The organism is Bifidobacterium imperatoris (assembly GCF_002860405.1).
Taxonomy (GTDB): domain Bacteria; phylum Actinomycetota; class Actinomycetes; order Actinomycetales; family Bifidobacteriaceae; genus Bifidobacterium; species Bifidobacterium imperatoris.
In genome coordinates, this window is record NZ_NMWV01000003.1 from 1 (window position 1) to 57,671 (window position 57,671).

A 57,671-nucleotide genomic window follows, 5' to 3' on the forward strand; every position below is an offset into this window, starting at 1 on the left:
GATCCACAACTTAGCTACAAGCATGTGCCACTCAACCAAGAATTAAAGCCTCACAGCCGCAAACGTGGCTATAAGCCTCGTCGCCGCTAACTACGTTATCCTCTGATATGCAGCAGTTTTACCAATATTGCCAAACGAAACAGTCAGCGTATACGCAATAAATGTTTGCACCGATTGGTCGATTTCCACGCTTAAGGCGAATACAACAGCAACGGATTACTTAGGGAAATCGTTAGAACGCGGCTGAGGGGACATCCAGTGTGCGGTCTCACACAATGAGACCGAACACTGGAGCATGAGGTTACATTGTTGGGCTTATATATTATTTATCTCTCTACTTATCCAGTTCGAAGCCTTGTGCTGCGGCCTTTGGCAGCAGTGTCTGGCGGCTGACATCCTGACCGCTGACCGTGGCAATCTGATCACTGAATGCGTCCACCGGGCGGTCGGTCTGACGCAAATCGTAGTACTGATGCACTTCGGCATCGAAATCATCGAGTGCGGTAAGAGTATCAGTAGCTGCATCATCAGCCGGATACATGTTCTCGAAGAACTGCATCTCACGCGGCATACGCGGCTTCAATGCCGGCTCCTGATCAGGCTTGCCGATAGCCAAGCCCAGCACCGGATACGTGTACTTCGGCAGCTTCAGTGCGTCGATAACACCCGGAATATCGTTCAGAATCGAACCAAGAATCACGCAACCGAGCCCCAACGAATAAGCGGCAGTTTCCATCGCATGCAGTGCCAGCACGGCGTCATTCTGCGCCTGAGTGAAGCGATAACTGTACTTCAAGTGGAATGCATCAGACGCAGGATTGATGCCCTTGCGCTCAGCAATGCGGGCGTTGCGGTGCTCGTCGATTACGAACACGTACAGCAGTGGAGCTGTGGCGATATACGGCTGATGGCCGAATTCAGCCATCTTGGCCTTGAGTTCTGGATCGGTGATGCGAATGGCAGACCAATCATTCAGAAACTGGCTGGATGCAGCATGCTGGGCAACGGTTTCAAGAGTGGCAACGGTATCGGCATCGATGACCTCATCCTTGAACTTACGAATGGAACGACGGTTCAGCAGCGTCTCAATAGTGGAATTAGTAACCATACCTGCAATTGTTGCACGCAGGGCCGCGCCTGAACATGTGGATGCTCTCAGAGCGAATTACTTGCCGGCCTTGCGATGCATGCGGTCCACAAATGCTTGAGAACTATGATCGGAAAGCTGGGAAACCACGGCTCCAAATGCTGCAGAGATTGCAGCGAACGCCAAACTCAGCAGGAAGCCCTGAGGTGCATCGGCGGCAAGTCCTTTACGAATATTGCGGCGGGCCACACCCTTGTTCCACACCATTTGCAGCATTTTGCCGGCAATAAGACCAGCCACAGTCGGTACTGCGGACTTGATGAGCTTATCTCCCAATGAATCCGGGTCACTGAGCCTGCGCTCGCGTGCAGCGTTGACGGCATCGTCGACGCGGTGCAGCCCCTGGACCACCTGATCGGCTTCAGTGGAAAATGCGGAGTTCGGTTCATCACTCATAGTCACCAGTCTAAAACACAGTCGAATCATACTGAATCATAAAAGGCGTGTGGCGTGGGTAGAGTCTCGGCCTGACGAAGACTACAGTGGAGGCATGAGCGAACAGAATGTGAATGGCACCGTCGCCGTTGAATCATCTCGTGGTGGGTCAGGTTTTTTGGTGTTGTTGCGCCACGGGCAAACCGTGTGGAGCGAATCCGGGCAGCATACAGGTCGCACGGATATTCCGCTAACCGAAGTTGGCCGTCAGCAGGCCGTGGACGCGGGGGAGCGCTTGCGTGAGGCTTTCCCGGATGGGTTTGCGCCGGATTGTGTGTTCTCCAGCCCGCTTAAGCGCGCTCGCCAGACCGCTGAATTGGCCGGATTCGAAGGTTGTGGTGTGCTCGATGGCATTGCCGAATGGGATTACGGTCGAGCTGAGGGACGCACACGCCAACAGGTGAGCGAAGCCAGCGGCTTTACATGGGATATTTGGCGCGATGGGCCGCGCTCACTGAACCCTGATTTGGAGGGGGACTGGGTGGAGACGTTGCCTTCCGGCGAGCGGGTTCCCGTGCACAATGGCGAGGGTGAGACCTTGGACGAGGCTGCTGCTCGTGCCAAGGGCGCTATTGACGAGGTGCTGCCTCGGCTGGAGAGCGGCCATAATGTGCTGCTGGTGGCGCATGCCCATATTCTGCGTATTCTGACCTCGCAGTGGCTGGGTGTGGATCCGCATTTCGCGCGCCTGCTGCGTCTTGATACTGCGCATTATTCGGTGCTGAGCGTATACAAAGGCGATCATGTGATTGAGCGGTGGAACGCTTGATTGTGATGCTGCTATGTAGTGCTGCGCGCTGATCGGTGTGCGCGGCTGCTGCGCGCGCTAGTGTATGTGGCCGTTGTGCATTTGTGCTCGCGTGAATTCGTAAGCCCGCTGTATAGGCGGGCTTTTGCTGTATTGAGGTGGTTGTTTTCTGCATTTGCGCGAGGGGCAATGCGAAAGGGGTGCTGTCTGCAATGCTTCTTCTGTGCTCGTATGCGTAGGTATTGCTGGGATGTGACGGATTTTAGCGGCTTGGATTGCAAACGATGGCGGTAAGTGCCGATAGTTGACGAGAACGTAGTCATTTTTATGTGATTTGTCTATGTTTGCGCTCTCATTTATTGCGAACGCTTGCATTCTAGAGCTTTGTAATAAACCCTTGAAAAATTAGTGTTTCTTCAGTATTTATGCGTTCGCCGAGGTTCTTTAATGCAATTTAGGCGCGCCGGTAATGCCATCGTTTGCAAAAAGAAGCAAACCGTTGCACAATAGTGCATGTCGATAGTTGTGAAGGTGCTGCTAACGGCATCGCTTCTAACCGGAACCCGATTGGAAGCCTCGATGAAAGAGAAAGGTTCGAAGATGAATCGCACAATCAAGTCTGCGGTTGCAGTAGCGGCTATTGCTGCAATGTCTCTGGGCACTTTGGCTGCCTGCGGAAGCTCCACTTCCGGCGATGACGCCAAGGGCAAGGTCTACTACCTGAACTTCAAGCCGGAAGCCGCCGATCAGTGGGTTGCTCTGGCCAAGGAATACACCAAGGAAAAGGGTGTAGAAGTCAAGGTGCAGACCGCAGCCTCCGGCACTTATGAGCAGACCCTGAAGTCCGAAATCGCCAAGACCGAAGCCCCGACCCTGTTCCAGGTCAACGGCCCGGTTGGCTACCAGAACTGGAAGCGCTACACCGCTGATCTTTCGAACACTGACATCTACAAGGAGCTCACCAACCAGAATGTGGCTCTGAAGGATGGCGACAAGGTTGTGGGCGTGCCGTACGTGATGGAAACCTACGGCCTGATTTACAACAAGGACATCCTCAACAAGTACTTCGCTCTGGACGGTGCCAAGGCCACGTCCATCGACGAGATTGACAACTTCGATACGCTGAAGGCCGTGGCTGACGACATGCAGGCCCGCAAGGATGAGCTCGGCATTCAGGGTGCGTTCACCTCCGCTGGCTTCGATTCCAGCTCCGACTGGCGTTTCAAGACCCACCTGGCCAACTTGCCGCTCTACTACGAGTTCCAGAAGGACAAGGTCACTGAGCAGCCGGCCACCATCAAGGGAACCTACCTGCCGAACTACAAGAAGATCTTCGATCTGTACATCACCGACTCCACCACTGATCGCACTCAGCTGAGCGCCAAGACCGGCGATGATGCCAACTCCGAGTTCGCACTCGGCGAGGCCGCCTTCTATCAGAACGGTACTTGGGCTTGGACCGACCTGCAGAAGGCCGGTATGAAGGCCGAATCCGTGGGCATGATGCCGATCTACATCGGCGTCAAGGGCGAAGAGAAGCAAGGCCTGGCCACTGGTTCCGAGAACTACTGGTGCATCAACGACAAGGCTTCCGATGCCGACAAGAAGGCCACTGAGGACTTCCTCTCCTGGGTGATTACCTCCGACGCCGGCAAGAAGGCCCTTTCTCAGGACATGGGCTTCACCACCCCGTTCAAGACCTTCGACGACGTCAAGTTCGATAACCCGCTGACCGAGGCCGCTGTTGCGGATCAGAAGTCCGGCAAGACCCAGGTCTCCTGGAACTTCACCATGATGCCGTCTGAAGAGTGGAAGAACAAGGTCGGCCAGGCTCTGCTCGAGTACGCTCAGGGCACCGGCAACTGGGATGCTGTGAAGACCGCCTTCGTGGACGGTTGGGCTTCCGAGTACGCAGCTTCTCACTGAGTTTTTCACTGAGTTGATTGGGTGATTCCCCCGAATCGCCTAATCAACAACTGTGAGAGTCGCAATAACTGCAATAACTGAACATTAATAACTGAAAAAACGGCGGCACCTTGTGCCTTTCCCCTCCTTCGCATGAGATGCCGCCCATTCTCTTACTCCACTTCATGTGTCTCCTTCTCCTTAAACGTGTGGGCCCGTCGCTCTGAATGAACGACGGGCCCACACGCGTTGTTAGACGGGGTTGTTGGGCGTTGTTAAGCGGAAGAGCCAGATGAAAGACTGTAGGTTTTCTAACACTGACTGTAGGTTTTTGAACAAAAAACGTTGGAAATCCTACAGTTGGCGTCCAAAAACCTACAGTCTTTATATAAATCCCTACAGTCAGTGTTGGGAAACCTACAGTCAGCGTTCAAAAACCGTCAGTCATGGGAGGGATGGTAGGTTTTGTGCGTCTACTTAACGCGCGACGTTGACGCGCGAACCACCAGATGCGCCGGACAGCTTACGAACGGTTGCTCGATGGTCTTCTCCTCGATAAGATCAAGCGTCATGCGGGCGGCCTTGCGTGCCATATCCACTGGATCCTGTCGAATCGTAGTCAGACCAATGTCGTCGGTGTAGAAGCTGTCGTCATAGCCGATAAGCGATACATCGCCAGGCACGGAGAAACCGTTGCGTTCCAGCTGGAACAGCAGCGGAAGCGCAATACCATCTTCCTGACAGGCGATGGCAGTGGGCATTTCATCCAAACTCATCAACTGAGTGACCACATCGCTGATTTCATAATGACCGTCCGCATTCACCTTGCAGACGTTGACCTGCGGCTCGATGCCTTCCTTGCGGCAGCAGGCGGTAAAGGCGTTGAATCGGCTCTGCACGGAGAAGCTCAGTGAAATCTCGCGATCCGTGCTGATATACGCAATGCGGCGGTGTCCAAGAGTAACCAGATGGCGCGCGGCCAGCGTAGAGCCTTGTGCATCATCAATGTTGACGGCTGCGGTGAATCCGCGGGCTTGTGCATCAACCGAGTTGATGCCGACAATTGGCACATCCACTGAAGCAAGCTGTGCGATTTCATTGTTGTCGATATCGAACGACACCACAATCACGGCGTCCGCATTGCGGCGCACGGGCAGCATTTCAAAGAATTCCTTGCGTTCCTCAATACTGGAGATCTGGAAGATTGAAATATCGTATCCCTCCGCGTGAAGCACTTCGTTGAGGCCTTCAATCACGGAAGCGGTGAACCACAAGCGAATGTGGCCGCTCATCAGCACTGCGATGCGCAGCGAACGACCGGATTTCAGTGCGGCTGCAGAGCGGGAGAGTGAGAAATTCAATTTATCTGCGATAGCCAGCACGCGCTCGCGGGTTTTGGCCGAGACCAGGTCCGGTCTGGTGAACGAGCGGGAGACGGTGGAGATGGAAACCCCGGCTTGTTGTGCGACGTCTTGGATGCTCGTGGACATTCGTGCCCCTTTGCGTGAGGAAACTGGTTTGGATTCGACTTCTTAAGTGTACATGTGATTTCCATACGACAAGAAGATGAAAACGATTGTATTGCAAACGTTTGTAATACCGAATCAATAATAAAGAAAATGGCTTAAATAAGCCGTTTTATGGACTGAAAAGGTAGTCTATGCAAGTGATTGACAAAGCTGGGAAACGCGATAAATGACAACGTTTGACATATTGCTGTGCAGCATTTACGATATTCGTAGGCTTGAACAAGGGCGAGACTGAGCGATCAGTACCCGTTCGGCGGGCTGATACTGAGAATGTTCCGCTTCGACGCACGATGTAGTGCAGCGGACTCAAGGAGGAGGAAAGTCATGATCAGCATGGCTGGTAAGGCGATACGCAGGTGGTGGGCGCTATTCGCGCTACCTACGTTTGCCGCATTCATTATCGGATTTTTGGTGCCGTTCATCATGGGCGTGTACCTGAGCTTCTGTGAGTTCACCACGGTTACCGACGGTGAATTCGTAGGGTTGAAGAACTACACCAAAGCGCTGAAGGATCCGGAATTCCTGCATGCTCTTGGCTTTTCTACGGCGTTCACCATCGTGACCACCATTGTGATCAACGTGGTTGCATTCGCCATCGCCTACATGCTGACCAAGGCCATTAAGGGCTCCACAATCTTCCGTTCGGTGTTCTTCATGCCGAACCTCATCGGCGGCATCATTCTGGGCTACATTTGGCTGCTGCTCCTGAACGGCGTGCTCGCCCACTGGGGTCGCGCCCTGACCTACAAGGCTTCCTACGGCTTCTGGGGCTTGGTCATTCTGGTGTGCTGGCAGCAAATCGGCTACATGATGATCATCTACATCGCCGGCCTGCAAGCGCTGCCCACCGACGTGCTTGAGGCAGCTGCCGTAGATGGCGCGAACGGTACCCAGACTATGTTCCGCATCATCATCCCGCTGATGATGCCGTCCATCACCGTGTGCTCCTTCCTCACCGTGACCAACGGTTTCAAGCTTTACGATCAGAACCTCGCTTTGACCAACGGCGCACCAAGCAACATGTCTGAAGGTTTGGCATTGAACATCACCCGTACCTTCTACGGCCGCATGGGTTGGGAAGGCGTCGGCCAGGCAAAGGCTGTGCTGTTCTTCATCCTGGTGGCGATCATTGCACTTATTCAGAACAAGCTCACCACGAGCAAGGAGGTGGCAGCCTGATGAACGAGAACAAGCCCGTGAAGCATGGCCCGGTCTGGACTGCTCTGTTTACCGTCGTTTCACTCTTCTGGATTTTCCCGATTGTTCTGGTCTTGATCAACTCCTTCAAGCAGAAGGCGTACATCTCCAAGAACGCATTCTCCTTGCCGACCGGCAAGGCATTCGTGGGATTCGAAAACTATACGCGTGGTGTTGAAACCACACAGTTCTTCGCATCCTTCGGCTGGACCCTGCTCATCACCGTGGGCTCTGTGGTGCTGATTTTGGTGTGCACGTCGATGTGCGCATGGTGGATTGTGCGCGTGAACAATTGGGCAGCCAAGTTGCTCTACACGTTGTTCCTGTTCAACATGATTGTGCCGTTCCAGATGGTGATGTTCACCCTCTCCAAGATTGCCGATATGTTGAAGCTCAACACTCCGTGGGGTTTGTGCATCGTTTACCTCGGTTTCGGCGCCGGCCTGGCCGTGTTCATCTTCACCGGTGTGATTAAGGGCATTCCGCAAGAGCTTGAGGAATCCGCCATGATCGATGGTGCTTCAGTACCGCGCATCTTCTTCCAAATCGTGGTGCCGATTATGAAACCGTCGATTGTGTCCGTGGCCATCCTTGAAGCCATGTGGATCTGGAACGACTACCTGCTGCCGTACCTGACTCTCGACCTCGGCAAGTACAAGACCATCTCTGTGGCCGTGCAGTACTTGAAGGGTGGTTACGGTTCTGTGGATATGGGCGCCATGATGGCCTGCCTGGTGCTCGCCATCATCCCGATCATCGTCTTCTACCTCGTCTGCCAGAAGTACATTGTGAGCGGTGTTATGGCTGGGGCTGTTAAGGGATGATGACTAGTGTCATCATCCCTTAGGGGGAAGTCCGGTGGACTTTCCCCAAGCCCCAGCCTGAGCGAGGCGGTAGCCGAGCGAAGGTGATGTTGAGCCTCGCCATAGGCGAGTCCGTAATTGCAGGGCCGTCAAGGGCTGAGCTAAGGACTGAGCTTAGTCGTTGGCCGAGCGCAAGAAATTCGGGTAAATAGAGGCATCTTCCCGAATTTCTTGCGTTGAGCATTAGTCAGTGCAAAGAATTCGGGAGAATAGGGTTGCTTTCCCGAATTTCTTGTAGTGAGCGGCTGTCAGTGCAAGAAATTCGGGAGATAGCCAGTAATTTCCGGAATTTCTTGCGCGTTGATGATGTGGCGCTGACGTGTAGCGTCATAATGCAAGAGGTACGTATTTAATAACGGCTAAAAGGAGACTTGATGAACTGGCTTGCGCCCGATTCCAAATTTATGCGTGCGTGGGGCAATCTGGTGGACGGCGTACTCGTCAATCTCCTAATGTTGGTCACTTCCATCCCCATCTTCACCATCGGAGCTGCGCTCGCCGCCGGGCAGAGTGCCAGCCGCAAAGCCTTGGAGGGCGAAGGCAAAGGTGTCGCCGCAAACTACTTCAAGGCATTCAAATCGAACTTCGCTAAAGCCACACTGTTGTGGCTGCCGTTCTTAGTCGTACTTATCGGACTGGTTTATTCGTGGATTGTGTTGCAGATTACGCCACTGCTTGTGCCCAAGTTTGCGCTGAGCATCCTGTGGATTATTGGTTTTGAATGGGTGTTCGCACTGCAGGCTCGATTCGAAAATACGGTGGGCGGCACATTGAAGAACGCCTTTATCTTCGGTATCTCCCATATTATTGCCACGATGATTTTGGTGGCTATCGATGCAGTATTCGTGGCATTACTGGTCGCCAGCTGGTTCTATATGCCCGGTGGATTATTTCTGTTGGTGGTGCTGGGCTACGGATCAATGTTGATGATTCATGTGCCCATCACCGAACGCGTCTTCAAGCCGTATTTGACGGCATAATTGCGTATTTTGTCTCGGTAGCTTGTAAGCGCTGGAATTGCGTTACCGGGGCCGAAAATCTTGTCTCGGTAGCGCAACTCATCAGGCAATTGCGCTACCGAGACAAGAGAGACCCATAAATTACTTCTTAGCCTGCGTCAGCTGATAGGCCACGAACAGGATGGCCAGCCAGATCACGCCGGCGATGACGGCCACGCGGTAGCTGGCGGAGAAGCACATCAGCACCACCACAAGTGCGAGGAACGCCAATACGACCCACGGGGTCACTTTGGCGAACGGCAGCTTAAAGTGAATGGAATCCAGCGCTTCCTGGCCGGACTTGCCAGACAGCTCGGTATCCTCAGGGGCTCCACCAGCGGCAACCACCTTGCGGAACTTCATCTCCGTGAACATGATCATCGTCCAGTTGATGATGCCGGCGATCGTGGCGATTGACATCAGATAGTTGAACGCAAACTCAGGCCAGACGAACACCACGACCACAGCAATCGCGGTAATCACGGCGGACGTCAGCACGCCGGCCACCGGTACGCCCTTGGAATTCAAACGACCCAGGTATGCGGGCGCGTTGCCCTGCTTGGCCAGCGAGTACAGCATGCGGGAGTTGGCGTACAGGCCGGAGTTGTAGACGCTCATCACGGCGGTGAGGCACACGAAGTTCAAAATGCCGGCGGCTGCATGAATGCCCACGGAATCAAAAATCTGCACAAACGGGCTGGACTTGCCATCGATGGTGTTCCACGGCACCACGGCCATAATCACGCCAAGAGCGCCGATGTAGAAGACGAGGATTCGCCAAATGATGTCGTTAGTGGCGCGTGGGATCGTGGTGCGCGGGCCCTCGGTCTCACCTGCGGTGATGCCGATCAGCTCGGTGCCGCCGAAGCTGAACATCACCACGACCAAAGCCATCAGCAGGCCGGTCCAGGAGCCATCGGAAGCGCGTCCCATCAGACCATTCGGGAAGAATCCGCCGCCCACGGTGAACCAGTTAGCGAAGCTTGCCTTGATGCCAGATGCGGTAGGCAAGGCGAACACAATCACGGCGAGGCCGCCGATAATCATGGCGATCACAGCCACAATCTTGATAATGGCGAACCAGAACTCGAATTCGCCGAACTTGGAGACACCGAGCAGGTTCGCTGCGGTAATCAAAACCAGGAACACGGCGGCCGAAACCCACGTCGGGATAGCTGGGAACCAATAGTTCACGAAGCTGCCCACCACGGCCAGCTCCACCATAGACACCAGAATGTAGTTGAACCAGTAGTTCCAGCCGGAGATGAAGCCGGCTCGCTTGGACCAGTAGCGGGTGGCGTAGTAGCTGAATGCGCCGGCCTTCGGGTCTTCCACCGACATTTCGGACAGCGCGCGCACGATCATGAAGATTGCAAAGCCACCGATTAAGTAGGCCAGCAGAATGGATGGGCCTGCCAACGCGATGGATTCGCTGGAGCCGTAGAACAGGCCGGTGCCGATGGCACCGCCGAGGGCAATCAGCTGAATATGGCGGTTTTTCAAGGATTTACGCAACGTTGCCGGCACTGGCACGTCGTCGGTTTCGCGCGGCTTGGTGCTGGGCGCTTCATTCGTACTCATAGTGATTCCTGTTTCTCTCAGTTCTCATGCTCGCGTATATATGGCGCTATGCCATCGTGCAGCCCGCCAATATGCGCAATGCGGGCCATTGTAAGCCGATTTGATTACGATTGCGCGCCAGCATGGGTTGTCATGGACGGCGAAGATACGTTCAATCATAAAAAGTTCAATTTATGAAGCTGGAAATTGAACTTTTTGCAATTGCTGACATACGCCAATATCGCTGCTTGAACTCATGTATCGCACTGGTAAACGGCATGGTGCTAAAGTTTGAACTTGCATTGAACAAGCGGGCGAGGCTGGAACAGCCAAACGCCAGGAAGAGAAACATACGCATGGTCGAATCGAAAACAGCCGCCAGCAGCGGTACTACTAGCGCGGCAAACGCTCCGGGCAGCGGTTCTGGCGAGCTTAAATCCGTAGAAAGCTTGGATCACAACAATGAGATGGCTCGAGGCCTGAACAATCGCCACGTACAGTTCATCGCCATCGGCGGCACCATCGGTACCGGCCTGTTCTTGGGGTCGGGCAAATCGATTGCGTTGACTGGTCCGAGCATCGTGTTCGTGTACATCGGTGTGGGCATCATCATGTTCCTTTTGATGCGCGCCATCGGCGAGCTGATGTACCGCGACCCGAGCCAGCACACGTTCATCAACTTCATCACCCGCTACCTTGGCAACGGTTGGGGCAAGTTCGCCGGCTGGTCGTACTGGATTGTGCTTGTGCTCATCGGCATGAGCGAAATCACGGCCGTCTCGACGTATTTCATCACATTCTTCGATACGTTCGGTATGGATCTTTCGCATTGGAAGTGGCTGATTGAGCTGTGCTTCCTTGCGGCGCTCGTGACTATTAATTTGATTGCCGTCAAAGCGTTCGGTGAGGCTGAATTCTGGTTCTCGATGATTAAAATCACCCTGATTTGCGCGATGATTGCCACCGCTGTGGTCATGGTGGTGATTGGCTACCATTACGATGCCGTGCAAATCACTGGTCAAGACGGTGTTTCGCCTGCAGGCCATGCTGGACTCGACAACATCACCAATAACTTCTCGATTGCGCCGAACGGCTGGCTGAGCTTCCTGATGAGTTTCCAGATGGTGTTCTATGCCTACGAAATGATTGAGTTCGTGGGTGTGACCGTTTCCGAAACGCAGAACCCGCGCAAGGTGTTGCCGAAGGCTGTGAACGAGATCATTATCCGCGTGCTCATCTTCTACGTGGGCGCACTGCTGGCCATTATGGCGATTGTGCCGTGGACCACGTTCAAGCCGAACAAGGACGGCTCCTTCGCATCCCCGTTCATCATGGTGTTCCAGTATGCCGGCCTCAAGTGGGCTGCCGCGCTCGTGTTCTTCGTGGTGATCACTGCAGCGTCTTCTGCGTTGAACTCGCTGCTGTACTCCGCTGGGCGCCACCTCTACCAGCTGGCTGCAGACTCCGAATCGCCTACATTCCAGAAGATCGGCGTGGTCTCCAAGCGCCAAGTTCCGGCCCGCGCAATCCTGGTGTCTGCGGCACTGATTCTGCTTTCTCCGATCATCAACTCGATTCCTGGCATTTCCAGCGCGTTCGTGCTGTTCGCCTCCGCCTCCAGCGCCGTGATCGTATTCATTTACGTGCTCACAATGGTGGCTCACCGCAAGTACCGTCGCTCCGCCGACTTCATCGCCGACGGCTTCGTGATGCCGGCTTGGAAGGTGCTCAATACCTTGGCGATCGCGTTCTTTGTGTTCGTCTACTGCACGCTGTTCCTCGCGGACGATACGCGAGGTTCCGCCATCGCCGGCTTGGTATGGCTGGTGGTGTTCGGCGGGTACTGCCTGCTGCACGACCGCTTCCAGAACCGCGATTTGAAGGAAGCGTTGAGCAAGTAAACCTGCTAGCTTGTTACGCTCATAAAAATCGGCTTCACGTTCGTTCGTGAGGCCGATTTTTGTTTGCGATTGATATGCTTGCCGGGTCAGCTGTGTACTGGGCGAGCCGAGTACTGCAATGCTCCATGCACCAGTGCAGACGTGAAATGCATATTGCACATGCCTGCTTCTTCTGCTTCATGTGTGCAGCCGGCTATGCTGCAGAGCAGCACCTTATGAGTACGATTCATCATGGTCCCCCTTCATTGGAGATGGCTTCAGCGCCATCATGTAGCTTTCAGCATAGACGTAGTTCGTTACAAACGCTAGAAAATAAGGCGTTTCTGCCTTGGATGTGTGGTTGTGGGTGCTTATTGAGACATGCGGAACAGCAATGCTGCATCTTATACACTTTTGTTTATAGTGTGAGATATTATTGGTGGCGGTTGCGGGCGGTGTGGTGCTGAGCTCAGTAATGGCTGCGTCTGCATCTGGATTGTGTATTTACGGTTCTGTATGCAAAGGAGGCATACCGTGGGCTATGAGGAAGAGGCGGTGGATGAGCTGTGGCGCGATGTGTGGTGCCACCGGTCTCAGGTGCAGCGCGACCTCAATCATGGTGCGGGTGAGTCCTTTGTGATTCGCATGCTGGCCCATCGGGGCACCTCGTCTCCCTCGCAGATTGCCGATGCCATGCATGTGACGAGTGGACGCATCTCCGCGGTTCTGTCCGCATTGGAGAAAAAAGGCCAGATTGTGCGGTCTGTGGATCCTCAAGATCGTCGTGCAGTGCGCGTGGAGCTCACTGATGCGGGCCGGGAGCGTGGGCGTAAGGACATGCAGGAGATGCGTAGCGCCATTTGCTGGATTTTCTCGCAGATGGGGGAGCGGCGCACGCGAGAATTCGTGGACTTGGCGCGCGAATTCTCCGTCTACATGTCGCTATGCAAGCCGGGCAAGCCTCGGCCTACTCCTGAGGAAGTGCGCAAGGCGTTCGAGAAGGATTCCAGAGATTCGTAAAGCACGCGTAACGCCATTCATCGCAGGCTAAGCGCATCCTGATTCTGCTCATAGTGAATTTTTGGATGTCATTCAGTCACGCATAATATCTTACAGTGTAAGTAATAAATACTAGAAATAATCAAGTACTTTTGATTGCTTCCCTGGGGCAGCAATCTCAATAATCAACAACGCAAGGGGAAACAATGCTTCGCATCATGAAATATCTCTCTAAAGCGGAGATAGGCCAGATGCTGCTCGCACTGGTGACCATCGTGGGGCAGGTCTTCTTCGACCTGAAACTGCCCGACTACATGGCGGACATCACCACGCTGGTTGAAACACCGGGCAGCAATATGCAAGACATTTGGATTGCGGGCGGCAAAATGCTGCTCATATCACTCGGCTCCGTAGCATGCGCCATCATCACCGGCTACATCGCTGCACGCGTCGGCTCCTCGTTCACGCAACGTTTGCGCTCACTGGAATTCCGCCAGGTCGAATCATTCGGCCCGGCCGAAATGAACCACTTCTCCACCGCGAGCCTCATCACCCGCTCCACCAACGACATCACACAGATTCAGATGTTCATTACTGTTGGCTTGCAGCTTATCGTCAAATCGCCGATCATGGCGGTCTGGGCCGTGGCCAAAATCGCAGGCGAAGGCTTCGAATGGACGCTGGCCACCGGCATCGCCGTCGTGATTCTGCTGGTCGCCATCGCTGTGATGATGGCAATGGTGATGCCCAAGTTCAAGGCTATGCAGACCCTCACCGACAACATCAACCTTGTCGCCCGTGAGAACCTCACCGGTCTCAAGGTTGTGCGCGCTTACAATGCCGAGGATTATCAGGAGTCCAAGTTCACCAAGGCGAACAAGGAGCTCACCGAAACCCAGCTGTTCACCAACCGGACTATGGCGTTCATGATGCCGCTAATGAACACCATCATGAACGGCCTGATGCTCGCCGTCTACTGGATTGGCGCCTACCTCATCAATGCCGCCGAGCTTACCGATAAGCTCACTCTGTTCTCCAACATGGTGGTCTTCTCCAACTATTCCGTGCAGGTCATCATGAGCTTCCTCCTGATGAGCATGGTGTTCGTGCTCTGGCCGCGTGCCGATGTTTCCGCACAGCGTGTGCTCGAAGTACTCGATACTGAGCCGATGGTGGAAAACTGCACCAAAGCCGCCGCCGACATCGCCAAAACTGGTCAGCGTGGCGCGGTGGAGTTTAAGAACGTGAGCTTCACCTACCCGGATTCGCGCGAAGCCATGCTCGAGAACATCAACTTCAGCGCCAAAGCCGGACAGACGGTCGCGTTCATCGGATCCACCGGTTCCGGCAAATCCTCGCTGATCAATCTGGTACCGCGTTTCTACGATGCCACCCAAGGCCAGGTGCTGGTCGATGGTGTGGACGTTCGTGACTACGACCTCAAGACCTTGCGTGACAAGATCGGTTACGTGCCTCAGCAGTCGGTGCTGTTCAAAGGCACTGTGGCCTCCAATGTGAGCTACGGCGACAAGCCGGGCGACTCCAAGGCTGCCGAACGTGCCGGCATATCCGCGGAACAGATGAGCCGCATCAAAGCGGCTGCCGACGTGGCACAAGCCAGTGAATTCGTCAACCGTATGGACGGCGGATTCGAAGCATCGATCGCACAGGGCGGCTCCAATGTCTCCGGCGGCCAAAAGCAGCGTCTCTCCATCGCGCGTGCAGTCTATCGTCACCCGGAAATCCTGATTTTCGATGATTCGTTCTCCGCGCTGGACTTCAAAACCGACCGCGAAGTGCGCGAAGCGCTTGCCTGCGAAGCCAAGGACTCCACCAAACTCATCGTGGCCCAGCGCATCGGCACCATCATGAACGCCGACCTGATCGTAGTGCTGGACGACGGCAAAATCGTCGGCCAAGGTACCCACAAAGAACTCATGGAAACCTGCGAGGTCTACCAGCAGATTGCCGAATCCCAGCTCAGCAAAGCCGAGCTGATGGCCTGACCAAAAGAGTCAACGAAAGGACTTACCAATGCCAAGAGGACCTATGGGGCACGGGCCGGGCGCAGGACGCACGGTCGAAAAGCCCAATGATTTCGGCAAAGTCATGGGCAAACTCGTTGCCTACTGCCGTAACTACATTCCAGTCATCATCATCGCACTCATCTTGGGTGCAGCCGGCACCGTCTGCCAAATCATCGGGCCAGACAAGCTCAAAGACATGACCAATGCCATCGTCAAAGGCCTGCCCGCCATCGTGAACGGACGTCCGGTCATGCGTGCGATCGACCTCGCTGAAGTCGGGCGCATCGCCTGGCTGCTGGTCGCCCTGTACGTGGGTTACGCCGTGCTCAGCTACATCCAAAGCTGGATGATGGCCAACGTCACCCAGCGCACGGCCCAACGTTTGCGCGAATCCATCTCCATCAAAATCAACAAACTGCCGCTCAAGTACTTCGACAAAGTCAGCTACGGCGACGTACTTTCCCGCATCACCAACGATGTGGACGCCATCGGCCAGACGCTGGGGCAGAGCCTCGGCTCGCTGATTACTTCGGTGACACTGTTCGTGGGTGCGCTCGTCATGATGTTCTACAACAACGTAATCATGACACTGTGCGCCATCGGAGCCAGTCTGCTCGGTATGGTCTTGATGATGCTGATTATGAAGGCTTCGCAGAAGTACTTCGCGCAGCAGCAAGCTGCACTGGGTGACGTGAACGGTCACGTGGAGGAGATGTACGCCGGGCACGTGATTGTGAAGGCGTACAACGGCGAAGCTGATTCGATTCGCCGCTTTGAGAAGTACAACGCGGATCTGTACGAATCCGGCTGGAAGTCGCAGTTCCTCTCCGGCCTGATGATGCCGCTCATGAACTTTGTGGGCAACTTCGGCTACGTGGTGGTGTGCGTGGTGGGCGCGGCGCTCGCTATGGATGGGCAGATTGAATTCGGCGTGATCGTGGCGTTTATGATGTACATCCGCCTGTTCACCCAGCCGCTCTCCCAGTTTGCGCAGGCCTTCCAGAATCTGCAGCGTTGCGCGGCCGCCGCCGAGCGCGTGTTCGGCTTCCTCGAGGAGCCGGAAATGGCCGACGAATCCGCCAAGCCGGCGTTGCTGGGGTCGGATGGGCATAAGGTTCGTGGCGACGTGGAATTCAGCCATGTGCAGTTCGGCTATGAGCCGGGCAAGCCGATTATCCATGATTTCTCGGCCTCCGTGGCGGCTGGCCAGAAGGTGGCCATCGTGGGTCCGACCGGCGCGGGCAAGACCACGATGGTGAACCTCTTGATGCGCTTCTACGAAATCTCCGGGGGCTCGATTTCCATTGATGGTGTGGACACCGCAAGCGTGCCGCGTTGGAATGTGCACGACCAGTTCTCGATGGTGCTGCAGGACACGTGGGTATTCCGTGGAACAGTTCGTGAAAACATCGCATACGCGCAGCCAGGCGTGACCGATAAGCAGATTGAGGACGCTTGCAAGGCTGTCGGCTTGGACCACTTCATCCGCTCCTTGCCGCAAGGCTATGACACGGTTCTGGACGATAAGTCTTCGCTCTCGGCGGGTCAGAAGCAGCTGCTGACGATTGCTCGCGCAATGGTGCAGGATGCCCCGATCCTGATTCTCGACGAGGCGACCTCTTCCGTGGATACTCGCACGGAAGAGCTGATTCAGAAGGCTATGGATGCGCTAACCGTGGGCCGCACGTCGTTCGTGATTGCGCACCGACTCTCCACCATTCGCGACGCCGACATGATTCTCGTCATGAACCACGGTGACGTGATTGAGCGCGGCACTCATGAGGAGCTGCTTGCGGCGGGCGGGTTCTACGCTGATCTCTACAACTCCCAGTTCACTCTCACCAGCTGATGGAATTTGTGCGCCACGGTAGCGCATTGAGGGCCGATTTGCGCTGCTGTGGCATTGCCGCGTGCCACAGCAGCGCCATTTGAGCCCTAATTACAGAGGCGTGGCGCAAAAATCGCTGAAATCCGGTGAGTTTATGCGGGCGGATGTGCCATGCGACTGCAATTTGGGTGTATTTGCATTGGTGTGACATTAAGACTGGGGATGAGGCCGCAAAACCGGTCGTTGCACTCTCGTTCCTCCCATTTATGCCGTGAAAAAGCCGCCCGGGAAGTTTGGGGACTGGGCGGCGGCGCGGTCAGCGCGGAGTATCGCGCAATCAAAATCAAAATACCGGCGTAATTGCTCGGCTGGAGTAGTGAATAGGGCGGTGGCCAAGCCGTCGGCGATGGCGGTTGGACGTGACACGCTGCCGTCGAATTGATTTACAGCAACCCATGTGGCCGCAACGTCATCGACAGGCAGCCCATCGATGGCATTGAGGAGATGATGCAGCTGATGCCCGGCCGCCTCGCCCCAATGGCGGCGGCTGGGTGAGCTTGCGCAGAATGCGCCATCGCTCACAGCTGCTGTGCCCACTGCACTACTCGGATCTGCCGGATCCTCAAGTGCAATGGTGACGGGCTCGGCCATGTGAATCAACAAATCGCCGCCCGCGTCAATCACAAAGGCATCAGTATGCGATGCCAGTACTCCCGCAATCAAATCCACTAGATATCCCTTTCCGCATGCGCCAAAATCAAGCGCGACCGGGCGGTGTGTGACCAGCGTAGTGCCGTGGCGTTCCACGTCATTGCGCCATGTTGGGCGGCCATGAATCGAGCCGAGATGCCCACCATCATTCCCCAAAGTATCTGGCGCAACGGTAAACGAATATTCGGCGTCATAGCCCAGACGAATCAAATCCTCGCCAACGCACGGGTCAATGGCCCCCTCGGTGGCTTCAAACAGTCGGTCATACAAATCGAACAAGCCGGTGCACCAATCGGGAAAATCAAACGCGCCGCCATGCTCGGCCGTGCGCATCTGAGACACCGGCGAATGCGGTCGGAAACGGGAAAGTGCGGATTCGTAGATGTCAATGAAGATGTCGATGGCATCGTACAGCGAGATAGTTTGGTCGGAGTTGGACTCTGATGCAGCCGCATCGTTGCCGCTGAACAACAGTGGGGGCACAGTAATGGGGGTTTCTGCGGATGCTGTGGATTGCACTATCAGCCCTGTGCCAAGGGCGTGCGGGAATGCCATCGTGTACGGCAGCTGTTCATCGAGACTGGTCATGGCTACTATCGTAATGGGCATGAGTGTTGGCTGAATTTGCAGTGATACACTGCTATTGACATAGCGTCAACAAGGAGGTTTGGCTATGAGCGGTTCTGATCGAATTTCCATTGATGCGCAAGCCGGTGCATCGGCGATTTCGACAATCAAAGACTTACCCATCGCCAAAGTATGGGCGTTCGCGGTCGGCCAGTTCGGCTGGGCGCTACTTTCTGGCATCATTTCAAACTGGCTTGTGTACTTCTATCAGCCTGATCAGGAAACCATCTCACAAGGCCAAACTGTATTCGTGCCTCAAGGCTTGGTAGTACTCGGCATCGTGACCGTGGTGGGCGGTATTACCGCGTTCGCGCGATTCTTTGACGCATTCGTAGACCCAGCTGTAGCCTCACTCTCCGACCGGTGCAATGCCAAAGCCGGCCGCCGCATGCCTTTTCTGAAATTTGCGGCCGCACCGCTGGCCATCATCACCGTGCTCGTGTTCTGGAGCCCGATTAATGGCACAAGCTGGATTAATGGCGCGTTCCTGTTCGTCACTGTGATTGGCTACTACATTGCGCTTACGTTCTACTGCACCCCATACAACGCGTTGATCGCCGAGCTTGGGCATGATTCCAAGCAGCAGCTCACCATCTCCACCGCGATTTCATTCACCTGGGTGGCCGGCACTGCCATCGCTTATGTTGCGCCAGTGATTTGGGGTGGATTGGTGCCAGATCTCGGTCGCATCACTGCCATTCGTGTGACCTTCACCATCATGGCCGCCGTGGCGTTCGTGTGCATGCTGGTGCCGCCACTCGCCATTCGTGAGAAGGACTACGTCAACTCCCAGCCAACCTCTGAATCCACGATTGAATCCCTGAAGCAGACCTTTGGCGACGGCGAATTCCGTAAATTTGTCTGCTCGGACGTGGTGTACTGGGTGGCCATCACCACCTTCCAAACCGGCCTGCCGTTCTTCGTCACGAGTTTGTTGAAGCTGCCGGAAACCACTACGACCATATACTTCGTACTGATGACTGGCGTTTCCGTGCTGTTCTATGTGCCGGTCAATATTTTGGCCAATAAGGTCGGCAAGAAGAGGCTGCTGCTGGTGGCCTTTGTGATTTTCACCTGCGCGTTTGCCTTCGCTGGCGCACTTGGTTCAGGTGCTCTCGGCTTCCTGCCGGCAATGGCGCAGGGCTTGATTCTTTCGGTGGTGGGTGCCATCCCGATGGCGGCGTTCGGTATTCTGCCGCAGGCCATCGTGGCGAATATTGCGGACGCCAGTTCGAAGACCACTGGTCAGGATCGCCAAGGCATGTTCTATGCGGCCCGTACTTTTGCGATGAAAATGGGTCAGTCTGTAGCCATGCTGCTGTTCACCGGTGTTTCCACCATCGGCATGGCATCCGGTGCCGGCTACCGTATCGCAGCCGTATGCGCCGCGGTATTGTGCGGCTTGGGCGGCATTGTGTTCGCGTTCTACAACGAGAAGAAAGTGCTCACGGTACTCGAACAGTAACACCGAGCCTCATACGGCTTCCCAGAACGTGCATGCCGTTGGGGAAGCCGCATGGCCTTGAATTGCGTTTGACGGCACATCGTACTATATTTATGCGAGTTGCTTTGCGCAGCAGGGCAACAATCCAAGGGGCTGTAGCTCAGTTGGTAGAGCGCTTCGTTCGCATCGAAGAGGTCGCGGTTTCGACTACCGTCAGCTCCACTTGGGTCGCTTGCATTCATTCCACCGCGAGCGGCCCTTTTCTTTTTTCTTCTGATTTCTGATTGTGATTGTCAATCGAGCGATTAACTCCGTGGGGTGGGGAATACTGGAGATATGACAAGCGCAGAGAACATGGCAGACGAGATGATTGAGCAGACCGCTGAGGAGCAGACGGTGCTGGCCACGGGAAATGCCGCTGAGAGCGCGGACTCTCAGGCTAATGAAACTAGTGCGGTGGATGCGCGTGCTGCAGCGGTAAACATTCCAACCGGCACTGTGGTACTTGCTGCTACGCCTATCGGCAATATTGGTGATGCTTCCGCCCGCCTAGTAGCGCTGCTGGAACGTGCGGATATCGTGGCCGCGGAAGACACCCGCCGACTCTACGATTTGGCCCGTCGCCTTGGCGTTTACGTATCCGGTCGAGTGGTGGCCTATCACGATCACAACGAACGCAGCAAGGCCGATGGCTTGCTTGATCAAGTGGAAACCGGCGCAACCGTGCTCGTGGTTTCCGATGCGGGCATGCCGACCATCAACGATCCCGGTCTTGCTATCGTGCGCCGCGCCATCGAACGCGGCCTGCCGGTAACCTGTGCGCCCGGTCCCTCTGCAGTATTGGACGCGCTCGCGCTCTCCGGTCTGCCTACTGATCGCTTCTGCTATGAAGGATTCCTGCCGCGCAAACATTCTGAACGTGTGCAGGCATTGCGCGCGTTGCTGCCCGAGCGTCGCACCATCGTGTTCTATGAAACGCCTCATCGCATCGCCGATTCGATGGATGACCTGCTGGATGCGTTCGGCCCGAACCGTCCGATGGCATTGTGCCGCGAACTCACCAAAGATTATGAGCAGGTGCGCCGCGGTTCGATTGGCGAGATTCGTCAAAGCGTGATTGATGAGCCGCCGCGCGGTGAAATGGTACTGGTGATTGGTGGTGCTTCCGATGAGGAAGCGGAAGCCGCCGCGCCTAATTCCTTAAGCGTTGAAGATTTGGCTGTGCTGGCCATCGACCGAGCATTGGAAGATGGATTGCGCATTAAAGACGCGATTGCGCAAGTAGTGCAGGAGCATCCGCTGCCTGACGGTTCATTGGCAAACCGCAAGCAAGTGTATGCGGCTGTGCTTGAGATGAAGAGCTGACAGTCGTTCATTCATCATCGCTATTATTTTCCAGCGATTCGAGCAGTACCTCCAACGCCTGCCGAACTCCTGGCCCACCTGCCTGCGAGATGAATTCGAGCAGACTGGCATCGGCGGCTGGATTCGCTACAATCCAGCGACGCAATTGCGGCACATGCTGTGCGATATGCCAGAGCACGTCAATATCCGTATCTGGCGAACAAGCCACTTGAGGATTCAAAACGATGGGTGGAGCCGGAGGCGTAGTCAAGTCTGCAATTGGTGATGATTGTGTCTCAGTTTCCGGTTCAGGCAACCGATGCGCGCGCTGCAGTTTGCGCAGTCGCCGGGTAGCCGGCAGCTGTTGTATGGTTTGCAGCCAACTGCTCATACATATCGTCCCGCCGTCACATTATTGATTTCCCGCTGAATCGCATCAAAAAATTCCCGCGCGCGGCCTGCGTACTTATGATGCCGATGTTCTTTGATGATCTGCAGGCAATCATTGGGGCGAAATTCATAAGCGGACATGAGCTGACACACCAGATTATTCAGGGTTGATGGATCCGGCTCATCATCAGGTGCCATAACAAGATCGCAAGCGGTTCGTGCCGGCGTGGTAATGGTCAACGGGCCGACTTTAATGATCTGTTCCGGCAATGTAAGCCGCTTGAATACACGAATTCGCCGCCCGGCGCATGATGATCGGAAATGAGACGTGGAAATAACGTCGATAGTGTCCGGGAAGTCGGTGCCGCCTAGCCAAACCCAGGCGGCCGTGCGTGTGCATGCCACAGTGCCGAATGGGGCGATTGCTGCGACGATGGAAGCGCGCCCATACAGTGTGCTGGCATGCTCAGACCAATACGCAGAGGATTCGTCGAGCTTGCTGACTGTGCCGAATTCAGCCAGCCAGTTCATGCTGAGTGGGCCAGGCAGGTCTCCGGTATGCAGCAATGGCGGAATGGTCGGCTGCGTGACTCCGGCGGAGGCGGCAGTTGACGCGATGATGCGTGCGGCGTTCGTCTTTGAACGAGATGTAGTGCTCATGCTCCTTACCGTGGCACAATCTCGTTGTAAGCGCCACCGACTTTGCGAAAACGGTGGATAAGTGGATAACTTATGCCAGTTCGCGCGGATTGTGGATAACGGTGGATAACTCGCGTGGTCCTGGGAGTAAGGACGGGCTTCGCCCGCGGCTTTCTGGCTTGACTGTCGTCGAGCACACGTTCGCTGGACAGCCCACTGGGCTGTCCCTAATGCGGCGTGGTCCCGCAATTATGGTCAGGCTTCGCCTGCGTTTTTCTGGCTTGACTGTCGTCGAGCACACGCCTACAAACAGCCCACCGGGCTGTTTGCTTAACGGCGTGTCCCCTGTACGCCCGATAATCGGGGTTTATGAGTCATGTTTTGGTGAATGTTGCTTGGCCGTATGCAAACGGCCCCCGTCATATTGGCCATGTCGCCGGCTTTGGTGTGCCGTCCGACGTCTACGCGCGCTACGAGCGCATGAAGGGCAACGACGTGCTTATGGTCTCCGGTACCGATGAGCACGGCACCCCGATCCTCGTGGAAGCCGAAAAGGAAGGCCTCTCCGCACAGGAGCTAGCCAACCGCTACAACCGCGTGATCGCCAAGGATTTGTGCGATCTCGGTCTGAGCTACGACCTGTTCACTCGCACCACCACCGGCAATCACGAGCATGTGGTGCAGGAGATGTTCAAGCAGTGCCTGAAGAACGGCTACATCTACAAAGGCACCCAGCAGGTGGCTATCTCCCCATCCACCGGCCGTACCCTGCCGGACCGTTACATTGAAGGCGAATGCCCGATCTGCCACGCCGAAGGCGCTCGTGGCGACCAGTGCGATGCTTGCGGCAACGAGCTCGATCCGGACGAGCTGATCAACCCGGTTTCCAAGATCAACGGTGAAACTCCGCGCTTCGAACAGACCGAACATTTCTTCCTTGACCTGCCGGCGCTTGCCGAAGCCAACAAGGCATGGCTGGAGACCCGTAAGGGCTGGCGTACCAACGTTATCAACTTCTCCCTTGGTCTGTTCAAGGAAGTTAAGCCGCGCGCCATTACCCGCGACATCGACTGGGGTATCCCGGTGCCGGTTAAAGACTGGATCGACAACCCGAACAAGAAGCTGTACGTGTGGTTCGACGCTGTGATCGGCTATCTGTCCGCATCCATCGAATGGGCCCGCCGCCAGGGCGATCCGGAGAAGTGGCGCGAATGGTGGAATGATCCGAGCTGCCCGGCCTACTACTTCATGGGCAAGGACAACATCACCTTCCACTCTCAGATCTGGCCTTCCGAAATGCTGGCCTACAACGGTCAGGGTTCCAAAGGCGGCGAAACCGGCCCGATGGGTCCGTTGAACATGCCTGAGCAGGTTGTGGCCTCCGAGTTCATGACTATGGAAGGCAAGAAGTTCAGCTCTTCTCGCGGCATCGTGATCTACGTGAAGGACATTCTCGCCCGCTACCCTGTGGACGCTGTGCGCTACTACATTTCCGTAGCTGGTCCGGAATCCTCCGATTCTGACTTCACTTGGGCCGAGTTCGTGCGTCACAACAACGAAGAGCTCGCCTCCTCTTGGGGCAACCTGGTGAACCGCGTGGCCAACCTGATTAACAAGAACTTCGGTGAGATTCCGGCTTTGGACGAGAACTCCATGACCGACGAGGATCGCGGCCTGCTGGAGGAAACCGCTGCCGCATTCGACGTGGTCGGCTCCTCCATCGAGTCCCATCACCAGAAGCACGCACTGGCTGAAGCTATGCGTATCGTTGGCGACATCAACAAGTACATTTCCGCCACCGAACCGTGGAAGATTAAGGACGACCCGGCTCGCCTCGGTACTGTGCTGCATGTGGCTGCCCAGGCTGTCTCCGATGCGAACCACCTGCTCGCACCGTTCCTGCCGCATTCCGCTCAGAAGGTGTGGGAGGCTCTTGGCGGCACCGGCACGTTCTCTCCGCTGCCTGAGCTGCGCGAAGTCGAGGATCTCGACAAGCCCGGCTTCAAGTACCCGATCATCACCGGCGACTACAAGCTCGGTGTGAACGTGCACCCGTGGAAGAGCGAGCCTATTGAGGTTGGCGCTGTGGTGCCGAAGCCGAAGCCGATCTTCGCCAAGATCCCGACCGAGGCTGTGGAAGAGGAACTGGCTCGCTTCGACGAGGCGCTGGCTGCTCGCCGCGCCGCTGAAGCTGAGCGTTTGGCTGCAGAGAAGGCCAAGCTGGCTGCCGAGCAGGCTCAGTGAGGCTCAATATAGCGAGTTCTTTGGAACCGAACTAACGAATGCCGTGGATGCTGCTACTGCTCCACGGCATTTTTGTTGCTCGAAAGTGGCTGCGTGTTCGCCTGATTGCCGTTTCCTTGGACAATCGGCGCTGTTGTGATGGGTAGCGTTACAAAGCCAACACAGTTTGCCAAGAAAACTCTCAGAAAAGCACATCGTATCGCCAAGGAATGGGCGGTTATATAGAACATGTCAACGGATGAAGTTCATACCGATGGCGAGGTTTCCGAACCCCATAACTGAACCCTTCTTCTCTCTTCTCTCTCACCCGGCGCTTCTCACGCCGGGTTTCTTTTTTGGCATGAAGCCCGACGCGCTGCCGACGGTATCTAATACCCCCTTAGGAGGCAGATCTATGCTTTAAGGGCATAGGTTATCTGCTGAAATACGTGAGTGCTGTCTCGGTTGCCGAACGAACCGGTTTATGCGCGAACCGTGCCATTTTTCCTTGTCCCGGTAATTCATTTTGAATCTTTTTTGAGGAACCGAGACAGATTTCGACTTAAATCAAATCAACTCGATTACGCACGTCAAAAGAAAAAGCTTGAAATTTCAACGTTTTGGATTGTTGGTGTTCTCGTTGCTCAGGCAATATAGTCATATAGATTGTCTCGGTTGCTTGTAAAAGGGCGTAATTGCGAACCGGGACAGCAGGAAATGTCCCGGTTGCCCCGTTAATCGATTGACACAACTACCGAGACATGAACTTGGTCATATCCGGTCCTCGTTCAGGACATATACGGATATGCGCATTGAGATCAAGCCTGGTGCTCAAGTTTTGAGCTATTGCTTCTGCTTGCGCTGAGCAATTTGCGCGAGTGGAGTTTCGGTCACGGTGAAATTCGTGGAAGCCCCTCGTAACGTTAGTTGTCTGGCGGCATGATAAGCGAGCTCGGCTCGAGACGGCTCGTCGGCCAGATTCGAGGCGGTTGCGATAATGACAACCCAATCGTGATGCCGCAATTTCTCTCGTTTCTCTTGGTCTCGACGCCATTGTGCTTTGTCGGTGCGATGCTGGTCGCCGTCGTACTCGATTGCGACGCGGAACTCAGGCCACGCCAAATCTACCGTTATAGGCGAGCCGTTTTTGAAGGTTATGCCTGGAACCACATAATTGGTCACGGACTGTGGAAGTCCATATTTGGTGGTTGTGATTCGGATCTCCGATTCTTTTGGGGAGTCTACGTATGGTGCCGTGAACTTCAATGCAAGTAAACAGGATGATTTCGCATTGAACTTCGGCATGTTTCTTATGCATGCGGCCATGTCTCGCTGTATGCCTTCGGGGTTTCGCCCGTGAGCCAGGTTTGGTTGCCGTGCTATTGCGGTAATGATTGCGTCTGCGAGGATTATGAGAGATTCAAGTGAGCAATGCGATGCGAGTTGTGCCCAAGTGTGCACTAAATCTAATGCATATACGTATTTGTTGATGCGTACATTCCTGGCCATGTGAAGCGGCTTCCAAACATGTGGGACTGTTGGCAGACTTACAGTTCGCAATCTTTTCCTGTGGGAGCTGGATACGGTATGCAAAACGGTAGCGTCCATAGCGCATCCGCTTGGTACGGGTACTGATTGCAGTAGCAATGATGTGGTCATGCCGAAGAGCAAGGGTTGTTTGATTTGCTGCGCGGCGTCGGTGCAGCGCTTGATGGTGTCACGTTTTTGTTGAGCAAGATTTTCGTGCATGGTTGCACTTGAAGTATCGGTAATGATTGTGTGCCTCGGCTGGCGATACTCCGCCTCATGGCCGAGGATGCGCTCATCTTCGAATACTCCAGATGGAGGTGTGCTGTTCATAGTGCCACGCTAACGAAGAGCGAATTTCTGCGCCACCTGAATCGACTTATGTGGTTCGAGCTTCTGTGGATAACTCGAATGTGGATAACTGAAATATCCAGCCTGGCAAATAATGGCAAAGGGCGTCCGGGTGTCTGATGGCAAATTTTGGCAATTGCTCTGGGTAATAAGCTGAAACACAGGTGTATGGATGGCCTACCGCAATTGAAGCGGTGGGAACGACGAAGCCGTACGGAAAGGACGAACGATCATGGTAGATCAGGTTATTGTCGCGGGTGCAGTTCTTGCTGCAGATTGGCAGAATGCTTTGGTCTCTACCGGCAGTACGCTGGGCAAAGCCGCCGTCGTGATGGTAGTGGTCGGTATTGGTGGTGCTGTGATCGATGCCGTTGCCCGTTACATCAAGAACCGTTTTATGTGACATATATACGGGGTGCCGCCGCTGCTTTTACTTCGCACGCATACCGGCTCAGTCTCGGCGTATATGCGCGAAACTATCCCCTCCTATCGCAAAAAGCGTGCACTGAGCGATGTTCAGTACACGCTTTCTGTGATTATTAATTATTACTTAACTGTGAAGCCTTCCTGCTGACCGTAGGTCTTGAGTGAATCGCCCCACTGCACTAAGGCATTCTGCAGTGTGATTTTGCCGTGGTATGCCTGTCCGATGGAATCGACTGCGATGGAGTTCGCGTATGCCATGTATGGCAGGTATTCGAACTTGGTACTTACGTCTTTCGAAGCTTTGGCAATTACTTGATGCGTGGCCTGCCCGCCGAAGAACGCGTCCTTTTCATTCAGCCAGTCGCTGTCTGAGAGCACGGAATTGAGCGGCGGCAGTCCACCTTGTGCAAGATTGACTTTGACGCCGCCGTCATGCGCGAACCACTCGGCAAATTCGTAGGCCGCCTTTGCTTTGGCGTCATCGGTGCCCTTGGGCAGAGCCAGTGCGCCGCCGCCATTCTCTCCGTTCGCATGTTCTCCGGCTGCGTACTGTGGCATTGGAGCGATGCGCCACGAACCCTTGGTTTGCGAGAGGTTCTTCTGCATGGAAGAGACCATCCATGCGCCGGTGAGCAAGGTGGCGATGGAGCCGTCGTCCAGCTTGCGCCACCATTCGTCGCTCCAGCCTGTGGTGGAGGTGTCGATGAGGTTGTCATCCAGCATCGGCTGCCACATGCCGGTGAATTTCTTCACGTTCTTGCCGCTAAAGTTCACGCTTACGGTAGTGCCGTCCACGTTGAATGGTTGCGCGCCCGCCTGCCAGAGCATCGAAGTGATGAAGCCGCCGTCACCCGTATCGTTGGTGATGTGTGCGCTGCCGGGCAATGCTGCAACCTTCTGCGCGGCTGTTCGGTATTCATCCCACGTGGTCGGCGCGGAAGTTACGCCCGCTTTCGCTAGCACGTCTTGGTTGTAGAACATCACCATCGGGCCGGAGGAAATCGGCAGACCGTAAGGCTCGCCGCTCACGGATACGTTATTTTGCGCGGCCTTGGTGAAGTCTCCGCGAATCTTGCTGAAACCGTAATCATTCATCGATCGCAGCTGATCCGAGATGGCGAATTGATGCACGGCGTTGTAATCGAGGTAAACCACGTCCGGAATGCCGCGGCCGGCGTTGATTGCGTTGGTCAACTGCATGTATTCGTCTTCGTTTGCGCCGGCATTGGTTACTTTGACTTTGATGTTCGGGTGGTTTTTTTCGAATGCGGTGACGAAATCATTGATGGTGGACTGCCAGGTCCACAAGGTGATTTCTGTGGTTCCGGAGCTGTTCTGCTCGCCGTTCGCTCCCGAGATACTGCCGCAGCCGGTTGCGGCAGCAATCAGGCTGAGGGCTACGGCTGTAGCAGCGGCTGTGCGAATCCTCGATAGGTGAGAGGCTTGGCGAAGCGGACGAGACATGTGCAGACACTCCGATGTTGAACTGGACAATATGCAAACTTCCGAAGGCAGAGTTTACCCATACTGCGCTCGGAGAAGTGGCCAGAACTGACATTTCTCCGATAAATGGCAAAGACTGGCAATTCTTGGGCGAAAAACATGCAGCCGCATGTGGCAAGGAATGGCAAAAACTGGCAAAGTTGCGCAAAACTTGGATGGCAAAAAACGGCAAACAAAGTCGCGCCCCTATGGTGAGCCATGTGATTCGGCACAGCACAGCGAAGAAACTGTAGCAGGCCGATGCGAAGACCAAAGAATCGATGAGGAATCGAAAGGGATTGCAATGAGGCTCAACCTCAATGGTGTGTGGGACTTCTACCCGAACGGTGGGCAGGAGCGTTTTGACATCGTCGTGCCGACTTGGTGGGACTCGTTGCCCGCCACCACCGGCTACCCGGCTGAATGGGAGAAGGGCCTGCACCACGGTGTGTACGTCAAGACCGTGGACTTGCCGGAGAACATCACGGATGAAGATGTGTTCCTCCACGTCGGTGCACTTGCCACGCTCGGCAAGGTATTCGTCAACGGTCAGTCTGTCGGCCCGCTCACGACCAAGGGCTACCTGATGACCCTGCTGCCGTATGACCTCGACATCAACAGAGTGGTCAAGCCCGGCACCAATGAGATTCGCATCGAAGTCTGGTCCGTCAAGGCCCTGCCGGAAGACGCGTTGGCCACCGAGGGAGGCCCTGACCGCCTGCTCTTCCCATTCGGCGTGGAAAACATCGTCGGCCGTGTAGGCATCGGCGAGGACGTTGCCATCGTCACCAAGCCGAAACTGCGCATCGATGATCTGCAGATTATGCCGGACCTCAAGAAGAACGCCGACCCGTCCGACGACGAACTCGCCGTCAACGTGACCATCGTCAACCACACTGCAGCCGATGCCGACCTGAAGCTCACCGCCGCCGTGCATCCGTTCAAGGGCGATACCGATACCGCTGCGCTCACCTTCGACCCTGCCGACGTGCACGTTGCAGCCGGCGAAAGCACGGTAGTGAAGCTCGCCAAGGGTTGGTCGACCGCTCATTACTGGTCCCGCACCGACCCATTCCTGTACACGGTGGATGCTGCCATCGCTGAAGCTGATGCCAAGCCGGTGCACGAATACTCCGACCGTTTCGGCTTCCGCCAGTTCTGGCGCGAAGGCGACAAGTACATCATCAACGGCGTCAAGATTCGCCTGCGCGGCGACTCCCTGTGCCTGCTCAACCAGGGCGACCGCGATCTGATCAACGAGATCGGCGACTCCTACGGCGTGATCCTTGACGACAACCACGCAATGGACGAAATGGCCAAGGCATGGCTCGATGCTTACCGACACGCCAACTGCAACATCATCCGTAACCACATTCGTTCCGTGCCATCCCATGTGCTGATGGATCATGCGGACGAAACCGGCATGCTGCTCGAAGAGGAAACCGCGTTCTGGAACCCGGGCTCCACCTCCAATGTGTCCCTCGATCCGCCGTACTACCTGAACTACTCTGATGAGGCCATCGGTTACTACACCGAATGGGTCGAGCGTTGGGTGCGCGAATACCGCAACCATCCGTCCATCGTGCTGTGGTCCACCACCAACGAGGCTTGGAACCCGAACGACGCCGAAATCCTCATCCCGCCGCTGGAAGCAGCCGCCAACCGTGAGGACCCGACCCGTTTGGTGATGAACGATGGCTTCAACAAGCCGATTACCAACGAGGACTCCCGCCACTACTTCGGCGGCTACCCCTCCGGTATGACCTCCGCGCCCGACATTTACGACCTCTATCAGATCGACGGCGACCTGCCGCTCGGCGCCGGCGAAGAGTTCTCCGTTTCCACCGCAGGCATCCCGCAGTACGCCGAAGACGGCACGATTAAGGACATCTACCACGGTCGTCTCAACGGCAACCCGGACACCATTTCCCGCGCCGACTTCGGTCGCGAAGTGGGCCGCGTGACCCGTGGCGTGCGCACCACACGCATGGCTAACTGGAAGCCGTTCTGCCTGTCTATGTTCATTTACGACAACATCGAGAAGGTCATCGAACTCGATCAGGAACACACCAAGCACGGCCTGAATCCGAAGGCCCTATTGCGCCCGCAGTTCGACCCGACCGCCGAAGGCGACGCCCGCTGGATCGAAGGAGACGGCTACCGCTACTTTGCCAACTCCTACGCCGACGTGGCCGCATTCGACAAGGACTTCGACAAGGAGCCTCGCCTCGGCCTGCCGCACCACATCTACCAGCTCGGCACCGCCTCCCAGCGCACGCTTCTCGTCTACAACGATGAGGAGATCGACGGCACCGAACTCGAAGTCCGCTGGACCGTTTCCGCCGTGAACACGCAGGACGGCACAGTTCGCGAAGTCGAATCCGGTTCCAAGACCATCACCGTGGACCACGGCGAATTCACCGAACTGCCTATCACCATCCATGTGCCGGGCGAGGTGGAAACCTACGAATCCAAGCTTATCGAGACTCTGAGCGTGGTGAAGAACGGCAAGCTCAAGTTCACCGAAGACAATTTCCTCGGTTGGATTGGCCGCCCGGCCCCCGCCACGATTGGTGCCAGCCGCGAACTCATCGACCTCGGCACCGTGGACTGGGTGTCCCGCAACGTTAAGCATTGCCTGCACCTGAAGCAGGAAGGCGGCGCTCTGAGCGAAAAGTGGACCGCCCGCGTGGTGGATGATGCCAACGGTTCCATCAGCTTCGAGCGTCTCGCCGGCAACCTGCGCCACGAACAGGAACTGTTCTACACCGTGAATGTGGCCGGTCTCGACTCCGGCAAGGCATACACCGGTCAGATTGAATACACCGGCGAAAACGGCGACACCGTCACCGTGACCGTGAAGTTCACGGCCGGAACAATGCCATGCAAGTGCCAGGCCGCCAACAAGGCTCTGGGTGCAACCGTGCGTGTCAGCTCGTCCTCCGAGCGCTACGGCTGGACCGTGGCCTCCCTGGTTGATGGTGAATTCAACGCCGATTACAACCACTTCGGTTGGTCCAGCGAACCGACCAAGGAGAACCACAGCGAATGGGTTTCCCTGAAGCTCGCCGAGCCCACCACCGTGGCTCAGGTTGTACTCGCCCCGCGTGGCGAAAACCCCGGCGGTACCGTTGCCGAAGCCTTCCACGGTGAAGGCGAAGGCGTCGGCGGTGTGCAGGAGTTCGCCGCAGGCCATCGTGCTTTCGACCCAAACCAGGGCCAAGGCTTCCCTGTCGACTTCACCATCTCCGTGTCCGCAGATGGCAACGCCTGGACCAAGGTGGTCGATAAGCATGATTACGCCCTGCCCGCCAATGGCAAGCCGCGCGCCTTCGACTTCGCTCCGGTAGACAACGTGCGCTTCGTCAAGCTAGAAGCCTCCAAGCTGCGCGCCAACCCGAACGAACACGACGAGTACGCGCTGCAGCTCGTGGAGATCGCCGTCTACGCCGATGCCCACATGCCGGCCATCCCGTCCGAGCCCACCGATGTGACCGCCTCCGTGCAGTCCCACGACGTGCAGGTCAGCTGGAAGTTCGCTTCCGACGGCCGCTCGCCAATCCTCGGCACCAAGCTCACCTTGACCAACGCAGCCGGCGAAATCATCCCGGCCGAAGTCACCGGAACCGATACCTACGCGCTGATCAGCGATGTGCCGGCCGGCGAATGGACCGTCACCGTGCAGGGCCGCAACGAGATCGGCGAAGGCGAAAGCGCCACGTCCCAAGTCTTCAAGGTCGGCCGCGAAACCGCCAACGAAGTTGACGATCAGCTGCCACAGCCCAAGGCTCCGGTCGCTGAACTACTGGTGGAATCCGGTGCCGTGGCTGTCTCCTGGAATGACGTGGACACCCGCTCCGGCTTCGGCAAGGGCGGCACCAACATCCACCTGACCCCTGTCGATGCGTCCGCTGATTTGCCTAAGCGCGTGGCCTGGACTCCGACCGGCACCACCGCTTACACCTTCACCGATGTGGCGCGCGGTACCTATCAGGTGACCATCGAGGCCACCAATGGTGAAGACAAGATTTCTCAGCCGAGTGAACCGAGCGAGCCGATCATCGTGGCCGCAGTGCCCGCCAAGCCGAACAAGCCGGGCGTCACCTCCACCGCCGACACGATGAACGTGACTTGGAAGGCTCCGGCAGACGGTGGCACGCCGATCACCTCCTACGTGCTGACCCTGCGCAACCTCACCGAGAACACCGTCAAGGTGGTCAAGGCCGAGGCCAGCGAGGAAGCCAAGAGTGTATCGGGCTTGACGGCCGGCAACTACACGGCATCCGTCATCGCAGTCAATGCCATCGGCATGTCCGCAGAGTCCAGCCCATCCCTGCCCTGCCTCATTAAATAATCAAGATTTTGCCGCTGCTTCGGCTGTGGCGAACGGTGTGATGCAAGGGAAGGCTTGCATCACACCGGAAATAAATAGAAAGAACTAAGGAGTTCTAGAATATGAGCACTGCAACAGCGCAGTCAGTCAAGAAGACGCCGAAGAAGCTGACTTGGCTGAACATCGTCGGTTATGGTTCCGGCGATCTTGCCAACAACATCGGCTGGCGTATGATGTCGATGTTCCTGGCCACCTACTACATCTACATGGGCATCGACCCGGTGACCACCGCTAACATCTTCCTGTTCGCCCGCTTCTTCCAGGCTGTTGTGTACCTGCTCGCCGGCAACTATGCCGACCGCGTCAAGCCGAACAAGAATGGCAAGTTCCGTCGCCTCGTGGTCGCCTTCGGCGTGCCGATGATGGTGGCCATCTGCCTGATGTACACCATTCCGGCTGATGCCGAAATGGGCGTCAAGGTGGCGTGGGCTATCGTCACCTACCTGCTCTACCAGCTGCTCGGCGCCTTAGGTGGCGTGCCTTACGGCGCACTGCTTGGTGCTATGACCCAGGATCAGAACGAACGCCAGCGCCTGTCCTCCGCCCGTATGGTCGGCGGCGCTCTGTTCGGCCTCATCGTCACCTTCACCCTGGCCCCGGCCATCAACAACGTCAAGGATCAGGCCGCTCTCGCTAAGCTCATGCTGCCGATCGTGTGCATCTTCTGCCTTGTTGGCGCTCTGATTTACGTCTTCCTGTACAAGACCACCATCGAGCAGATTGATGTACCGACCCAGCCGAAGGTTTCCTTCATCGACACCCTGAAGGCCATCTTCCAGAACCCGGCCCTGCTTATCCTGTGCTTCGCCACCGGCTTCTACCTGATCGCCACCTGCGTCGGCTCCATCGGACCGATCATCGCCAAGGAAGTGCTCGCCAATGGTGCTGACGCCGGCACTCTGGCTCTCATCACCACGCTGGTCACCCTGATCAACGCCTCCATCGGCGTGATTGCCTCCCCGTTCGGCCCGGTTATCGCTCGTCACCTCGGCAAGAAGGGTGGCTGGTACCTCGGCTGTGTGCTTGGCATCCTCGGCGGTGTGATGTTCATCTTCGTTACCAACGTGTGGCTGTCCCTCGTGGGCTTGGCTCTGAACGCCATCGGTGCTCAGTTCTGCGGCAACTACGTCTGGGGTATGGAAGGCGACACCGTTGAGTATTACGAGTGGAAGACCGGTAAGCGCACTGATGGTGCTGCAATGGCTGGTCTGAGCTTCTTCCGCCAGATGTTCGGCGCTCTGACCTCTTGGCTCGGCCCGGCCATCCTCGCCTTCACTGGCTACAAGTCCGGCATGAATGTGGCTCAGGATCCGACCGTTGCCGAGAACCTGCGTCTCGCTGCTGGTCTCGTGCCGCTGATTGGCTTCGTGATCTCCGCCGCCATCATGTTCTTCTACCCGATTACCGAGGAGAAGTTCAAGCAGATCAAGGCCGAGCTCGCCGAGCGTCGTGCCGAGGCGTGAAGCAAACAATCCAGTGGATTGTTTGTAGCCGAGGCCGAACGGCGGCAGCCGTGAGGTAATGATGAGTCAGGCCGTAGGCCGGTCAGCAATTGCTGCCGAAGCTAAGGCTGTTGAAGCCTGATTCGCGCTGATTGGCTCCCTCTCCAGAGGGAGCCTTTTTCTATATATAGTGGAAGGCAATACACCAGGGGGTTGAGATGGCAGAACAGCAGCGCAAGGCAACTGATCGCGTGCGTTTGGCGGACGTGGCGGACGCTGCTGGCGTGGCCATCTCCACCGTCTCCCGCGTATTCAGCAACCCTGACCGCGTGAATTTCCAAACCGTGGAACAAGTGCGTGAAGTTGCCGACCGGCTTGGCTACCGGCCAAATCCACGCAAACGTCATACCTCTGCTGCACAGTCGCAGTCGGATCCACTCAATTCATCCTCTAGCCCATCGGGCTCTTCCGATACTTCCGCGTTCACCCACTCCAATTCCGCCGTGCAAAATTGGCCTGCCACGAGCGGCGGAGTCATTGCGCTCGTGGTCAAAGACACCACGGACGGCGTCTCCTCGCAGATTTTGAAAGGCGCGCAAATCACTGCTATGGAATCCGGCAGCGCCGTAGGCCTGATTGAAGCCGGCCAATCTCAGCAGCGTACCCAGCAGTTGCTCACTCATTTGGTCGGCAAAGTCGATGGCGTGATTCTAGCCACTGATTCGCCCGGCATCGATTTCATTCGTGACTATGCCAAGCGTGTACCGCTCGTGGTGTTGAACCGTCCGGTGGACGGTGTGCCCAGCGTAGTGCCCGACCCAAGAATCGGTGTGGTTCGCGCGCTCAGCATGCTGCGCCGCTACCATCACACAGCCATCACCTATGTGTCTGGTTCGACCTCGTGGGCCAACCAGTCACGCTGGTCCTGCCTGCATGACATCGGCCAGCGCATGGGATTGCGTATGAATCACATCGGCCCGGTGCGTCCGAGCGTGGAAGGCGGCTATCAGGCCGCGCTCGCCCTCGAAAACTCCAAACCCACCGCTGTCATCACGTATAACGATTTGATTGCGGCTGGCATTGTGCTGCGCCTGACTGCGGACGGTGTGCGCGTGCCGGAAGACGTGTCCGTTATCGGTTTTGATAACACGTTGATCGCTCCGGTGGTCACACCGCCGATTACGTCCATTCGCATTCCGCGCGATTTGCTTGGCCAGGCCGCCGTTCGGCTGCTGCTTGGGCGTGAATCTGGCGCTGTGCGCAATCCCGCGGATGCTCAACTTATGGAGCAGCTCAAGGAGCTGGGTGTGCGTAACGAAGACGAGCAATCTGCGAATGTTACTTTGGTGGATACTTCTATTATTGTGCGCAGATCTGTGGGTGAAAGGCGCGCGGAATGAGCGGTACAAAACACTGTGAAACACCTCGTGAAACCTTGCGTGAAACATCTCATGAAACATCGTCGGAAGCCGATAGCCATGCGCTGAACCAAGCCTTACGAGACCCCGGTGTGCGCAAAATCACCCTGCGCAACGCCATCGGCTTCGGTGTGGGAGACTTCTATGGCGGCGGCCAACTCACCATCATCGCTGCCTACCTCTCCCTGTTCTGGACCACATTCTGCGGCATGTCCATCGCCACAGCCCAGTCGGTCATCGGCCTCAGCGCATTGATCAGTGCGGTAGCGGCCCTGCTTTTCGGCGTATTCGATGACAATCTCTACCGTTACAGCATCGGCCTTAGGTTCGGCCGGCGTCGCTTCCTGCTGATGATTATCGGCCCGCTGCTGTTGTTCGGCATCTTCCTGTGGATTCCAGGGTTGCCGCTCGCCGCCTATGCTGCAGCCTATGTGTTCTGGGTGGTGCTCGCTCAGTTGTTCCAAACCGCCTACAATCCATTGCCTGGTGAAATGACGCCGGATTTCAACAGCCGCACGAAACTCTCCACTGTGCGCATGTTCATCTCCACTGGTGCGGCAACGCTGATTCCACTGGCAGGCAGTGCAGTGCTCGCGATTTTCGGCGAACGCACGCCGACCGGCTACATGATTTTCACAATGACCACCACAGTGCTGTTCGCGCTCGCCGTGTTCGCATGCTGGCGCAGTACATGGGAAATGACCCCGGAAGCCGCGGGATTCGGTGCCTACGCGCGCGGCGAAAAACATGAAGGGTCGATTGGCTGGGCCGGCTGGCTGAGGCGTGCCGGCAAAGTGTTACACGAATACGCCACCACATTGCGAGTCAAGGAATTCCGCAAGCACCTGTCGATTTACCTACTGGTGCAGGTTTCGATGGACGTGTTCGGCCAGACGTTCGTATTTTTCGTGGTCTACGACTGGAATCGCACGGCCGCGTTCGCCTCGCTGTTGCTCGGCTGCACGGCCATCTCCATGCCGCTCATGCCAGTATTCGGCTGGGCGATGACCAAAATTGGGCCGAAGCGCTTGTACGCCATCAATTTCATCGGCTGCCTGGTCGGCGTAGCATGGCTGTTCGCTGCATGGTTGCTTGCGGATTCGATGCAACCTGCCGCCTGGACCGTGTTCGCTATCGCAGGCTCATTGTGGTTCTTCGCCTTCAAATCCCTGTGTGGCTACCTGCCGTGGGCCGTGTTCCCGTATATTGCGGACATCGACCAGATCATCACCCGCCGGTACCGTTCCGCCACATTTGCCGGCATCCAAGCCTCATTCCGTCAGCTCGGCTCAGGCATCGGCACTATTTGCGTAGGGCTGGTATTGGGAGCGGTCGGCTTTGATGCTACATTGCAGCAGCAAAGCATGGCGGCCAAAGCCGGATTGGGTGCGGTACTGCTCGGCTGGTTCGCGTTCGCGATGATTATCTGTTGGATTATTTCCGCACATTTGGTAATCAACAAGCACACGGATTCGGTTGTTTTGGCTGAAATTACGCGACTGCGCAACGGTGGCTCGAAGACAAATGTGGATACAGAAACCCGTCACGTGGTCGAGCGCCTGACCGGCTTGCCATACGAACAATGCTGGCGGTAACACGTTACTCCTTCCCGAATTTCTTGCACTGACGGGTGCTCAGTGCAAGAAATTCGGGAAACTCATAGGGAATACGGGCGCATACACTGAAGCATCATGAGCAAGCATCATCGCGACCGCAGCTGGGCACCCTCTCCCGAGCCGTTACCCGAAGACATTCAAGTCATTGATAACCACACGCATGTGGCGTCCGTCGTGCCATTCGCACGCGCAATGGACCATGAGGCGCAAGCCAAAGGCCAGGCGCCCGTACCTGTCTACGATGTGGACCAGCTGCTTGCACAAGCGCAAGCTGTCGGCGTTGGGGGTATTATCGACTGCGGTTGCGAGCTGCCGCACCTGATGACCGCTGTGCAGATGGCCCTCGATCATCCAGGTAATGTGCACGCGGCACTCGCAATACACCCCAACGAAGCCGTACTGCACGGGCATCGCGGGGTCCCCGGGCCGGACGGCCTGCCGCTCAAATACAAGCCCTACCATGACACGAACTTTGAGGATGCGCTCGCCGAAGTGCATCGTTTGGCCACACAATACCCTGAGCAAGTGGTGGCAATCGGTGAGACTGGCATGGACCTATTCCGCACGGGTGAGGGCGCTAAAGAGCTGCAGCGCGAAGCATTCCGCGCGCATATCGCGCTCGCCAAGGAACTGGGATTGCCGATGCAGATTCACGACCGTGACTCGCACCGCGAGGTCATCGAAACTTTATTGGCCGATGGTTCTCCAGAGCGTACGGTGTTCCATTCCTACTCGGGCGACGCGGAAATGGCGGAAATCGCGCGCGAGCAAGGCTGGTATTTGAGCTTCTCCGGCACGGTGAGCTACAAGGGCAACGATGGTATTCGCGAATCATTGCGGATTGTGGGTCTTGATCATGCGATGGTGGAAACTGATGCGCCATATTTGACGCCAATGCCATATCGCGGTCGCACTAATGCGCCGTACATGATTCCATACACGTTGCGCGCTATGGCCGATGCGTTGGATGTATCAATCGCTGAAGTGGCGCGCGGCACTCGAGCCACCACACGCGAGGTGTACGGCATCTGATTATGCGCTTCTGGGTTCTCGGGCCCCAGCGCATAATAAATTAGACAGTCTGCCTTGTTTTTGTAAGTTGTGAAGGCTGCGTTGCAGGGCTACCATATCGTTCGTTACAGAGAACGGGATGATCTGAACTTGCGGGATGTGGTTGGGGCCCGTATGGAGGACTTGAACGTATGGTTGAGTCAGACAAGCAATCTTCGCGCGCCCGAAAACAGAACAATTCCAAGCGTGCGGCCGCAATCCAAGCGGAACAAACAGCCATAGCACTCAAAAAAGAAGAAGCCGCGCTCCTCAGAGCAGACACCTACACCACGGCACCTAAGGTTTCCCGCCGCACACTGACCCGCGAAGAGCGTGAAGCGCTCGCCAAACAGCGCGAAGCTGAAAATAAGGAAGCCGAAAAACTTGCTTCCACCGCGGCAAAAGGCCGTATAGGACGCTGGTGGGCTCGTCTGCAGTCCGGGCCGAACAAAATCACCTGGGGCATGGCCATTGTGGCGCTTGGCGTGGTGTATGGCGACATCGGCACCTCGCCGCTCTACACTGCGCAAACCTTTCTCTCCGGCCAAGGTGGGCTCGGCAATGTGCAGCGCGATGCTGTGCTCGGCATGCTCTCGCTGGTGTTCTGGTCGATTACGCTGATTACCACCGTCAAATACGTGCTTATCGCCATGCGCATTGATAACAATGGCGAAGGTGGCATTTTCGCACTGTATTCCTTGATTCGCCGCTATGGCTCATGGCTCGCTATCCCAGCTATGCTCGGCGGTGCCGCCTTCCTTGCTGATTCGGTGCTTACCCCGGCTGTTTCCATCAGCTCCGCAGTCGAAGGCCTGCAAACCCTGCCCCCGCTCGAACGGTTCTTTGACGACAATCCCAGCCTGACTTTGATGATTACCGTAGTCATCATTGTGGTGCTGTTTTCAGTGCAGTCGCGCGGCACTGAATCCATTGGTCGTGTATTCGGCTCGATTGTGCTGGTCTGGTTCAGCTTCCTCGCAGTGGTAGGTTTATGCAATCTTTCCAATGATTGGTCGGTATTCGAGGCACTCAACCCGGTTTACGGCGTTCAATTCCTTTTCAGTCCGCATAATGAAGCCGGCATTGCGCTGATGGGCACGGTATTCCTCTCCACCACTGGTGCGGAAGCCTTGTATTCCGATATGGGCCATGTGGGCCGCGGCAACATTTATTTCACTTGGCCGTTCATCAAAGTGGCACTGGTGTGCAATTATTTTGGCCAAGGCGCATGGATGCTGGCCAACAGCCGCAACCCCGAGTACACCACGCTGAAAACGCTGAATCCGTTCTTCCAAATGATGACGCCGAACGTGCGATACATCGCCGTGGTGCTCTCCGTTACCGCCGGCGTGATTGCCTCCCAAGCCTTGATTACTGGCGCGTTCACAATGGTTTCCGAAGCCACGCGCTTGAATTGGATGCCGCATCTCCAGGTGCGTTACCCAGCCCGTACGCGCGGCCAGCTCTATATTCCGGTAGTCAATGGCGTGCTGTGCGCATCTACGCTGATTGTGCTCGCGATTTTCAAGGATTCCGAACACATTTCCGCCGCCTATGGCTTGGCGCTCACCATTACGATGATTACCACCACGGTGCTGCTGGCTGTATATATCTGGCACGATGGCCATCGCTTGGGAGCTGCGATGTTCACCGTGGTGTTCCTGGCCATCCAAATCATGTTCTTTATCGCATCGATGGCCAAATTCCTGCATGGCGGCTGGTTTACGATGCTGCTCACACTGGCCATTTTGTTTGTGATGTACACATGGAACGAAGGCACGAAAATTGAACGTGCGCAGCGCCGCCATATGCGCACCGCCGACTTCCTGCCCGCGCTCGACAAGCTGCATGGCGACTTCCGCATCCCATATTTCGCAGACAATATCGTCTACCTGACATCCGATTCGGAAACCAAACGACTCGATACGGATATTTTCTTCTCCATCTTCGCCGACCATCCCAAGCGCGCTCGCGCATGGTGGGCTGTGAGCGTGGAAACCACGGACGAACCATTTACCCGCGAATATTCGGTTGAGAATTTCGGCACCAATTTCCTCTTCCGTGTTCGCATTCGCTTGGGATTCAAGGTTTCCCAGTCCATTCCGGCATACATTCACCAAATCATGCACGACCTATCCAAAACCGGCGAACTGCCCAAGCAGAAGTCGATTTACCCGAAGGTGGATGCCGATCCAGACATTGGCACGATTCGCTACGTGCTGATTCATAAAGCACTGATGCCGGAGTCCAAGGTTTCCGCACATGGTGCATTCCTCTTGCAAGCCAAGTATGCGATTCGCCACATGGCTGGAACACCGGTCAAATGGTTCGGTTTGGCACCATATAATCCGCTGGTTGAAGTGCAGCCACTGTTCGTCTCCACGCGTAGGCCTCCGCGTTTGAAGAGAACGGATACCACTGCCCGCCCGCTTCCAACACCTTCGCGCCAGAAAGCTGATCCTGCTGCCATTCCCGATCCGCTTGATACGACTACTGGACTTGGCGAGCTGGTGAAATCCGTGGAATCCTCAATAGATTCGCCCGAGCAGAGGCCTGTGCCAAAGTCCAGAACCAAATCTGATTTCACTCGGGCCGATGCCACTGTGGTATCTCATATGGCTCGTAAGAAACGGCAATAATCCGCGTAAAATGGCATGTTCTGCTGAGGGAGATGAACGCTGAAGACAGCGCGGAGGGGTGATTGAACGTGTTTAGATGCACTCTATAAGCAACACCTATAACCCCCTCCGCACGTCGCTGAGTCTCGCCGGTAGATTGTCATACTATGTGCAGATTACTGGGATATGCGACGGCAGGCGATGACCTGAGTCTTAATGATATTCTCGGCGTGAAGAACGTCGAGGACTTCCGCGACCTCTCAGAAATCCACAATGATGGCTGGGGCGTGGCCCAGCTTGCCACCCCTGCAGCAGCTCCCTACGTGCGCGACGGTGGTGCTCCCTCTCCGGAGACCGGTGTGAAGATCTACAAGTCCACTGTTGCCGCCCGCTTCGACACTACGTTCGAGGCATTGGCCAACGAGCCGGCTCGTGGTGCTATCTGGCATCTGCGCTTGGCCAGCTCCAATCTGCCGCTCATCATGGAGAACCAGCACCCGTTCTATGCCAACGGTTTGAGCTTCGTGCACAACGGCGATATCTCCGATGCCAACGGACGCAACATTGTGACCAATCGCTCTTACCCTGTGGATCACAGCGTGCTGCTCTCCACTGGCGGCCGCTCCGATTCCGCTATTTTCTTCGCCGTGATTTTGGAATACATTGGCTTCGGCTTCCCGCTCGATGAAGCCGTGGCTCAGGCAGTGCGCGAACTGCGCCAAGCCTACCCGAAGTCCAGCTACAACTGCATCATCCAGTCCGAAGACCAGATGGTGGCCCTGTGCGCAGCCGGTCGCGAAAAGACCAGCCCGCGCATCGTGGAAATCTACGACGAATACGGCCGCGGCCATCAGGCCGCCGACTACCGTGTGATGCGCTACCGTGCACTCACCGATGCAGACGGCAAGCAGGCGGGCGTGGTGGTGTCCTCGTCCGGCTACGACCAGGATGGTTGGAACGAGCTCGAAAACGATCAGATGATCGTGGCATCCAACCGCAACGGCACCTTCCGCCTGCGCTCCATCTGAGATGTATTCTGGCTCCCACCTGGGGAGAGTTTACCCATAGGCTGATAGTTCTGGCTCCCCTCTGTGAGGGGAGCTGTCAGCATAGCTGACTGAGGGGAGCCAACTGAAAAAGACGGGGACTCAGATCATCCGCATGTGATACTTCTCGGCCAGCGCAGGAATATCCGGCACGCCATATTTGGCCACCAATTCCAGCCAACGCTGCTTGTTCTCCTCGCCATAGCGGGCGGCTTTAGCGCTGTACGCATCCACTTGCAGGAACTTCGGCGGGGTGGACTTGCTGTGGAACTTATCGGCGTACATCACGACTTCCTGTTCCAAGTTGACCGGCACATAATCATCTGGCGGCAGCGGCAGATTCTGCTTAATCACGGCCTCACGATTCAGCCCAACGCCGGTATGATTGCGCGCGAACTGGGCGATGGACTCATCCACGCCTTCGCTCAACAGGTATTCGTATCCCTTGAGCCCGTGCAGGATGTACTTCTTGCCGCTGAATTTCAACGGCTCGCCATCGGTGCCGTCATGCTTGAACACCTTATAAGTGCCAATGTCATGCAGCAAGCCGCCGATAAGCACCAGATGCTCGTCCAGCAGGCGCGGCGGCACTTGACCACCGGTTACGCCATCGGGGGAGGGGACTAAAGATTCACCGCCAGCCGGCAGCGTGCAGCGGCGCGTGAACAAAGCGTTCTGTCTGCGCACAATCTGGCAACCGATGGTTGCCACAATCACGCAATGCGTATGTACAAGGTCGTACGCCTCCTGAGAAGGGGCGATTTTCTTATGCAGCTCGTCAATCTGCTCCAGCGTAGGAATATATCCGCTCATAGTGCGCAGCTCCAGTCATCGTAGACGCATCCACACTAAGAATATCGCGGATAGCAGTGGAGGGCGGTAGTTTGCCGCCCTCCACTGGAATGATTACATGTGCCAATCAGATTTCAAACAAAGTGTCTGCTGCCTCGGCGATTTCGCGCGAAGCAGTCAGCACGATGACGCAATGCTTCGGATCGCCGCTGTGTGCCAGCTTGGCCAATGCGGCGAACACGGTAACCGTGTCATCATCGTTCAGGCCGCGGGTTGGCTCGTCGAGAATCAGCACCTCGGCCTCGGTGCTGATGGCGCGGGCGATGGCCACCAAACGCTGCTGCACTTCCGGCAGCTTGCCCACTGCCACGCCGGTCGTGGCCTCAGAGAAGCCGACCTTGGCGAGCAGTTCGCGAGCAATGACCGGCTTCGGCTTCAGGAAGTTGCGGTTGGAAGCCTCCATTGCATACAGCACGTTGTGCTCCGCGTCCAAGTACGGCTGCAAGGCGTGCAGCTGCGGCACAATACCCAAACGATGTCCGCGCAATTCCACTGGCTCGAGCTCGGCGATATTAGCACTCTTGTTCATCACTGCGCCGGAAGTTGGCTGCACGAGCCCGGTCATCACGCCCATCAGCGCGCGACGCTTAACATCCGCGGTCAGTTCGGAATCCGCATCATCGCTGATCAGTACGGCATACGAATGACCGGCATAGCATGCGAATTCCACACCGTCGAGCACATTGACCTTGCCCTTGGCCCCTGCCAGGGTGACCTTGTTCAATGCAAAGGTCGGATAGGTCTTGAGCAGCACGTCATCCGCGCCGCCGCCAACCAGCACGCGATCGATGCGTGAGGCCAAAGTCATGGCCGGTTCCGCCTTGCGGGACTTATCCTCGTGAGCGGACAAATCATCCTTGGGCTCAGACTTCGCCAAGTTAAGCGTCTCGTTTACGCGCTCGGCATTGCGAGCGGTGGCTGCAGCGGAAGTATCAGCGGAGGCAAGCGCATCGGCTTCGGCTTCGCTGGGCTCGGATTCTGCTTCGGCATCAGCGGCGGTCTCGCTGGAGTCCTGCTCGTCCGCAGCAGTCTCATCTTTGGGCGCATCCGTTGCAACAGATGCCTCTGCAGCTGCCAGACTGCTATAAATACTGTCTGCTGCACCCGCAGCCTCAGTATCCTCGGCGGCATCTGCTTCGTCATCGTCATCAAACATGACGCTGAACTGGATTGAATCGGCTGGGGCAGTATCCTCGGTCTCGTTCTTAGCGTCCAGCTCCTCGGACTTTGCGTCCAAGTTCTCTTGATCCTTGATGTTCTTCTCGCTCATGCCTGTGCCTCCGCATCATCGTGGTTGGATTCGGATTCAATCGTCTCGGTTTCGCTCACCGAACCCCAGTCGCCGTCAGCGGCGAAGAGCTTATCGGAGTGGAAGAATGCCAGTCGCAGAGCAGCCAGAATAGCGAGCACCAGAATGGTTCCGAGGCCGCCCCAAATCATCTGCCAGATCAGTGAGGAGGAAGCAGTGACTTCATGGCCGGAGGCGATGGCGGCTGCCAGCGGTTTGGTGCCGAATACGCCGGCCACGAGGCCGATCACATAGAACGGCAGCGTAACGAAGAACACTTCCAGCATGAACTGCCAGCCCAAGCGGCCGCGCGAGACGCCGGAAACCAAGGCCATGCCGATTTCATCGTCACGCTTCGGGCCCCACACGCCAACGAGCACCAAGGCGAGCAGCAGAATGCCGCCCACAGCAAGCAGCACCACCGTGCCGGTCTTGACATTGCCAGCCACCGCATCAAGCGGTTCCAGAGACTTGGTGTAAGCCTCAAGCGAAGGGGAGGAGACGGTGTAGCCGGAAGCCGGCAGTTTGGACTTCTTGAACGTCTTGACGAGCTTCTTATAACCGGCAACGTCCGTGGCGTTGAACACCACGTTCAGATCAGGAACTTTCCAGCCGCTTACCGAAGAGTCACTGGTTTGCGGATCCAGACCGGCCTTGGCAAAGGTCTGGTAGTTGGTGAAGATGGCGTTCTCGCGGTTGCGGGCAGTGACCACAGGGTTATCTGCATCGGCGGATGCTGTGTACTCGTAGATGCCGCGCACGGTGAGTTCATAAGTCATGGAAGCGTCGGAAGCGGTGGACACCTTGAACTTGTCGCCAACCTTCAGGTTGTTGGCCTTCGCGAATGCGGAGGAGACCAGTGCGCCTGTAGTGTTCGGGTTGGAGGACTGGTTGTTGTAGCTCAGGTTCTTGCCGCTCACGATCTTGAACGTGCCAAGGTCGCTAGCTGCGGCGGCATCCTTGGTCCAGAACGCGCGCCAGATGAGCTGGCCGCCGGTCTTATCGTCGGAGGTGGAGCCGAGCTTATCTCCGCTCAGGGCCTTGAGGTCGCCGGAAACGCGTGCCGGCACGGTTTCGGTCACGGTGAAGTCCAGCGTCACGCCAGCCTGCTGAATGATGGTGGCGTATTCGGTGTAGTCCGTCCACGTCATGTACTGCTTGGTGGTTGCCGGATCCGTAACGGAGGCCTTCTTCCAGGCGGCCGCACTCGGGCGAATGGCCAGCGTGGCTTTTTGCACATCATAATCATCAGTGTGTGCGGTGTGGTTTTCTTGCACGATGGCCAGCCCGGCAACCGTGCCGAACGTGACCACCAGCGCGATAAGCGCAGTGAGGGCCGCGCGTCCCTTGGAACGCATTAAAGCCCGCCAGGCGTTGCTGAGGACGAACATATGTGTACCTCTCCCGTTCTCCTAAGCCGAAACTAATCAATACGGCTCCACTATTATTGCGCTTCGTGACCGTTGTCTTGCGCATTACTGTTATACCTCTCAATGAAGTCTGAGAATATTCTGGGAATTAGGTGACGCCTATGCGGAAAATGTCAATATTGTACGGACAATAACACCGAATGTAACATAGATGCTTCATTTTTGAGCATTTAGGGTGGTTAAGACACCCTACAAATACGAAGATTCAGCTGTAATTTGGCGGATTTCCAACGGTTTCAGCCCATTCTGGTACACTGACCAACGACGTATGAGCAAGCACCTGAAGCATTTGCGGGTGTCATGTCTAAAGAACAGTGAACTCCCGCCCATAAATCAGGAAGGCAGTGGTTATGGCAAAACGTAGTGCGCACAGAAATCGGCCAGCTCCGAATTTCGGCTGGCAGAGGGTGCAGGGGCCGCATCACACTGCGGCGTACCGCGTAAGCCATAAGGTCGCCAAGGGAGTGTCTCTGGGTGTGCTCGCAGTGCTGGCCTTCGTCGGCACGTTCGCAGGGGTGACTTGGGCGGATATTGCCAAGACCGTCGATCAGCAGGGCATCGACGTTATTGTGCAAAAATCCAATGGTAAAAAGGTTGATATTCTGCCGGTCGATCCGTATGCCAATACGCCGATTAACATTTTGCTCATTGGTCAGGATACGCGCGATGGTGAAGGCAATGCTGCAGTGGGTGGCGATGATGTCGGTGTTGCTGGTCTCCATAATGCAGATACCACAATGATTCTGCAAATTTCCGCAGATCGTAAGTTCGTTAATCTTGTTTCCATTCCTCGTGATTTGATGGTTTCCACTCCAGGCTGCGAAACCTCAAATGGCACTATGTATGCCCAGTCTTCGGTGATGTTCAACTCCATCTTCCCGAATGCGTATTCTCAGGGTGGCGATATTGCTTCCGCTGCCAGCTGCACGATGAATGAGGTCAATTACCTCAGTGGCATGGAAATTCAGCAGTTCATGGTGGTGGACTTCAGCGGCCTTTCCAAGATGATTGATGCCATTGGTGGCGTTGACATCTGTATTCCTACGTATACCCGTGATGGATATACCGGTATTGAATTGGGCCAAGGCATGCAGCATCTTGACGGCAATACCGCTACCCAGTTTGCGCGTATGCGTCACGGCGCTGGTACCGATGGTTCGGATACTATGCGCACCACGCGCCAGCAGTATCTCATCAAGCGTTTGATTAAGACTGTACTGGAAAAGAATATGCTGACTCATTCGGCACAGCTCTATCAGCTGGCGAAGGCTGGCTTGGAATCTGTGCAGATGAGCCAAGGCTTGGCTGATGCTACGGTGCTTGCCGGTCTCGCTGCCAGCATGAAGGACTTTAATATGAATCGTCTCTATTCGCAGACGATTCCGGTTACCGCATGGTCTCAGGACGCTAACCGCAGCCAGCTGGCCGCTGGTGCGGATGATGTATGGGAGAAGCTCCGCAACGCTCAGCCGCTTGTGGATGACGCCAACACTGGCTCTTCTTCGGATTCTTCCAGTTCGAGCGACTCGAGCTCTAAGAACTCGGATTCCTCTAGCTCTTCCGACAATTCTTCTTCAGATAGCACCGACTCCAGCTCGAATAGCACTGATTCTTCCACCTCAACCGACTCGAACGCCGGCTCCTCTGATACTTCAGACGGTTCGACCTATGATGCCGCCACCAATACCTATAAGCAGGCTGATGGCACCATCATCGATGCGGAAACGGGCGGCATCATTGATCCTGAAACCGGCGCTATCCGCAGTCAGGTTACGGGCCAGTACATTGGTCTGGCCAGCCGCTATATCGAAGTCACCTACTGCGGTGTGAAATACTGACATGGTAGACGCCTCAACTGGCTTTTTGCGTGGTATGCCAAAGCGTACGCGTGAAATGGTCGGTTGAGGCGTTTCTCATAGCAATTGGCCTAATACTTTTGATGCATTTGATATTGGCTTGAAAGAACGTATATGAGTAGCATTGCCTCCCGCGCAAATATCATTCGCCGTTTCCCTGCTGCAGCCGTGATGATCGGTACCGCCGTGGCATGCGGCATTGTGATTGCCTGGTTTCCAGACGCGATTTGGGATAAGCCGATTCAGGGTATTGATGCGCCTGCGCACTACTATTTCACTCGTGAGATTATGAATGATGGTCTCTCGGTAGCCACATCGTTGCTGCCGAATGGAGGCTTTTACCCGCCATTGTTCCATACGCTGGCCGCATTCGTAGCCACTGTTGGCGGTGCACTTGGTATTCCAATGTTCACCGGTTCCGCTGCTGTAGTTGCCGCAGTGAACTGTGTGTGGATTTTAGGCGGCGGCATTCTTTGGCCGCTGGGTATGGCATTGTTCTGCGGCTATTTCTTCCGCAATGCTTCGATAATGACTCGGTCGGTATTGTATTTCTGCATTCCGATTCTGGCTGTGAGTTCCGGTGCGAACCCCTTCCAGATGCTGTATGCCGGCCCACTGATTGCGTATGCGTTTGCCAGCAATCTGTTGCCGTACTTGCTGCTTGCCACACTGTATTTCCTTGATGCTTTCTCCACTGTGCTAGAACTCAAGATTGGCAAAGCAGAGGGCGCGGCAAAGTCTCAAGATTCGCAGATGCATACGGCTATTCGCCAGCTTCTTATCGCCTTAGGCTTTACCGCCGCTGCTTTTCTGCTGGTGATGGCGGCTCAGCCTAAGCTCGTATTCACGTATATCGTGATCATGCTGCCATACGCGGTGTTCCGCCTGCCGTGGAAACTCGTTGCAGCCATGTTTGGTTTGCTGGTGCTAGGTGCTATCGCGTTCTTTATCTTCGCGGTGAATATCTACCCCTCCGCCAAGTATTTCCATCCTGAAACCTGGTTCCATACGCATCGCCCGAGCATGGATTTGAAGACGTCACTCACCTACGCGTTCACCGATGGCATGGTATCCGGTGGTATCAATCAAGGATTGACGTCGTTCAATGTTCCCACGGTGGCCGGCTGGGCAATGCTGGTGTTGCTGGTGATATCGATGGTTATGGCATTAGTGCATGCCAATAAGCAGAGCATCGCCGTGTTGCTGTCGTTCGCACTGGTGCTGTTCGTGTTCGAATGCAGCGCTACTTTTACCGGTGCGATTCCTAATATTGTGACTGCAGTGTGGTACCGCAACGAAGTGCGCACGCTCACTATGCTGCCGTTTGTTATTCTTCCGGTGATTGCTCTTGCCGGCGCTCGATTGGATACTTGGCTGCACGATATGGCAGCGCGACCAAACATTGATCAATCCACTACAGTCAATCAGGCTTCGTTGCGCATGGTTGCCCGGATTTTTGCAGGACTGTGTGCGGCCTTCATGGTCGTGGTGATGATTGGCGCGCAAGCCGTAAATCCGGTTAAAACCGCGATGCGAGATTCCGTCAATAATGCCGCATCCTTAGATAAGGCTGATCCCACTGAGCAGCTTACGCACGCCAAACTTGATATTCTGACCCGCATGGTGAAGCAGACTGGTACCGATGCGGTGGTCATTTCCGATCCGATGAACGGTTCGATGTATGCAACGGCACTATTCAACGCCAACATGCTGTTCCCGGTGTACAACCCGCAGAATACTGGCAAAGGCGTGATTTTCAGTCAAGTCGAGCAGGCGTTTGGCTCAGGCAACGGCAAGGAACTGCTCAATACGGCATGCGGCATTAACCCGCAGCAACCTGCATATTTCCTGTCTATGGGTCCTCAGGCTCCGAGTCTGCAATTCTCGTTCGCTGCACAGTATGACCCGTTCCATGATGCCCAACGCATCGAGCAATATGTGATAGACGGTACGATGACCAAAGTGCAGGATTACAGTTCATATGGCGACTATGCCAAGGATTGGGCGCTGTATCAGTTGCAGTGCCCGGCTCGCTAGACAGCGGTAGTTATAGAGCTGGAAAGAGGCGATGACAATGGAATCCGCGACCAGCATGCAAGCATACAAGCAGTCTCGCAGACAATGGTGGCAACGCAATTGGTTCATTATGTTGCCTTTGGCGGTGTATTTGGCAACTTATGCGGTTGTATTCCCTGGTATCGATTCGGTGGATGCCAACTGGCAGCGCCAAATGTTCGCCGACTGGACGTTCAGCAAGCAGCATTCAGTGCTGAGTACATTTGTGTTCGGCATTATCGGCGGCGATCAGCTTTGGCTCTGCAATCTGATGCAATCCATTATCTTTGCCGCTTGCATTATTACTGCGTTGGCTGTGCTTGCGCCGCGAGTAAGCCGGCGGGCATTGCTGATTGCTTCGTTGGCATGGTCGTTCTATCCGTTGTTCCCCGCGTATGCGGTCTCCTGCGTCAAGGATGTGCTGTGCGCAGGGTTCACGCTGCTGTTGTGTGTGGAAGTGTTCGCCATCATCGATAGCAAAGGCGCGATGTTGCGTAATCCCTGGTTTTTGGCAGGGCTGACGCTCACGTTGTTCGTGACTAATGAATACCGCAAGAATAATTTCCTGTTCATCGGCATGATTGTGCTGTTCCTGCTGATTCGGTACCGTCGTGAATGGAAACGTTTGCTGGTAGTATTGGTCGCTTTTGCGGCATTGACTGGTGCTTGGGGTGCCTATTGCGATTATGGGCTGAAGGCTCAGCCGGCAGCCACCACGGAAATGTTGGGTGTGCCGCTGATGCAGGTCTCCTACATCTATTACGAGGATTTGCATGGAAATCCGCAGCATCTACCCGCCCAGGCGGATGCGTACTTCCAAGCCGTGCGTCCGCAAGCCCAGTGGGCGGCAAACTACGAAAAGCAGCGGCTAGTGGTGATGGACAACAAAATTTCCGATTTGACCGGCGCGGATTTAGGCGAATTCCTCGGCAATTGGGCAAGCCTATGCTTCGCAAATTTCGGCACATGTGTCAAGGCTTATGCGCTGTTTGAAGGCTCGCTGCTCAATCCATTGCAAGTGACTGACGACCAGTACAGTATTTTGGGCGGTGTGCTGCACATGGACAAAGCCGCGGCTGGACAGTCTGCATTGGCATGGGCGCCGCGAGTGGTGTTCAATCTGGCGGTAATCGATTGGATGCTTATTGCGCTAGCCGTACTTGCTTACCGACGTGGCATGCGCGAACTGTTGCCACTGTTCTTGATTCCGTTGGGTATCGCGATCTCGCTGATGCTTGCCGCGCTCGCTGTGCAGCTACGCCTTATGTTGGGCGCAATCATTCTGATTCCGTTCCTTGCTGCGCTGATTCTGGGTCGTGAGCGCCGGGCATAGGTTTGCTGCCGAGCTTGCTTTCCTCGATGAGATAGTTGGGTCGGCCTTTGGTCTGCATGAAGATACGGCCAAGGTATTCGCCGATGATGCCGAGGCAGAGGAGTTGCACACCGCCGAGGAAAAGCATGACCACCATAGTGGAGGCATAACCGGGCACATCAATGCCTGAAACTAGGGTGCGCACAATAAGGAACAACGCGTACAGGAATGCTGCAGCGGAGACAATCGAGCCTGCCCACGTGGCGATTTTCAGCGGCGCGATAGTAAAGCTCGTAATGCCATCCATAGCCAGGTGGAAGAGCTTCGGATAGCTCCATTTCGTAGTGCCGGCCACGCGTTTGTCGCGGTCGTACAGGAATTCGATTTTCTTGAACCCAATCCAGCTGAACAGGGCTTTGGAGTTGCGCTCGGATTCATCGAGCCGTTGCAGAGCCTCGATGCATTTGCGGTCGAGCAGACGGAAGTCTCCGGTATCGCGTTGGATTTCCATACCGGAGATTTTCTGCAGCAGGCTGTAATACCAGCGGCTGGTGGCCTTCTTGAGCCAGCTTTCACCTTCACGGCTGCGTCGGCGGGCGTACACATCCTCGTAGCCTTGGAACCATAGTTCGGCCATTTCGGGAATGAGCTCGGGCGGATCCTGCAAATCAGCGTCGATAATGACTAGGCCATCGGTATGCGTGTGCATAATGCCCGCGTACATGGCTTTTTCCTTGCCGAAGTTGCGTGAGAGGAACAGGTATTCCACATAATCCTGGTGCTTGCCGGCATAGTCGCGGATGAGCGGGCGCGTATCATCTTTGGAACCGTCGTCCACAAACAGGAGCGTGTAGCGCAACCGCGCTGGTGCGCTGGCCACGAGTGCATCCATACGCTTGAACAGTGCAGGCAGAGACTCCTGCTCGTTGTAGCAAGGAATCATTACCGTCAACGTGCGAACGTCGGTATTGCTCATATACGTACTCCTCAGCTCGCGGAACTAGCCACATTATAATAAGCCACATGTCTTCAAGCAGTGCATCAGCGCCTACCCGTACCACTCGAATCAGCCTTACTATTGCAGGATATCTGGCCTGTTTCGCGCTCCCCATCGTGCTGCTTATCGTGCTATGCATGATGCGCGGCATTTATCCGTTCGGCAACGAATCGTTCCTGTCTGGCGATTTGCGCTACCAATATGTCGACTTCTTCGTTTGGTTCCGCTCGATACTGCTCGGTCAAGGCGGCAATCTCATGTACTCCTTTGCGCAAGGCATGGGAGTTGGTATATGGGGGCTTTACAGCTTCTATCTGGCCAGCCCGCTGAACCTGTTCGTCGTGTTCTTTGATACCGCGCATATCACGCTGTTCATTTGGCTGGTTGTGGCGGTGAAGCTCGGTCTCGCCGAGATGAGCATGGTGTTCCTGCTGCGCCGACGTTTCCAGCTCAATGGCATCTCGGCTGCAGCGCTCTCGCTCGGATATGTATTCGGCTCATGGACGGTTTCCAATCTGCGCAACCCCATGTGGCTCGACAATCTTGTACTGCTGCCGCTCGTCTGTTGGGCTACCTATGAATACATCAATCGCCGCCACTGGCGCATGCTGGCAGCCCTGCTCACGGTTTCCGTGATTATCTGCTGGTACACGGCATATATGACCATCTTCTTCCTCGTGTTCTACGCAGTATTGGAGCAGATGGCGCTCGCCGCACGAACCGGCACTCGATTCCGCGACAATGATTTGTGGCGCAAAGTGCTGGGCATGGCCGGCTGTGGTGTTCTGGCATTGCTGCTGAGCATGTGGACATTCTTACCCACCATCAAAGTGCAGTCCTCCAGTCAGGGTGCCATGTCTTCGCGCATTCGCGGAATTCTTGATCAGGCGCAGGGCTTGGCTGGCGGATTGATTACCAAATTATTGCCGATGCTGGTGGTGGCCGGTGTGCTGGTTGTGCTGATTATTGCTGCGGTTGTGGCGCTGATAGTGGTGCGTGCTCGACGCAATGCCGCTGTTCGTCAGTCCGCCGAGCATGTGAAGAATAGCGCTGATAGTGCGGCAAAAGTGAGGACTATTGCCGTCGATGCTCGTGGCGCCGGTTCTTCTGCAGCGCTTGCAATGCCTGAACCGTATGCGCATACTGTTGCGTGGCGCGTGTGCGTGGCGCTGTTTGTGCTGGGCTGTGCAGGCATGGTCGCAATTTCCTTCGCGGTGCCCGTGATTGGCCACTTGTGGGATCTCGGCACTCATGCGGACCTGAAGGGTGTCTTGCTAGGCTTCACAGCCACCGGCTGGCAGGAGCAGGAGGTTCCTCAGCTGTTCATGGGTGCTGTGGTCACAGTGCTTGCTGTGCTGTTCTTCCTGTTGCCTTCGATTAATCGGTCGGTGAGAAAAACCGCGGCTGTGATTCTGCTCTTTATCTTGGCCTCGACCACGATGGTGCCGCTGGAAATACTGTGGTGTGGTCTGCGCTACCCGAAGGGTTTCTATTCGCGTCCGGCCATTTATGCAGCGTTCTTCATGGTGTTGTTGGCCGCTGCAGCATTGCAGGAAATTCTCAATGGTCGTGTGCTGATTACCAGACGATTGAGCGATGCCGGCAAACGTACGCTGACTCGAATTGTGGCGGCAGTAATCATCGTGATTGCTATTCCGGAGTTTCTGTTCGCGGCCAATCACACGGCGAGCGTTGCCTACCGCGATTATCAGCAGACATATGCGGATACCTACACTGCCAATTCGCGCACGCAAGCTGATCGTTTGCGTTCGCTGGATGGCGGCGTGTACCGATTTGAAAAGAACTATACGCGCGCTGGAGCTGCGGCTTTGAACGAAGGTATGGCTTCTGGTTTCCGTCAGCTCTCCATCTATTCGTCCGCGAATAGTGCTGCTGCCGTGGATTTGCTGTCTCGACTCGGTTACAGTCAGGTTGACGAAAACCTGACCCGCTACGCAGCACCAAGCTTGCTCAGTGATGCGTTGCTGGGCGTGAAGTATGTGTCGTTGAATGATATTGCTGATTCCGATGGCAAGTACCCTAATCAATACCTTGGCATGCAGCGCGTGCTGAATGCGAGCGGCGATGGTGCAGCTGCCGTGTATCGCAATCAGAATGCGCTGCCATTGGCGTACGGTGTTCCTGCGGATATTGCCGAGAGTGATATGCCGCAGTCTGCTAATCCGTTTGAGAATCAGAATGCGTTTGCTTCTGCATTGGTTGGGCGCAAGGTGACGCCGTTCAAGCAGGTCGAGGCCACAGCGGTGGATAACGCCGGCGGCTCGCGCACTTGGACGGTTCAGGTGCCGAAAGGCTCGGTTGGGTATGTGTATGTATCGACGAGTGCGGCTGTTGATTTCGGTTTGAGCATTGATGGTGGCGGAGCGATTACTGAAAACAACCGATTCGAGCATGCTATGCATCCGTTGGTGAGTGGGGCCGACAGTACTCAGACAGCCGGCACTCATACAGTGACTTTGACATCACCCACCGGCACTCCCATAACCGGTGATCAGGCTGCTGCGACCTGCCTATTCACCGTGCTGGATATGAGCGAAGTCCATGCGGTTACGAGCCAGCTTGCGCAAAGCGAGTTCAACATTCAAGAGTTCGAGGATGGCTATGTACGGGGCACGTTTACTGCGCAGAGTGATAGTCAGTCGCTGATGATCACCACCCCGTACAGTGACGGCTGGCATGTGACCGTGAACGGCAAGAAGGTAGAGGCCAAGCCGGCCTTCGGCGGTGCCGTCACCGTAATTCCGGTTCAGGCTGGAACGAATGATGTTGAAACGCGTTTCACCTCGCCAGGGCTGGTGCCCGGTGCTGTGATTAGTGCCGTCACTGCCGCTGCATGCATTGCCATTGCTGTAACGTCAGCTATGCGCCGCCGTAAGCGGTGATACCGAAACGTCTGGCTGTGCCTTGGCTCAGAATTCCATTGCCGGCTTGCCGAACCAGCCTAACACCCGATCACATTGGGCGTTAATGCCAGCTTGGATTCGTTGCACAAGGATTTTGCGATTCTCCAATGAGATATCATTTGCCGGCTGATCTGTAAGCTGGAGAGCCGGTTGTTCTAAAGCATGCAAACTGGTCTGGTGAAAAGCGTCTGGCAGAAGAAGCGCATACTGCTGAAGGAAAAACTTGGCGAACTCAAACATATCGCTGCTGACAGCATCAGACATATTCCGCCAATGCCTAAGATCAATACGCTTATAGTTGTATTCGCCACCAATACTCATGGCAAGCTTGCGTTGCTTGCGCAACGGTTCATATGCATATATAGAAGCAATGTCATAAAGCGGCGCAAGCGTTGGTCGCTTCCCTGCGGGTTCGAGGATGGCATAGTTTTTGGCGTGTGAGTCAATGCCTCCCATGAGGAAATTAAGTATCAACGCGATAAGAAACAGTGTGGAACTGTCTTCGCCCAGGTCGTTGTCCTGAATGCATTTGAATATTTCGATGGCGCTAGGACCGCCATCTGTCTGATATTTTTCAGAAGTCATGTGCGAGGTTGCTTGGCACATATCCTCTTGATGAATACGCGTAATGATGGTGCCGCCTTGGTCGTCTGAGATGCGAGCTCGATCCCATCGGGTGCTCACAATTGCGGGTAATCCATCAAATATGTGGAACTGTGATGTTGCAACTGGTATGCCCAGGCTATGCAAGGTTTGCATGCATATGTATTCGTTAAATGCCTGTTCGTGAAGTCCATCAATGCCGGGCTTGATGATGTGTGTGGTTGCGGCTGAACCCAGTGCCTCATACCATTTTCCGTTGTTGAACTGTAAGGCGATTTTATCCTGCGCGCCATTGAGCGACCAGTGCTCATCGTCAATTTGCCATGACGGGCCGCGTGCGGCACTAATAGCACGAAGACGTTCCGCGATGTGCTTGTCATCGATTGGGCGGAGCTGACTCTCTTGGCGGAAGTTCTCGGCATTTTCGGGCAGAACAAACTGTATACCACCTGCGCAATCGAGCCCAACTGCAGTAAGTAGCGCAAATGGATTATTCGCGTTCACTCCATAAAGATTGGCGATACGTTGACGCATATCACGACTGTCGGGAAGAATCCCATCGATATATGCCTCAACTGCTATACCCGTCCAGGGCTCTGAGCGAACCGGCATGGACAATGATATTTGTGGAGGATTGGCTACGGAGATGTCGTATTCAAAGCTGTGTTTGCCGCGGTTATCCTCACGCAGTACACCGCAGTACTGGTCTTCGACGTAGACGAGTAGTTCTTTCGGCTTCATTGCTGCTCCTCACTGTCATTTTCATGCCCAGGTAGAAGATCGTGCGGCGTACCGGATGGAATATTTTCGTTGATCTCGGCGGACTGTTCGGTGATGTGCTTTGAAGCGGATGCGAGTGACGTCATCATTTCAGATGCTTTTTTAATTATTGAAGGATTGATGCTATTCGAAATGAGTTGAAGAGTGTCTAGCATCTGATTGCTGATTAGGCTACGATCCGCATCTTTACTGTTCTTCACAATGTGGTTTGATGCTTTGCCGATTGTGCCACCGGGCTTTGCAGTTTCATTAACTTCATAGGTAACGGAGAGACTTATGTTGAGCGCGTCGCAGAGGGTGAATATCCGCTGTAATCCTGGATTGCTGATTTGCCCTTGCTCCAACTGATTAATCCAAGGGCGAGGTATGCCGGTTAGCTTAGAGAGCTCGGTCTGTGTGATACCGGCATTCCGCCTTGCGTCTCGTAAGGATGTTGCCAATTGCCGGATGGAATGAACGGAGATTTCCATTTGCGCCATAGCAGTCACCTCACTTGTTTGATAATCCTAACAAACTATTATTGTTCGATTATTCTAACATATATGGTTTGTTTGATATATCAAACAAACCATCTGGAGAGGGCTGAATGAGTTGCTTAATGGGGTGGAGGTGCACCCCTATGTTCGATATGTCTTGATGGATTGACCACGATAATCAGTTGAGAGCGCTCGCTAAACTGTGGAAAGAGCATATTTCGGGGTGTGCTGGCCGGCAGTGTACTTTTTCTGCTGCTAGCACCTCATCGGGTGGGGACTTTCCATCGCGACAAATAATGCGCGAATAATGCAGAGACTTTATATACAACCAGAAAAGATGCGGATCCTATGGTGGTAAGGAAGACAATGGGTAAGAGCTGGATGAGTGTTGTAGCTGTTGCTGCAAGTGCTGCAATGCTTGGTGCTATTAGCATTGCGCCTGCGAATGCAGTGAGTGATGTGAACTTGGATGCTGCGGGTTCGGCATCGGGCTCAGCATCAACATCGTCAGTCAATGCCTTCCAAACACAGGCGATTGATGACAGCACTGTTGCCGATGCCATGCCTGACAATCCTGATGCTGCCTTGCCGGACAAGGTCTCCGCAGATATTCCTGATGATGCGACAGTGGTATCCGAGAACCATGCAGTCACCGCCAACGGCGAGCTGAAAGATATCGAAACCGGTGAAACCGTCACCGATCCGAATCTGGTAGGTACTGAAGATAAGCAGCCAGACCCGTTGGCTAAGACCGATGGTGAATCGTTCATTCCGGTGCAGGCCGACGAAGTCAAGCAAAAGGTTGAGGAAGTCAAGGGTGCCGCTGCCGTTGGTGGGGAAACGGCGAGTGATTCATCTTCGGCTGATTCGTCAGACGATTCAGCCGGTACCGATGCGGATGAGACCACTGGAACTGCCGGAATTGCGAGCGATAAGCAGTCCACACAGTCAAGCGTGAAGCTGGCTTCGCTACAAAACAATGATTACGGCGCTCACTGGGGCACGTATAACGATACGCAAGCATTCTTTGACGCCAATAACAACCTGTTCGTGCAGCAGGCCAAAGGAGTAATCGACGTTTCCACCTACCAGGGGACTATCGACTGGCAGGCAGCCAAGAATGCTGGTGTGGAAGGTGCGATTATTCGCATCAGCTACGGTTGGGACAACGGCTTCGATACGCAGGCGCTTCGCAACATCAGCGAATGCAAGCGCTTGGGCATCCCGTTTGGTGT

The 57,671-nt window shown here is 55.5% G+C and carries 42 protein-coding genes and 1 tRNA gene (1 of these 43 running past the window's edge); 27 read left to right on the top strand and 16 right to left on the bottom strand.

Going from position 1 to position 57,671, the window contains the following annotated elements; genetic code table 11:
• Nucleotides 1-334: 334 nt before the first annotated feature.
• The gene (locus tag Tam1G_RS00805; protein ID WP_033891899.1) at nucleotides 335-1,108 is read right to left on the bottom strand and encodes a nitroreductase family protein; all 774 of its coding nucleotides are present in this window, start codon (nucleotides 1,106-1,108) and stop codon (nucleotides 335-337) included.
• A 57-nt stretch (nucleotides 1,109-1,165) separates the two neighbouring features.
• Nucleotides 1,166-1,543, bottom strand: coding sequence for a DUF4235 domain-containing protein (locus Tam1G_RS00810; protein ID WP_033891901.1), 378 nt, complete (start codon nucleotides 1,541-1,543; stop codon nucleotides 1,166-1,168).
• A 94-nt stretch (nucleotides 1,544-1,637) separates the two neighbouring features.
• Here Tam1G_RS00810 and Tam1G_RS00815 point away from each other — a divergent pair, with 94 nt between their 5' ends.
• Together Tam1G_RS00815 and Tam1G_RS00820 are read left to right on the top strand one after the other, a co-directional pair.
• Complete coding sequence (locus Tam1G_RS00815) at nucleotides 1,638-2,351, top strand: histidine phosphatase family protein (protein WP_033891902.1); 714 nt, start codon at nucleotides 1,638-1,640, stop codon at nucleotides 2,349-2,351.
• A 558-nt stretch (nucleotides 2,352-2,909) separates the two neighbouring features.
• Nucleotides 2,910-4,256 carry an ABC transporter substrate-binding protein gene (locus Tam1G_RS00820; RefSeq protein ID WP_101625123.1) on the top strand — a complete coding sequence of 449 codons (1,347 nt, stop codon included), beginning with the start codon at nucleotides 2,910-2,912 and terminating at the stop codon, nucleotides 4,254-4,256.
• A 452-nt stretch (nucleotides 4,257-4,708) separates the two neighbouring features.
• Here the strand turns inward: Tam1G_RS00820 and Tam1G_RS00825 are convergent, their stop codons facing one another.
• Nucleotides 4,709-5,725: a LacI family DNA-binding transcriptional regulator gene (locus Tam1G_RS00825; RefSeq protein ID WP_101625124.1), complete on the bottom strand. Its 1,017-nt coding sequence runs from the start codon at nucleotides 5,723-5,725 to the stop codon at nucleotides 4,709-4,711.
• Between the two features lie 363 nt (nucleotides 5,726-6,088).
• Here Tam1G_RS00825 and Tam1G_RS00830 point away from each other — a divergent pair, with 363 nt between their 5' ends.
• From Tam1G_RS00830 to Tam1G_RS00840, 3 genes are all read left to right on the top strand, one after another.
• Nucleotides 6,089-6,943, top strand: a complete 855-nt coding sequence (locus Tam1G_RS00830; protein WP_101625125.1) for a carbohydrate ABC transporter permease — start codon at nucleotides 6,089-6,091, stop codon at nucleotides 6,941-6,943.
• Nucleotides 6,943-7,785, top strand: coding sequence for a carbohydrate ABC transporter permease (locus Tam1G_RS00835; protein ID WP_033891907.1), 843 nt, complete (start codon nucleotides 6,943-6,945; stop codon nucleotides 7,783-7,785). Before Tam1G_RS00830 ends, Tam1G_RS00835 begins: the two co-directional genes overlap by 1 nt.
• A 413-nt stretch (nucleotides 7,786-8,198) precedes the next feature.
• The gene (locus tag Tam1G_RS00840) at nucleotides 8,199-8,804 is read left to right on the top strand and encodes a DUF624 domain-containing protein (protein ID WP_033891908.1); all 606 of its coding nucleotides are present in this window, start codon (nucleotides 8,199-8,201) and stop codon (nucleotides 8,802-8,804) included.
• A 120-nt stretch (nucleotides 8,805-8,924) separates the two neighbouring features.
• Here the strand turns inward: Tam1G_RS00840 and Tam1G_RS00845 are convergent, their stop codons facing one another.
• Nucleotides 8,925-10,403, bottom strand: coding sequence for an amino acid permease (locus Tam1G_RS00845; RefSeq protein WP_033891909.1), 1,479 nt, complete (start codon nucleotides 10,401-10,403; stop codon nucleotides 8,925-8,927).
• A gap of 335 nt (nucleotides 10,404-10,738) precedes the next feature.
• On the opposite strand from Tam1G_RS00845, the gene Tam1G_RS00850 reads away from it, so the two are divergent.
• Nucleotides 10,739-12,283 carry an amino acid permease gene (locus Tam1G_RS00850; RefSeq protein ID WP_101625126.1) on the top strand — a complete coding sequence of 515 codons (1,545 nt, stop codon included), beginning with the start codon at nucleotides 10,739-10,741 and terminating at the stop codon, nucleotides 12,281-12,283.
• 86 nt (nucleotides 12,284-12,369) lie between these two features.
• On the opposite strand, the gene Tam1G_RS11560 is transcribed toward Tam1G_RS00850, so the two are convergent.
• Nucleotides 12,370-12,516, bottom strand: a complete 147-nt coding sequence (locus Tam1G_RS11560; RefSeq protein WP_156099609.1) for a hypothetical protein — start codon at nucleotides 12,514-12,516, stop codon at nucleotides 12,370-12,372.
• A 280-nt stretch (nucleotides 12,517-12,796) separates the two neighbouring features.
• Here Tam1G_RS11560 and Tam1G_RS00855 point away from each other — a divergent pair, with 280 nt between their 5' ends.
• From Tam1G_RS00855 to Tam1G_RS00865, 3 genes are all read left to right on the top strand, one after another.
• A complete protein-coding gene (locus tag Tam1G_RS00855; protein ID WP_033891910.1) occupies nucleotides 12,797-13,282 on the top strand; it encodes a MarR family winged helix-turn-helix transcriptional regulator in 486 nt (161 codons plus the stop codon).
• A 185-nt stretch (nucleotides 13,283-13,467) separates the two neighbouring features.
• A complete protein-coding gene (locus Tam1G_RS00860) occupies nucleotides 13,468-15,267 on the top strand; it encodes an ABC transporter ATP-binding protein (protein ID WP_101625127.1) in 1,800 nt (599 codons plus the stop codon).
• A 28-nt stretch (nucleotides 15,268-15,295) separates the two neighbouring features.
• A complete protein-coding gene (locus tag Tam1G_RS00865; protein WP_051917543.1) occupies nucleotides 15,296-17,137 on the top strand; it encodes an ABC transporter ATP-binding protein in 1,842 nt (613 codons plus the stop codon).
• 243 nt (nucleotides 17,138-17,380) lie between these two features.
• Here the strand turns inward: Tam1G_RS00865 and Tam1G_RS00870 are convergent, their stop codons facing one another.
• Nucleotides 17,381-18,415, bottom strand: coding sequence for an FAD:protein FMN transferase (locus Tam1G_RS00870; RefSeq protein WP_033891913.1), 1,035 nt, complete (start codon nucleotides 18,413-18,415; stop codon nucleotides 17,381-17,383).
• An 85-nt stretch (nucleotides 18,416-18,500) separates the two neighbouring features.
• Here Tam1G_RS00870 and Tam1G_RS00875 point away from each other — a divergent pair, with 85 nt between their 5' ends.
• The 3 genes from Tam1G_RS00875 to rsmI all read left to right on the top strand — a co-directional run bounded on the left by Tam1G_RS00875 (nucleotide 18,501) and on the right by rsmI (nucleotide 21,263).
• Complete coding sequence (locus tag Tam1G_RS00875; RefSeq protein WP_033891914.1) at nucleotides 18,501-19,919, top strand: MFS transporter; 1,419 nt, start codon at nucleotides 18,501-18,503, stop codon at nucleotides 19,917-19,919.
• A 128-nt stretch (nucleotides 19,920-20,047) separates the two neighbouring features.
• Nucleotides 20,048-20,120, top strand: a tRNA-Ala gene (locus tag Tam1G_RS00880).
• Nucleotides 20,121-20,234: 114 nt separating this feature from the next.
• Nucleotides 20,235-21,263: a 16S rRNA (cytidine(1402)-2'-O)-methyltransferase gene (gene rsmI / locus Tam1G_RS00885; RefSeq protein ID WP_033891915.1), complete on the top strand. Its 1,029-nt coding sequence runs from the start codon at nucleotides 20,235-20,237 to the stop codon at nucleotides 21,261-21,263.
• A 7-nt stretch (nucleotides 21,264-21,270) separates the two neighbouring features.
• Here the strand turns inward: rsmI and Tam1G_RS00890 are convergent, their stop codons facing one another.
• Nucleotides 21,271-21,633, bottom strand: coding sequence for a variant leucine-rich repeat-containing protein (locus Tam1G_RS00890; protein WP_237746146.1), 363 nt, complete (start codon nucleotides 21,631-21,633; stop codon nucleotides 21,271-21,273).
• Complete coding sequence (locus Tam1G_RS00895) at nucleotides 21,630-22,292, bottom strand: hypothetical protein (RefSeq protein ID WP_033891916.1); 663 nt, start codon at nucleotides 22,290-22,292, stop codon at nucleotides 21,630-21,632. Before Tam1G_RS00895 ends, Tam1G_RS00890 begins: the two co-directional genes overlap by 4 nt.
• Before the next feature lie 348 nt (nucleotides 22,293-22,640).
• Here Tam1G_RS00895 and metG point away from each other — a divergent pair, with 348 nt between their 5' ends.
• Nucleotides 22,641-24,515 carry a methionine--tRNA ligase gene (gene metG, locus Tam1G_RS00900; RefSeq protein ID WP_033891918.1) on the top strand — a complete coding sequence of 625 codons (1,875 nt, stop codon included), beginning with the start codon at nucleotides 22,641-22,643 and terminating at the stop codon, nucleotides 24,513-24,515.
• A gap of 822 nt (nucleotides 24,516-25,337) precedes the next feature.
• Here the strand turns inward: metG and Tam1G_RS00905 are convergent.
• Nucleotides 25,338-26,354, bottom strand: a complete 1,017-nt coding sequence (locus Tam1G_RS00905; protein ID WP_081890116.1) for a hypothetical protein — start codon at nucleotides 26,352-26,354, stop codon at nucleotides 25,338-25,340.
• Nucleotides 26,355-26,604: 250 nt separating this feature from the next.
• On the opposite strand from Tam1G_RS00905, the gene Tam1G_RS11565 reads away from it, so the two are divergent.
• Nucleotides 26,605-26,775, top strand: coding sequence for a hypothetical protein (locus Tam1G_RS11565; protein WP_156099610.1), 171 nt, complete (start codon nucleotides 26,605-26,607; stop codon nucleotides 26,773-26,775).
• Nucleotides 26,776-26,918: 143 nt separating this feature from the next.
• Here Tam1G_RS11565 and Tam1G_RS00910 read toward each other — a convergent pair whose 3' ends face one another.
• Nucleotides 26,919-28,262: an ABC transporter substrate-binding protein gene (locus tag Tam1G_RS00910; RefSeq protein ID WP_033891919.1), complete on the bottom strand. Its 1,344-nt coding sequence runs from the start codon at nucleotides 28,260-28,262 to the stop codon at nucleotides 26,919-26,921.
• A 77-nt stretch (nucleotides 28,263-28,339) separates the two neighbouring features.
• Between Tam1G_RS00910 and Tam1G_RS11570 the strand changes: the two genes are divergently transcribed.
• From Tam1G_RS11570 to Tam1G_RS00950, 8 genes are all read left to right on the top strand, one after another.
• Complete coding sequence (locus Tam1G_RS11570; protein WP_165781855.1) at nucleotides 28,340-28,534, top strand: hypothetical protein; 195 nt, start codon at nucleotides 28,340-28,342, stop codon at nucleotides 28,532-28,534.
• A 50-nt stretch (nucleotides 28,535-28,584) separates the two neighbouring features.
• Complete coding sequence (locus tag Tam1G_RS00915) at nucleotides 28,585-32,634, top strand: fibronectin type III domain-containing protein (protein WP_165781856.1); 4,050 nt, start codon at nucleotides 28,585-28,587, stop codon at nucleotides 32,632-32,634.
• Between the two features lie 101 nt (nucleotides 32,635-32,735).
• Nucleotides 32,736-34,136: an MFS transporter gene (locus Tam1G_RS00920; protein WP_101625130.1), complete on the top strand. Its 1,401-nt coding sequence runs from the start codon at nucleotides 32,736-32,738 to the stop codon at nucleotides 34,134-34,136.
• Between the two features lie 197 nt (nucleotides 34,137-34,333).
• Nucleotides 34,334-35,515 (top strand): LacI family DNA-binding transcriptional regulator, encoded by a 1,182-nt coding sequence (locus Tam1G_RS00930; protein ID WP_207553089.1) that lies wholly within the window; start codon nucleotides 34,334-34,336, stop codon nucleotides 35,513-35,515.
• On the top strand, nucleotides 35,512-37,128 hold the full coding sequence (locus tag Tam1G_RS00935) for an MFS transporter (RefSeq protein ID WP_165781857.1): 1,617 nt from the start codon (nucleotides 35,512-35,514) through the stop codon (nucleotides 37,126-37,128). The genes Tam1G_RS00930 and Tam1G_RS00935 overlap by 4 nt, the downstream gene beginning before the upstream one ends.
• 96 nt (nucleotides 37,129-37,224) lie before the next feature.
• Complete coding sequence (locus Tam1G_RS00940; protein WP_101625131.1) at nucleotides 37,225-38,181, top strand: TatD family hydrolase; 957 nt, start codon at nucleotides 37,225-37,227, stop codon at nucleotides 38,179-38,181.
• 170 nt (nucleotides 38,182-38,351) lie between these two features.
• On the top strand, nucleotides 38,352-40,838 hold the full coding sequence (locus Tam1G_RS00945) for a KUP/HAK/KT family potassium transporter (protein ID WP_101625132.1): 2,487 nt from the start codon (nucleotides 38,352-38,354) through the stop codon (nucleotides 40,836-40,838).
• Between the two features lie 146 nt (nucleotides 40,839-40,984).
• The gene (locus tag Tam1G_RS00950; protein WP_101625133.1) at nucleotides 40,985-41,845 is read left to right on the top strand and encodes a class II glutamine amidotransferase; all 861 of its coding nucleotides are present in this window, start codon (nucleotides 40,985-40,987) and stop codon (nucleotides 41,843-41,845) included.
• 120 nt (nucleotides 41,846-41,965) lie between these two features.
• Here the strand turns inward: Tam1G_RS00950 and Tam1G_RS00955 are convergent, their stop codons facing one another.
• The 3 genes from Tam1G_RS00955 to Tam1G_RS00965 form a co-directional block, all read right to left on the bottom strand.
• On the bottom strand, nucleotides 41,966-42,676 hold the full coding sequence (locus tag Tam1G_RS00955) for an HD domain-containing protein (protein ID WP_033891925.1): 711 nt from the start codon (nucleotides 42,674-42,676) through the stop codon (nucleotides 41,966-41,968).
• A 106-nt stretch (nucleotides 42,677-42,782) separates the two neighbouring features.
• Nucleotides 42,783-43,985: an ATP-binding cassette domain-containing protein gene (locus Tam1G_RS11575; protein ID WP_165781858.1), complete on the bottom strand. Its 1,203-nt coding sequence runs from the start codon at nucleotides 43,983-43,985 to the stop codon at nucleotides 42,783-42,785.
• Complete coding sequence (locus Tam1G_RS00965; RefSeq protein WP_101625134.1) at nucleotides 43,982-45,394, bottom strand: FtsX-like permease family protein; 1,413 nt, start codon at nucleotides 45,392-45,394, stop codon at nucleotides 43,982-43,984. The genes Tam1G_RS11575 and Tam1G_RS00965 overlap by 4 nt, the downstream gene beginning before the upstream one ends.
• A 389-nt stretch (nucleotides 45,395-45,783) precedes the next feature.
• Between Tam1G_RS00965 and Tam1G_RS00970 the strand changes: the two genes are divergently transcribed.
• The 3 genes from Tam1G_RS00970 to Tam1G_RS00980 all read left to right on the top strand — a co-directional run bounded on the left by Tam1G_RS00970 (nucleotide 45,784) and on the right by Tam1G_RS00980 (nucleotide 50,677).
• Nucleotides 45,784-47,271: an LCP family protein gene (locus Tam1G_RS00970; protein WP_101625135.1), complete on the top strand. Its 1,488-nt coding sequence runs from the start codon at nucleotides 45,784-45,786 to the stop codon at nucleotides 47,269-47,271.
• Between the two features lie 132 nt (nucleotides 47,272-47,403).
• Nucleotides 47,404-49,326, top strand: a complete 1,923-nt coding sequence (locus Tam1G_RS00975) for a DUF6541 family protein (RefSeq protein WP_101625136.1) — start codon at nucleotides 47,404-47,406, stop codon at nucleotides 49,324-49,326.
• Between the two features lie 37 nt (nucleotides 49,327-49,363).
• Nucleotides 49,364-50,677: a DUF6020 family protein gene (locus Tam1G_RS00980; RefSeq protein ID WP_101625137.1), complete on the top strand. Its 1,314-nt coding sequence runs from the start codon at nucleotides 49,364-49,366 to the stop codon at nucleotides 50,675-50,677.
• Here Tam1G_RS00980 and Tam1G_RS00985 read toward each other — a convergent pair.
• Nucleotides 50,622-51,632 (bottom strand): glycosyltransferase family 2 protein, encoded by a 1,011-nt coding sequence (locus Tam1G_RS00985; protein WP_101625138.1) that lies wholly within the window; start codon nucleotides 51,630-51,632, stop codon nucleotides 50,622-50,624. The genes Tam1G_RS00980 and Tam1G_RS00985 overlap by 56 nt on opposite strands.
• 47 nt (nucleotides 51,633-51,679) lie before the next feature.
• Here Tam1G_RS00985 and Tam1G_RS00990 point away from each other — a divergent pair, with 47 nt between their 5' ends.
• The gene (locus Tam1G_RS00990; protein WP_101625139.1) at nucleotides 51,680-54,556 is read left to right on the top strand and encodes a YfhO family protein; all 2,877 of its coding nucleotides are present in this window, start codon (nucleotides 51,680-51,682) and stop codon (nucleotides 54,554-54,556) included.
• 27 nt (nucleotides 54,557-54,583) lie between these two features.
• On the opposite strand, the gene Tam1G_RS00995 is transcribed toward Tam1G_RS00990, so the two are convergent.
• The gene (locus Tam1G_RS00995) at nucleotides 54,584-55,921 is read right to left on the bottom strand and encodes a type II toxin-antitoxin system HipA family toxin (protein WP_101625140.1); all 1,338 of its coding nucleotides are present in this window, start codon (nucleotides 55,919-55,921) and stop codon (nucleotides 54,584-54,586) included.
• A complete protein-coding gene (locus Tam1G_RS01000) occupies nucleotides 55,918-56,439 on the bottom strand; it encodes a helix-turn-helix domain-containing protein (RefSeq protein WP_101625141.1) in 522 nt (173 codons plus the stop codon). Before Tam1G_RS01000 ends, Tam1G_RS00995 begins: the two co-directional genes overlap by 4 nt.
• A gap of 363 nt (nucleotides 56,440-56,802) precedes the next feature.
• On the opposite strand from Tam1G_RS01000, the gene Tam1G_RS11580 reads away from it, so the two are divergent.
• Nucleotides 56,803-57,671 carry the beginning of an RICIN domain-containing protein gene (locus Tam1G_RS11580; RefSeq protein WP_101625142.1) on the top strand. It continues 2,305 nt past the right edge of the window, so 869 of the gene's 3,174 nt are visible here — the first part of the coding sequence; its start codon is at nucleotides 56,803-56,805; its stop codon lies off the right edge, out of view.

Coding starts and splice junctions, on each gene's coding strand:
- Tam1G_RS11575 (WP_165781858.1), bottom strand. CDS start 43,985: ATGAGCGAGAAGAACATCAAGGATCAAGAGAACTTGGACGCAAAGTCC.
- Tam1G_RS01000 (WP_101625141.1), bottom strand. CDS start 56,439: ATGGCGCAAATGGAAATCTCCGTTCATTCCATCCGGCAATTGGCAACA.
- Tam1G_RS00965 (WP_101625134.1), bottom strand. CDS start 45,394: ATGTTCGTCCTCAGCAACGCCTGGCGGGCTTTAATGCGTTCCAAGGGA.
- Tam1G_RS00905 (WP_081890116.1), bottom strand. CDS start 26,354: ATGAACAGCACACCTCCATCTGGAGTATTCGAAGATGAGCGCATCCTC.
- Tam1G_RS00865 (WP_051917543.1), top strand. CDS start 15,296: ATGCCAAGAGGACCTATGGGGCACGGGCCGGGCGCAGGACGCACGGTC.
- Tam1G_RS00950 (WP_101625133.1), top strand. CDS start 40,985: ATGTGCAGATTACTGGGATATGCGACGGCAGGCGATGACCTGAGTCTT.
- Tam1G_RS00835 (WP_033891907.1), top strand. CDS start 6,943: ATGAACGAGAACAAGCCCGTGAAGCATGGCCCGGTCTGGACTGCTCTG.
- Tam1G_RS00820 (WP_101625123.1), top strand. CDS start 2,910: ATGAAAGAGAAAGGTTCGAAGATGAATCGCACAATCAAGTCTGCGGTT.
- Tam1G_RS00955 (WP_033891925.1), bottom strand. CDS start 42,676: ATGAGCGGATATATTCCTACGCTGGAGCAGATTGACGAGCTGCATAAG.
- Tam1G_RS00920 (WP_101625130.1), top strand. CDS start 32,736: ATGAGCACTGCAACAGCGCAGTCAGTCAAGAAGACGCCGAAGAAGCTG.
- Tam1G_RS00935 (WP_165781857.1), top strand. CDS start 35,512: ATGAGCGGTACAAAACACTGTGAAACACCTCGTGAAACCTTGCGTGAA.
- Tam1G_RS00975 (WP_101625136.1), top strand. CDS start 47,404: ATGAGTAGCATTGCCTCCCGCGCAAATATCATTCGCCGTTTCCCTGCT.
- Tam1G_RS00825 (WP_101625124.1), bottom strand. CDS start 5,725: ATGTCCACGAGCATCCAAGACGTCGCACAACAAGCCGGGGTTTCCATC.
- Tam1G_RS00815 (WP_033891902.1), top strand. CDS start 1,638: ATGAGCGAACAGAATGTGAATGGCACCGTCGCCGTTGAATCATCTCGT.
- Tam1G_RS00870 (WP_033891913.1), bottom strand. CDS start 18,415: ATGACCAGTCTCGATGAACAGCTGCCGTACACGATGGCATTCCCGCAC.
- metG (WP_033891918.1), top strand. CDS start 22,641: ATGAGTCATGTTTTGGTGAATGTTGCTTGGCCGTATGCAAACGGCCCC.
- Tam1G_RS00875 (WP_033891914.1), top strand. CDS start 18,501: ATGAGCGGTTCTGATCGAATTTCCATTGATGCGCAAGCCGGTGCATCG.
- Tam1G_RS00940 (WP_101625131.1), top strand. CDS start 37,225: ATGAGCAAGCATCATCGCGACCGCAGCTGGGCACCCTCTCCCGAGCCG.
- Tam1G_RS00830 (WP_101625125.1), top strand. CDS start 6,089: ATGATCAGCATGGCTGGTAAGGCGATACGCAGGTGGTGGGCGCTATTC.
- Tam1G_RS11560 (WP_156099609.1), bottom strand. CDS start 12,516: ATGATGAATCGTACTCATAAGGTGCTGCTCTGCAGCATAGCCGGCTGC.
- Tam1G_RS00810 (WP_033891901.1), bottom strand. CDS start 1,543: ATGAGTGATGAACCGAACTCCGCATTTTCCACTGAAGCCGATCAGGTG.
- Tam1G_RS00860 (WP_101625127.1), top strand. CDS start 13,468: ATGCTTCGCATCATGAAATATCTCTCTAAAGCGGAGATAGGCCAGATG.
- Tam1G_RS00995 (WP_101625140.1), bottom strand. CDS start 55,921: ATGAAGCCGAAAGAACTACTCGTCTACGTCGAAGACCAGTACTGCGGT.
- rsmI (WP_033891915.1), top strand. CDS start 20,235: ATGACAAGCGCAGAGAACATGGCAGACGAGATGATTGAGCAGACCGCT.
- Tam1G_RS00895 (WP_033891916.1), bottom strand. CDS start 22,292: ATGAGCACTACATCTCGTTCAAAGACGAACGCCGCACGCATCATCGCG.
- Tam1G_RS00840 (WP_033891908.1), top strand. CDS start 8,199: ATGAACTGGCTTGCGCCCGATTCCAAATTTATGCGTGCGTGGGGCAAT.
- Tam1G_RS00805 (WP_033891899.1), bottom strand. CDS start 1,108: ATGGTTACTAATTCCACTATTGAGACGCTGCTGAACCGTCGTTCCATT.
- Tam1G_RS00970 (WP_101625135.1), top strand. CDS start 45,784: ATGGCAAAACGTAGTGCGCACAGAAATCGGCCAGCTCCGAATTTCGGC.
- Tam1G_RS00990 (WP_101625139.1), top strand. CDS start 51,680: ATGTCTTCAAGCAGTGCATCAGCGCCTACCCGTACCACTCGAATCAGC.
- Tam1G_RS00915 (WP_165781856.1), top strand. CDS start 28,585: ATGAGGCTCAACCTCAATGGTGTGTGGGACTTCTACCCGAACGGTGGG.
- Tam1G_RS00845 (WP_033891909.1), bottom strand. CDS start 10,403: ATGAGTACGAATGAAGCGCCCAGCACCAAGCCGCGCGAAACCGACGAC.
- Tam1G_RS00930 (WP_207553089.1), top strand. CDS start 34,334: ATGGCAGAACAGCAGCGCAAGGCAACTGATCGCGTGCGTTTGGCGGAC.
- Tam1G_RS00945 (WP_101625132.1), top strand. CDS start 38,352: ATGGTTGAGTCAGACAAGCAATCTTCGCGCGCCCGAAAACAGAACAAT.
- Tam1G_RS11565 (WP_156099610.1), top strand. CDS start 26,605: ATGGTAGATCAGGTTATTGTCGCGGGTGCAGTTCTTGCTGCAGATTGG.
- Tam1G_RS00980 (WP_101625137.1), top strand. CDS start 49,364: ATGGAATCCGCGACCAGCATGCAAGCATACAAGCAGTCTCGCAGACAA.
- Tam1G_RS00985 (WP_101625138.1), bottom strand. CDS start 51,632: ATGAGCAATACCGACGTTCGCACGTTGACGGTAATGATTCCTTGCTAC.
- Tam1G_RS00910 (WP_033891919.1), bottom strand. CDS start 28,262: ATGTCTCGTCCGCTTCGCCAAGCCTCTCACCTATCGAGGATTCGCACA.
- Tam1G_RS00890 (WP_237746146.1), bottom strand. CDS start 21,633: ATGAGCAGTTGGCTGCAAACCATACAACAGCTGCCGGCTACCCGGCGA.
- Tam1G_RS00850 (WP_101625126.1), top strand. CDS start 10,739: ATGGTCGAATCGAAAACAGCCGCCAGCAGCGGTACTACTAGCGCGGCA.